Annotated in this window: 43 protein-coding genes (1 of these 43 running past the window's edge); 27 read left to right on the forward strand and 16 right to left on the reverse strand. The window is 44.3% G+C overall.

Annotated features, from left to right (window positions below; translation table 11 throughout):
- The 9 genes from ACFI6G_RS19055 to dbpA form a co-directional block, all read left to right on the forward strand.
- A partial coding sequence (locus ACFI6G_RS19055; RefSeq protein ID WP_462710423.1) for a T1SS-143 repeat domain-containing protein occupies positions 1-9,256 on the forward strand: 9,256 nt, incomplete at its 5' end.
- Positions 9,257-9,289: 33 nt separating this feature from the next.
- Positions 9,290-11,449: a type I secretion system permease/ATPase gene (locus tag ACFI6G_RS19060; protein ID WP_016791119.1), complete on the forward strand. Its 2,160-nt coding sequence runs from the start codon at positions 9,290-9,292 to the stop codon at positions 11,447-11,449.
- Positions 11,442-12,767 (forward strand): HlyD family type I secretion periplasmic adaptor subunit, encoded by a 1,326-nt coding sequence (locus ACFI6G_RS19065; protein ID WP_016788819.1) that lies wholly within the window; start codon positions 11,442-11,444, stop codon positions 12,765-12,767. The genes ACFI6G_RS19060 and ACFI6G_RS19065 overlap by 8 nt, the downstream gene beginning before the upstream one ends.
- 34 nt (positions 12,768-12,801) lie before the next feature.
- Positions 12,802-14,115 carry a TolC family outer membrane protein gene (locus tag ACFI6G_RS19070; RefSeq protein ID WP_016793083.1) on the forward strand — a complete coding sequence of 438 codons (1,314 nt, stop codon included), beginning with the start codon at positions 12,802-12,804 and terminating at the stop codon, positions 14,113-14,115.
- A complete protein-coding gene (locus ACFI6G_RS19075; RefSeq protein ID WP_016793082.1) occupies positions 14,115-14,753 on the forward strand; it encodes an OmpA family protein in 639 nt (212 codons plus the stop codon). Before ACFI6G_RS19070 ends, ACFI6G_RS19075 begins: the two co-directional genes overlap by 1 nt.
- A complete protein-coding gene (locus ACFI6G_RS19080; RefSeq protein WP_462710424.1) occupies positions 14,753-15,697 on the forward strand; it encodes a PstS family phosphate ABC transporter substrate-binding protein in 945 nt (314 codons plus the stop codon). Before ACFI6G_RS19075 ends, ACFI6G_RS19080 begins: the two co-directional genes overlap by 1 nt.
- 165 nt (positions 15,698-15,862) lie before the next feature.
- Positions 15,863-16,453: a hypothetical protein gene (locus ACFI6G_RS19085; RefSeq protein ID WP_016796354.1), complete on the forward strand. Its 591-nt coding sequence runs from the start codon at positions 15,863-15,865 to the stop codon at positions 16,451-16,453.
- 217 nt (positions 16,454-16,670) lie between these two features.
- Positions 16,671-17,579, forward strand: a complete 909-nt coding sequence (locus ACFI6G_RS19090; RefSeq protein WP_016791115.1) for an aldo/keto reductase — start codon at positions 16,671-16,673, stop codon at positions 17,577-17,579.
- Positions 17,580-17,755: 176 nt separating this feature from the next.
- Positions 17,756-19,135, forward strand: a complete 1,380-nt coding sequence (gene dbpA / locus ACFI6G_RS19095) for an ATP-dependent RNA helicase DbpA (RefSeq protein ID WP_016791114.1) — start codon at positions 17,756-17,758, stop codon at positions 19,133-19,135.
- Between the two features lie 123 nt (positions 19,136-19,258).
- On the opposite strand, the gene ACFI6G_RS19100 is transcribed toward dbpA, so the two are convergent.
- Positions 19,259-19,432 carry a hypothetical protein gene (locus ACFI6G_RS19100; RefSeq protein ID WP_010431076.1) on the reverse strand — a complete coding sequence of 58 codons (174 nt, stop codon included), beginning with the start codon at positions 19,430-19,432 and terminating at the stop codon, positions 19,259-19,261.
- Between the two features lie 322 nt (positions 19,433-19,754).
- Between ACFI6G_RS19100 and ACFI6G_RS19105 the strand changes: the two genes are divergently transcribed.
- Entirely contained in the window at positions 19,755-20,591 is an 837-nt protein-coding gene (locus ACFI6G_RS19105) for a DUF6279 family lipoprotein (protein ID WP_102282441.1), read from the forward strand.
- Positions 20,592-20,681: 90 nt separating this feature from the next.
- Here ACFI6G_RS19105 and ACFI6G_RS19110 read toward each other — a convergent pair whose 3' ends face one another.
- The 4 genes from ACFI6G_RS19110 to ACFI6G_RS19125 form a co-directional block, all read right to left on the reverse strand.
- Positions 20,682-21,305: a 3'-5' exonuclease gene (locus ACFI6G_RS19110; RefSeq protein ID WP_332408842.1), complete on the reverse strand. Its 624-nt coding sequence runs from the start codon at positions 21,303-21,305 to the stop codon at positions 20,682-20,684.
- A 65-nt stretch (positions 21,306-21,370) separates the two neighbouring features.
- Positions 21,371-21,775, reverse strand: a complete 405-nt coding sequence (locus tag ACFI6G_RS19115; RefSeq protein ID WP_010431067.1) for a PPC domain-containing DNA-binding protein — start codon at positions 21,773-21,775, stop codon at positions 21,371-21,373.
- Between the two features lie 113 nt (positions 21,776-21,888).
- On the reverse strand, positions 21,889-23,085 hold the full coding sequence (locus ACFI6G_RS19120; protein ID WP_010431064.1) for a DEAD/DEAH box helicase: 1,197 nt from the start codon (positions 23,083-23,085) through the stop codon (positions 21,889-21,891).
- Between the two features lie 196 nt (positions 23,086-23,281).
- Entirely contained in the window at positions 23,282-24,913 is a 1,632-nt protein-coding gene (locus ACFI6G_RS19125) for an NAD(P)/FAD-dependent oxidoreductase (RefSeq protein WP_010431061.1), read from the reverse strand.
- A 254-nt stretch (positions 24,914-25,167) separates the two neighbouring features.
- Between ACFI6G_RS19125 and fdxA the strand changes: the two genes are divergently transcribed.
- On the forward strand, positions 25,168-25,491 hold the full coding sequence (gene fdxA / locus ACFI6G_RS19130) for a ferredoxin FdxA (RefSeq protein WP_010431058.1): 324 nt from the start codon (positions 25,168-25,170) through the stop codon (positions 25,489-25,491).
- Between the two features lie 96 nt (positions 25,492-25,587).
- Here fdxA and ACFI6G_RS19135 read toward each other — a convergent pair whose 3' ends face one another.
- From ACFI6G_RS19135 to ACFI6G_RS19145, 3 genes are all read right to left on the reverse strand, one after another.
- Positions 25,588-26,322, reverse strand: a complete 735-nt coding sequence (locus ACFI6G_RS19135) for an RNA methyltransferase (RefSeq protein ID WP_010431055.1) — start codon at positions 26,320-26,322, stop codon at positions 25,588-25,590.
- A gap of 192 nt (positions 26,323-26,514) precedes the next feature.
- Positions 26,515-27,567 (reverse strand): aldo/keto reductase, encoded by a 1,053-nt coding sequence (locus ACFI6G_RS19140; RefSeq protein WP_010431054.1) that lies wholly within the window; start codon positions 27,565-27,567, stop codon positions 26,515-26,517.
- Between the two features lie 287 nt (positions 27,568-27,854).
- On the reverse strand, positions 27,855-28,001 hold the full coding sequence (locus ACFI6G_RS19145; protein ID WP_010431051.1) for a hypothetical protein: 147 nt from the start codon (positions 27,999-28,001) through the stop codon (positions 27,855-27,857).
- 347 nt (positions 28,002-28,348) lie between these two features.
- Here ACFI6G_RS19145 and pepT point away from each other — a divergent pair, with 347 nt between their 5' ends.
- From pepT to ACFI6G_RS19160, 3 genes are all read left to right on the forward strand, one after another.
- On the forward strand, positions 28,349-29,581 hold the full coding sequence (gene pepT / locus ACFI6G_RS19150; RefSeq protein WP_010431048.1) for a peptidase T: 1,233 nt from the start codon (positions 28,349-28,351) through the stop codon (positions 29,579-29,581).
- A 76-nt stretch (positions 29,582-29,657) separates the two neighbouring features.
- A complete protein-coding gene (locus ACFI6G_RS19155; protein ID WP_010431045.1) occupies positions 29,658-30,125 on the forward strand; it encodes a DM13 domain-containing protein in 468 nt (155 codons plus the stop codon).
- A gap of 151 nt (positions 30,126-30,276) precedes the next feature.
- Positions 30,277-31,119 (forward strand): mechanosensitive ion channel family protein, encoded by an 843-nt coding sequence (locus ACFI6G_RS19160; RefSeq protein ID WP_010431042.1) that lies wholly within the window; start codon positions 30,277-30,279, stop codon positions 31,117-31,119.
- A 200-nt stretch (positions 31,120-31,319) separates the two neighbouring features.
- Here the strand turns inward: ACFI6G_RS19160 and ACFI6G_RS19165 are convergent, their stop codons facing one another.
- Positions 31,320-31,763 carry a dCMP deaminase family protein gene (locus tag ACFI6G_RS19165; protein ID WP_010431039.1) on the reverse strand — a complete coding sequence of 148 codons (444 nt, stop codon included), beginning with the start codon at positions 31,761-31,763 and terminating at the stop codon, positions 31,320-31,322.
- Positions 31,764-32,021: 258 nt separating this feature from the next.
- On the opposite strand from ACFI6G_RS19165, the gene ACFI6G_RS19170 reads away from it, so the two are divergent.
- The 3 genes from ACFI6G_RS19170 (at position 32,022) to ACFI6G_RS19180 (ending at position 37,336) form a co-directional block, all read left to right on the forward strand.
- Positions 32,022-33,161 (forward strand): efflux RND transporter periplasmic adaptor subunit, encoded by a 1,140-nt coding sequence (locus ACFI6G_RS19170; RefSeq protein WP_010431037.1) that lies wholly within the window; start codon positions 32,022-32,024, stop codon positions 33,159-33,161.
- An 11-nt stretch (positions 33,162-33,172) separates the two neighbouring features.
- A complete protein-coding gene (locus ACFI6G_RS19175; protein ID WP_372031896.1) occupies positions 33,173-36,325 on the forward strand; it encodes an efflux RND transporter permease subunit in 3,153 nt (1,050 codons plus the stop codon).
- 324 nt (positions 36,326-36,649) lie between these two features.
- The gene (locus ACFI6G_RS19180; RefSeq protein WP_010431031.1) at positions 36,650-37,336 is read left to right on the forward strand and encodes a MaoC family dehydratase; all 687 of its coding nucleotides are present in this window, start codon (positions 36,650-36,652) and stop codon (positions 37,334-37,336) included.
- Between the two features lie 117 nt (positions 37,337-37,453).
- Here the strand turns inward: ACFI6G_RS19180 and ACFI6G_RS19185 are convergent, their stop codons facing one another.
- Positions 37,454-38,269, reverse strand: a complete 816-nt coding sequence (locus ACFI6G_RS19185) for a phosphate ABC transporter substrate-binding protein (protein WP_010431028.1) — start codon at positions 38,267-38,269, stop codon at positions 37,454-37,456.
- A gap of 306 nt (positions 38,270-38,575) precedes the next feature.
- On the opposite strand from ACFI6G_RS19185, the gene ACFI6G_RS19190 reads away from it, so the two are divergent.
- Complete coding sequence (locus ACFI6G_RS19190) at positions 38,576-38,938, forward strand: DUF3024 domain-containing protein (protein ID WP_010431025.1); 363 nt, start codon at positions 38,576-38,578, stop codon at positions 38,936-38,938.
- A gap of 95 nt (positions 38,939-39,033) precedes the next feature.
- On the opposite strand, the gene ACFI6G_RS19195 is transcribed toward ACFI6G_RS19190, so the two are convergent.
- Positions 39,034-39,864 (reverse strand): helix-turn-helix domain-containing protein, encoded by an 831-nt coding sequence (locus ACFI6G_RS19195; protein WP_010431023.1) that lies wholly within the window; start codon positions 39,862-39,864, stop codon positions 39,034-39,036.
- Between the two features lie 163 nt (positions 39,865-40,027).
- Entirely contained in the window at positions 40,028-42,034 is a 2,007-nt protein-coding gene (rnb, locus tag ACFI6G_RS19200; RefSeq protein ID WP_102270052.1) for an exoribonuclease II, read from the reverse strand.
- A 308-nt stretch (positions 42,035-42,342) separates the two neighbouring features.
- Between rnb and ACFI6G_RS19205 the strand changes: the two genes are divergently transcribed.
- The 3 genes from ACFI6G_RS19205 to ACFI6G_RS19215 all read left to right on the forward strand — a co-directional run bounded on the left by ACFI6G_RS19205 (position 42,343) and on the right by ACFI6G_RS19215 (position 47,069).
- Positions 42,343-44,427, forward strand: a complete 2,085-nt coding sequence (locus tag ACFI6G_RS19205) for a DEAD/DEAH box helicase (protein ID WP_081275272.1) — start codon at positions 42,343-42,345, stop codon at positions 44,425-44,427.
- Between the two features lie 755 nt (positions 44,428-45,182).
- A complete protein-coding gene (locus ACFI6G_RS19210) occupies positions 45,183-46,376 on the forward strand; it encodes an acetate/propionate family kinase (protein WP_016789633.1) in 1,194 nt (397 codons plus the stop codon).
- A 306-nt stretch (positions 46,377-46,682) separates the two neighbouring features.
- Positions 46,683-47,069, forward strand: coding sequence for a hypothetical protein (locus ACFI6G_RS19215; RefSeq protein ID WP_016788063.1), 387 nt, complete (start codon positions 46,683-46,685; stop codon positions 47,067-47,069).
- 102 nt (positions 47,070-47,171) lie between these two features.
- On the opposite strand, the gene ACFI6G_RS19220 is transcribed toward ACFI6G_RS19215, so the two are convergent.
- On the reverse strand, positions 47,172-48,104 hold the full coding sequence (locus ACFI6G_RS19220; RefSeq protein WP_016792636.1) for a LysR family transcriptional regulator: 933 nt from the start codon (positions 48,102-48,104) through the stop codon (positions 47,172-47,174).
- 211 nt (positions 48,105-48,315) lie between these two features.
- On the opposite strand from ACFI6G_RS19220, the gene ACFI6G_RS19225 reads away from it, so the two are divergent.
- A complete protein-coding gene (locus tag ACFI6G_RS19225) occupies positions 48,316-49,341 on the forward strand; it encodes a zinc-binding alcohol dehydrogenase family protein (protein WP_016792635.1) in 1,026 nt (341 codons plus the stop codon).
- Between the two features lie 98 nt (positions 49,342-49,439).
- Here ACFI6G_RS19225 and ACFI6G_RS19230 read toward each other — a convergent pair whose 3' ends face one another.
- The 3 genes from ACFI6G_RS19230 to ACFI6G_RS19240 form a co-directional block, all read right to left on the reverse strand.
- Complete coding sequence (locus ACFI6G_RS19230; RefSeq protein WP_016784223.1) at positions 49,440-50,075, reverse strand: CIA30 family protein; 636 nt, start codon at positions 50,073-50,075, stop codon at positions 49,440-49,442.
- Positions 50,076-50,122: 47 nt separating this feature from the next.
- Positions 50,123-50,389 (reverse strand): DUF3081 domain-containing protein, encoded by a 267-nt coding sequence (locus tag ACFI6G_RS19235; protein WP_010430650.1) that lies wholly within the window; start codon positions 50,387-50,389, stop codon positions 50,123-50,125.
- A 182-nt stretch (positions 50,390-50,571) separates the two neighbouring features.
- On the reverse strand, positions 50,572-50,778 hold the full coding sequence (locus tag ACFI6G_RS19240; protein ID WP_016792634.1) for an ATP-grasp domain-containing protein: 207 nt from the start codon (positions 50,776-50,778) through the stop codon (positions 50,572-50,574).
- A gap of 209 nt (positions 50,779-50,987) precedes the next feature.
- On the opposite strand from ACFI6G_RS19240, the gene ACFI6G_RS19245 reads away from it, so the two are divergent.
- The 5 genes from ACFI6G_RS19245 to ACFI6G_RS19265 all read left to right on the forward strand — a co-directional run.
- A complete protein-coding gene (locus tag ACFI6G_RS19245; RefSeq protein ID WP_462710426.1) occupies positions 50,988-53,024 on the forward strand; it encodes a TonB-dependent receptor in 2,037 nt (678 codons plus the stop codon).
- A 206-nt stretch (positions 53,025-53,230) separates the two neighbouring features.
- A complete protein-coding gene (locus tag ACFI6G_RS19250; protein ID WP_016792633.1) occupies positions 53,231-55,360 on the forward strand; it encodes a TonB-dependent receptor family protein in 2,130 nt (709 codons plus the stop codon).
- Positions 55,361-55,447: 87 nt separating this feature from the next.
- Positions 55,448-56,425, forward strand: a complete 978-nt coding sequence (locus ACFI6G_RS19255; protein ID WP_016792632.1) for a Fe(3+) dicitrate ABC transporter substrate-binding protein — start codon at positions 55,448-55,450, stop codon at positions 56,423-56,425.
- Complete coding sequence (locus ACFI6G_RS19260) at positions 56,422-57,456, forward strand: FecCD family ABC transporter permease (protein WP_462710425.1); 1,035 nt, start codon at positions 56,422-56,424, stop codon at positions 57,454-57,456. The genes ACFI6G_RS19255 and ACFI6G_RS19260 overlap by 4 nt, the downstream gene beginning before the upstream one ends.
- Positions 57,456-57,671, forward strand: partial view of a FecCD family ABC transporter permease gene (locus ACFI6G_RS19265; protein ID WP_016788056.1) — the beginning only. Its footprint extends 756 nt past the window's final position; the window shows 216 of its 972 coding nt (coding positions 1-216); its start codon is at positions 57,456-57,458; its stop codon lies off the right edge, out of view. The genes ACFI6G_RS19260 and ACFI6G_RS19265 overlap by 1 nt, the downstream gene beginning before the upstream one ends.

Here is a 57,671-nt window from a genome sequence, read left to right on the forward strand (position 1 = left end):
CATCACCGATGTTGATGGTAAGTCAGAAAGTTATACCGCGATAGTTTCTGGTGGCGAATGGACATTAGTCAGCCAAGACTATTCGGGTTTTGCTGAAGGTACGCTAACAGTAGAAGCAAGTGTTACAGACGTTGCGGGTAATACGGCAACTTCTAGCGATACCATCGTTAAAGATACGTTAGCGGACATCAGTGTCGATTTTGATGGTTTTGGTGATGAATATTACAACTCTGCCGAGGTGAGTAATGGCGCACTGGTCGGCACGGTGACCAATGTTGAAGACGGTCAAGAAGTTTCAATCACTATCACCGATGTTGATGGCAAGTCAGAAAATTATACCGCGACAGTGACTGGTGGCGAGTGGACTCTAACTGGCCAAGATTACTCTGCCTTCGCTGAAGGTACGCTAACAGTAGAAGCAAGCGTTACGGACATTGCCGGTAATACGACAACTTCTAGCGATACCATAGTCAAAGATACGTTGGCGGATATCAGTGTCAATTTCGATGGTTTTGGTGATGAGTATTACAACTCCGCCGAAGTGAGCAATGGCACTTTGGTCGGCACGGTGACCAATGTTGAAGATGGCCAAACAGTGTCAATCACCATCACCGATGTCGATGGTAAGTCAGAAAGTTATACCGCGATAGTTTCCGGTGGCGAGTGGACTCTAACTGGCCAAGATTATTCAGCTTTCGCTGAAGGTGAGTTAACGGTTGAAGCAAGCGTTACGGACATTGCCGGTAATACAGCAACTTCTAGCGATACCATCGTTAAAGATACGTTGGCGGACATCAGTGTCGATTTTGATGGTTTTGGTGATGAGTATTACAACTTAGCCGAAATTACTAATGGTGCCTTGGTTGGCACGGTGACCAATGTTGAAGACGGTCAAACGATCACTATTACCCTTACCGATAGCCTTAATGTCTCCCAAGTTTATACGACCACAGTAGTTGGCGGAAATTGGACGCTGACAGGTCAAGACTATTCGGGGTTTGCAGAAGGAATCTTGACCGTAGAGGCTAGCGTTACGGATGTTGCGGGCAATACTGTTACTTCTAGCGATATAATCGTTAAGGATACTCTGGCAAGTATCACAGCAAAATTCGATGATGCCGACAACATACTCAACACTGAAGAGGTTCAATCTGTTCGTCTACAAGGTGTTGTTCAAAATGTAGAAAATGGACAGCCTATTACCGTCACAGTTTCGGATAGCAATAATCAGTCTATCACGTTACAAACCGTAGTTGTTGCAGGGGCTTGGAGCATCGATGATGTCGATCTGTCTGCATTTGCGGATGGCAACATTACCGTAGAAGCAGTTACCGTTGATATTGCAGGTAATGAAACAACGGGCACAGACTCGACAGGACAAATTGATACCGTCCCACCTGTTATCGATATTGATACCTTATCTGGTTTCAACATCTTAGATTTTCGTAGTGGTGATTTAACCACCATGCAGGGTACGACCGATGTTTCCGAAGGTTTACCTGTCTACATAGAGATCAATGATGGTACGCAAACGCTGACTTTTGAAGGTGTAGTTGATGCGTCCGGTGGCTGGCTAGTCGAGAATATTGATGTCTCTAGCTTAGACCCATCTACTGAGTGGATTATCGATGCGAGAGTTGTTAACTCGATTGGTAATGAAGTCAGTGATGACATGCCAAGTATTATACTGCCAGATTCAGTCTCATTTTCTGAAAGTACGGTTGGTATCTTTGGAGATCAAACCCAAGTCGCTGACATCAATATTCAGTTTGCTGATGAGTTTGCTTTTAGTGCAAACCAAGTCTCTGCTGAGGGAGTGACGTCTCAAGGTCAATCTATCGCTATTGAATTAGAGTCTGACGGTCAAGTGATCAAAGCAACACGAACCGATGGAACACTGGTTTTCGAAGCTAAGATTGTTGGAGGTACCGTTGAAATCACTTTCTACCAAGCGGTTGACCAACAGGCTGGTGAAGAGTTACTTCAAACGGCGATCATTATCGAAGGTCTTCAGATTGATGATGATGGAACCACTGAGCTCGTTTTAGGCGAATTACCGATCACGATTCTAGATTCTGAACCTTTGCTGTTCGGCGAGTCTTACTCGATGGTTGAAGGTGAAACATCGTCAGGCAACGTTCTTAACAATGACATTGACCTTGATACCGCACTAACCATTAGTAGCGTCGAAGTTGGTGGAGTCAGTCAGGATATTTCAGGTGCAACTCCTGCGGTGTTCAATACCGGGGATGGTGTATTGACCGTATTTGCTAATGGCCAGTGGACCTTTGAAGCCAATCGAAATCTAGATCATAACCAAGACCATACCGTTATCTTCAATTACGTTGCCGCTGACTCTAGTGGTGATTTTGGCTCTGCAACGGCGACTATTGATATCATGGATGGTGCGGCAGGACAGATATTGGATGATTCGAAAACGGTGACGGAAGTCGACGTGACCTCCGGTTCGCAAACCATCAATGCTCAATTTACTGTATTAGGTGGTTCGGATAATCCAGCCCCAGATTCTATACAATTTAGCTCTGAGACTGTCGCGCGACTAGAAGCGTTAGGTATTACTTCAGGTGGCGACGCTACAGTGCTTACTTATACTCTCAGCGCAGATGGTCGTACTATTACAGCTAAGCAAGGTGATGATGATGTGTTCTCGTTTTCAATGACGACAACGGTCAACGGGAACAATGTACTTGCCGATATCGTTTTGGTGATTGAACGGCCACTCGACCATGTGCTCACCAGTGATTTACTTACGATTCCGTTAAATATTATTGGCACAGACACCGATGGCACTGCTTTAGAAAACGGCCAAATATCATGGGTGATCGAGGACGGTAATGATCCGAGTTTAATTCTCGATTCAAATTCTTCGGTCAACGAGTCGGAGCTAAGCAATGATCCTATCGGTGAAGTCAGTAGCACCGGAACCTTCAGTATCGGGATTGGCAGTGATTATTTAGATAGCGTGTTCTTTGATTTAGCTGATCAACCTCAGCTCTTTAGTGGCGGCGAGCAGATTTATTACACCGTTTCTGAGGATGGTACATTATTGACTGGCTACGCAGGGCCAGTCGCTGGTGGTGACGTTGCCTTTACCGTGAGTTTCGCAGCGCCGGTATCAGATGATGTAGACAGCAGTGTGGATTACGTCTTCACACTGTACAAAGGTTTGGATCAAGCCAATGGCACAGATACCATACCGTTTACTGTTACAGCCCGTGATTCCGATAACGACCAAACTAAACTAGATTTAATCGTTTCTATTACCGACGGTGGTGAGCCAACGATTGGCAGCGGTACGGTTGAATTGTCTGAAACCCCAATTGCGGATACTACTCCTGATGGCGTAAAACAGAGTGCAGTGGTTAATTTGGATATCACGGCATCGCATGATCCTATCGTTTATCTTGGTATTGATGTGACAAACGGTCAAGCCGTTTTGGATAGCGACGGTGAAGCAGTCACCCATAATGGCGAGGCTTTATCTTGGAGAGATAATGGTGATGGCAGTTTTGATGCGATATTAAGTAATGGCGATGTCATTATGCAGATTCGTCTGCCATCTGATTATTTCTTAGAAGCTAATATCTCAGGTACCGTTGCCGTTGAGATTGATTTATATCGCTCTATTGATCATGGTGCTGGGTTAAAAGATACCGAATTGAGCATACCGGCCACGGTTGTCGTTATTGATTCAGATGGTTCGCGTTCCACCCAAAAATCAGACATTAAAATATACGATGGTAAGGATCCTGCATTCTCGATTGTAGGCAGCATATCTGTCGATGAAGATGGACTCATTGGTGACAACGAACAAACTGGGACTGAAGAACCAAGCCCATCGATCGCTATTATCCAAGGCTCGGACGATATCGCATCAGTTTCAGTTAATACCGATGCTTTTGACGCATTAGCTTATACCAGTGGTGGGCAAGCCATTTCATTGCAGGCAGTGAATGCCGATGGTTGGTATTACGCTCAAGATACGTCGGGTAACGATATCTTCCGAATTCGTTTTAACAACGATGGCACAACAGAGTTCAATCTATATGCGCCGTTTGATCATGCTACGGGTGATGGTGAAAATAATCTTGCTGTGAATTTTGAATTGGTCGTTACTGATGCCGATGGTGATAGTTCTGATCCGGCTATTTATGTTGTTAATGTTACGGATGCAGTGCCAACTTCTCGTTCTGGTTCCATTGAAATGGTGGAAGGCGATAATCTCAGCGGACAGTTCTTAACAGAAGAATTTGCTGGTGCGGATGGCGCCGTCATTGTTAGTTTTGACTATCGCGGTGATACCTACACTTTTACCGATGTAATTACGTCAATCGAGATTGATCTCATTAATGATTTTGATAATAGCGTCTACGGTCAGTTTACTCTTAACTCTGATGGCAGCTACCAACTGACTACTAATGCCAATGTATCAACTGACCCTACCGATCCTCGATTAATCGATGACATTGATTATTTGGTTCGCGATGCCGATGGTGATGAGGTCACGAGTACTGCAGAGCTTGTCCTAGATGATAACGAAGGCTTTATTCGTTATGAGGATTCTGAAACTACAGAAGATAACGATGCCATTATTGTGGTGAGTGTTTCTACCGGAGACGTTGACCAAAGCGAAACCGTTACGGCTATTGAATTCTCAGAAGATTCTTTGCAAGGCGGTAGCCTGTATTTAGATGGCGTATTACTTCAAGTGGTTGATGGAAAAGTGACGCTTTCAGGCAATCAGTTAACGGTGATTGACAGTCAGTTTACCGGCCCTAATGGTCAGTTAACTTATCGACCGGCACTTCATGAATCAAATACGACCTCAACGGTTATTCTAGCGATCAACGCCATTATTAGTACTGACACAATTCCAAAAGAATTGACCGCAGATGTCTCTGTTTCTGTTTTACCCGTAGCGGATGCGCCGGATTGGTCTGATTCAGTGTTCACCTACCAATCGGTAGAAGATGACGCAGACCCAATTAAATTAGATATCACTGCTCAGTTGGTTGACCAAGATACATCTGAAGAACTGTCTTACACCATTAGCGGCATTCCCGATGGGCTGAATATCACCTTGAACGGAAACGCGGTTAAAGAAGGCAAAGAGTACACCCAGAACCAAATCGACAAAATGGAAATCAGAGCTGATGAAAATCTTGCTGGTCGATTTGAGTTTGAGATTACTGCGATTGCAACCGAAGCGGGAAACACTTTCGCTGACCCCGCAGATAAAACGGCCGATATCGTCAATACCGTAGTCGTTGAAATCTCACCGGATGCTGATACTCCACATGTATCCGTTAAGGACTACAAAGGTCTAGAAGATGAAATCATCTTCCTCAAGAACGTGATTGATGGATCGCTAACTGATACCGACGGTTCTGAATCGTTAAGCTATCAAATCGAACTGCAAGATGGTTGGTCTATCCAAGGTGGACTGTTCGACTTAATTGGTCCTGATACCTACCTAGTCTCTGCGGAGGCCATCGAGAATGGTGTGGCTTATCTTCTACCAAAAGAAGACATCAGTTCGTTTACTGAAGATTTGTACATTAAGGTCACGGCGGTAGCCACAGAATCTGCCATTGACTCACTAGACCCTATCAATGTGACTGCGTTAAGCGATACTCAAACCATCAACATCTTCCTCAAAGGCGTTGTTGATGAACCTACTGTTGTGGATGGAGGAAATGCGCATTGGGAATATGACAGTATTACCAAAGTCATCAGCAATCAATCTGTTCTCAATGAAGATGGTTTGATTCAACTCGACTTTGTCGTCCAAACAACTGATGACGATGTTTCTGAAGATATCAATATACTGCTTACTAATATTCCTGACGGCACCTTGCTGGTGGATTCATTGGGTGAGCCTGTGTCGCTGACCATCGCCTACATTGACGATGTAACAGGCCCAGTATTCCAGGTTTCTAACGCCCAACTGAATGATTTGTATCTCAAGCCAATTACTGATTTTAGTGGTGAGCTAGAGCTAACCGTTATTGCTATCTCTACAGAGCCTGATGGTGATTCGGGCGAATTCCCGATGGCGTTGAAGGTGACTCTCGATCCTGTTGTCGATCAGACCGATGGTGTAGTCGTGAGTAGCGTTGGTATTGAAGATAGCTACATTACACTGTCATTAAATATTTCGGTTAATCAAGATGTTGACAGTAGTGAAACGTTAACAGGTTACATTATTGATAGCTTGCCTGATGATCTAACTCTGTATTTCGATGGTGTGGAGATTACTGTTGATGCTGCTGGTTTAGACTTAGGTGGGTTAGCAAGCTCAGAAGGAGTCACTCTTCAAGAATTACTAGATAGCGACAGATTAACCGTTCTTGCTACTGAAGATTTGAGCGGTACATTTTCGATCCCAATTACCTATGAAGTTACCGACACCTCGCCGACAGGCGCAACTGATGTAAAAGATATCTCGGGAGCCATTAGTGTTACCGTTGATGCGAGGGTCGAGTCAGATACACGTTTAGAAAGTTCGGGTCAGCTGTACACCAGTGATGACGGCTCTCCGGTCAACGTGTCAGACGCGGTTACTTTTGTTGATGCTGATATGGATGGCTCAGAGTACTTAGATTATATATTGATCGATGTACCTGATGGGTACTCTTTGATTATCGACCACCCTAACGGAGCTGCTCAAGATATTTCAGGAAACTGGATTATCTCGGCGAACGGCCTGACGAGTGACTCTATCCAAGAGTTGGCGCAAGAAATCTTGAGCGGTATGACGATCTCTAGCCCAAGCGATACTCCCGTTTTAGATATTGTGGTTCGTGCTCGTGTGATTGATGGTGAAGATTCGAAGTATATTGATACTTCATTCCAAATTCAGATCACTGGCCATGACGGTGGTGGCGGTACTTGTGACCCCGTTGGCCCACCAAGTCCCATTCAACCGGGTGGTGATATTAAGACTGATGAAGGTGAAGATATCGATTTAACGGGCTTGCTCAATACCAATGTAGCGAGTGACCCAGACAATACGATCTCTTTCTATATTCCTGCTGATTCTCTTCCTGAAGGCGTCGAGATTTCAGGTGATGGTGTTATTGCGGAATATGACGCGGCTGGCGAAGTTGTCGGTTATTCAATTACTGCCGATGGTCTCTCGAAACTAACGCTAACAGGATTAGATGAAGACTTTGCCGGCTGTATCGACTTTACGATTAAAACCATTGAGACCTCTCCTTGTAACGGAGAGACCGTCACAACAGATCAAACCATCAGTATTCAAGTATTGCCTGTTGTGGATGACATTACCGTTGCCACGGATTCGACAACAATCCAGGAAGATATTACAACCGACCTTAACCTTGAGTTAGTTCTCGGTGATAGCGTTGAAGACGGGCAGTTAATCACGGGAGAGGGTAACAGTGCTACCGGTAAAGAGACCATTAACTCTCTAACAATAACGGTATCAAATGGCGGCACGCTATCGGAAAGCCCTACTGATACTGGTTTGTTGGTTGATAACGGCAATGGTACGTGGACGGTAACCGATCCTAGCCGATTGAGCGATGTGTTGGTAACACCACCAGAACATTACAGCGGCGAAATTACCTTAACAGTGACGGCCAATATTACCGATGAAGCGGATTGTGTCGTTGAAACCGATACTCAAGACAAGACGACCGTGGTGACGATCACCGTTGAACCTGTTGCGGATGCGGCGAACTTGGTGACGGAGGATATAGTAGGCGACGAAGACAACTACATTTCACTGTCATCACTTAGCGCGGAGCTGATTGACCAAGATGGCTCTGAAAATATGTCCTTGGCATTGAAAGGCGTGCCTGAAGGCGCGGTTGTTGCGATAAAGGTGGGCGATAGCTACGAATTAGTTCCAAATAATGGCGTTGATGGCGGTACCTTTGATGGTAACCCTACTTATGAGTGGCAGCTCGATCCAAGTCAGCTTGCTAATCTTGTTATTCTGCCGCCACGAGATTTTAGTGGTGATATGAATCTAGTCCTTGAGGCGATTACTCAGGAAATCGGCACGACAGATATTCGTTATACCGAATCTGAATTTACCGTTGGTGTAAACCCTATCGGCGATAAAGTGGAGTTCTTCGATTTACCTGAACAGCTCACTGGAAGTGAAGATGATGGCATCGTGATTCCTCTCGATGCTAATAGCTTTGAAACCAACAGTGATGAATTCTTAGCAATTACCGTAACGGTGAATTCGACTTCGGATCCATCAGGTTTAGTTGGGCTAGATCGAATTCGAATTGGATCAGAAACCAGCTCTTTCACTAATGTGGGTGGCATCATACAGGCGACGATCCTCGTTAAAGCAAGCTCTGTTGATGAGCTCGAATTCTTTGCGGGCGACGCGTTTGGTAACCTTGATATTACGATTACAGGCCGAACGGTTGATCAAAATACGGTACTCGGTGAGTTAGTGGTCGACACGGGTGACCCAAGTTCACAAGATATGACGCTTATCATCACACCAGAGCCTGATGCTCCGTTATTGAGTGTTGAATACTCTTCGATTGTGGCAGAAGCGAGTGGCACGATTCCGCTTAACCTAGATCTCTCTCTTGTTAACCCTGCCGACTCAGAAGCGGGCTTCATTACCATCTATGATATTCCCGCAGGTTTGACGTTCTCACACGGTTCTATGGTCGATGGTCAGTATGTGGTGGATTTAGCGGATGTACCTAATTTGGCTATTACTGGCGGTTATGATGGTGTTGAACCATTTGAACTCACCATCGAACCTTCTGCTGAAATAGGCAATAACCAAGCGGTAGGGTTACCTCAAACGGTATCAGTTGAGTTTGTTGCTGAAGGGAATTCTACGATTACCGCGACAGATGATAATGATCTGCTGATTGGCGGTACGGGCTCTGATAATTTTGTGTTCGCCTCTTCAGGCTTAGGGAGTGTAGAAGCCCCAAGCTACGATGTAGTTCAAGATTTTGATGCGTCTCCAGATACTGATGCAATTGACCTCTCGGGTATTTTGGGAAGCCTAGGGCTTAATACAGGGTTAGGGGCAACACAATATCTAGATTTAGAAGAATCTGGTGAAGGTGTGACCATTTCTATTAAACCTAATGGCGATGAAGACGTTCAACAAAACATCTTATTAGCCGATGTTACGTACGACGATCTGTATCAAGGTGACAGTAGCAGTGCATTAGAAGCACAAATTTTACAAAAAATGATAGAAGACAATAATTTAACGCTGTAAGTTAGATGTACAGTCTATAAAAGGAAGTTTAGATTGGTAGAACAAAAAGACAGCTGGCTAGGTTGTGTTGAATGGTTATGTGAGCATTTTAATGTTCGCAGCCATCCTTCCAAAATAGTGTCTGGCCTACCTTTAAATGAAGGAAGGCTCAATGAATCCCTTTTTCCAAGAGCTATTGAAAAATCGGGGTTAACTTTGAGCCACGTTAAAAAAGAATTACTGACTCAATGTCAGTTCCCTGTTGTTGCTGTTAATTCCGCGACAGGGAGCCCCCTTGTTGTCACTCAAGGCTCCGGTGGCGAATTTCAAGTATTGGATTGTGAAACCAACTCAAGCCAAGAAACATCGTTAAAAGACTTGGTTGCTCAAGTGGAATCGTATGTGTGGCAAGTAGGTGCTCAAGCACTTGATGATGCGCGTGTTCAATCCCATGAACGTAGCGAGAATAAATCCAACACCCGTTGGTTATGGCGTGTCGTCAAAGAAGTGAAACCTTGGTATCGAGACCTGTTTATCGCTTCATTCTTGATCAACTTACTCGCGCTAGTCGTGCCTCTGTTTACCATGAACGTGTACGACCGCGTGGTGCCAAACCAAGCGTTTAACACGCTTTGGGTTCTGGCAGCAGGCGTTGGTATTGTCGTTATTTTTGATTGGGTGTTGAGAAGCTCACGCAGCTCTGTGACTGATATGGCTGGGCGCTATATTGATAACAAGTTGTCTTCCCAATTGTTCTCAAAAGTCCTTGGTATGAAGTTGGAAAATCGACCTCAGTCGGTAGGCGCCTTTGCCAGACAGCTTCAAGATTTCGATAGCGTGAAAGATTTCTTCACTTCTATTTCTTTGGTTACTTTAGTCGACCTGCCATTCACCTTGTTATTCCTATTCCTTATCGGCTGGCTCGGTGGTGCGATGATGTTCATCCCTGTCGCGATCATGTTGGTATTGATCGTGCTAAGCATTGCGATGAAAGGTAAAGTCGAGAAAACATTCGATGAAACCGCACGTTTGTCGACACAAAGACAAGCACAGCTGTTTGATTGCTTAACAACTCTTCCGGATATCAAGCAAAACAATGCTGAAGGTATTACCCAGAAGCGTTGGGAACAGACTATTTCATCGCTCTCTCAATGGCAGACTCAATCTCGCCACTACTCTAATATCGTGACACATTCCATTCAATCGAGTCAGCAGATCGTCACCATTACTCTCATCATCTTCGGCGTGTATCAGATCTCTGAAGGCTTGCTGAGTATGGGTGGTTTGATAGCTGTGGTGATGTTGAGTGGACGTGCCGCAAGCTCGGTGAACCAACTTTCTCTTCTATTGCTGAGGTTTCAACAAACACGCTCAGCCGTTGAAGGCCTAAATCAGATCATGGACTTACCGCAAGAAGAGTCCAAGCATCAAGTGATTGATAAGGGTGACTTTGACGGCGGAGTTAGGCTGGATGAAGTTACGTTTACTTATCCAGAGACTCAAAGCCCAGCGCTAAAGGAAATCTCTTTTGAAATAAAACCGGGTGAGCGAGTTGGCCTTGTTGGTGCGGCAGGCGCAGGAAAAACCACACTTTTATCGATTGTTGCACGCCAATATTTACCAACAACAGGACAAGCTTTCTATCAAGAGATTGATGGGCAGTTATGGCCAACCAGTGTCTTGCGCAGTGGTATGGGTTGGGTGGGGCAAACCACCAATCTTATCTTTGGCAGTGTTTACGACAACGTCACACTGGGTGCGACCAACGTTGATGAAGAAAAGCTAAGACTAGCGCTGCAACAGTCTGGCCTTAACGGTTACATGGGGCGCTTAAGCAATGGCTTAGAAACGCCTGTCGGTGAAGGTGGTAGATTGCTTTCAGGAGGACAACGACAAGCTGTTGCTATCGCCAGGGCGCTTTATCGCTGTCCAAAATTACTGATCATGGATGAGCCAACCAGCGCACTTGATAATCAAGCCGAGATACAGTTCTTCAATGCGTTGCAAAGTATGCCAAGAGAAACCTCGATGCTGATCAGCTCGCACAAATCTTCCTTCTTGATGATGTGTGATCGTGTGGTTGTATTAGATAAAGGTCAGATCGTGGCAGAGGGTGAGCCAAAAGACATTCTCTCTCTACAGAAGAAAAGTGCACCCAAAGGGGCGAGTCGGTTTAAGACGGTTTCAGTGGTGAAGGGAGGCCGTCATGAGTAATGATATTCAATGGACCAACAACCACTTGGCATTTCGTTCTCGCAAGCTGATCTGGCTAAGTGCGTTATTGATTGTGTCTATCATCGGTTGGGCGTCATGGGCAACATTGGAAGAAGTCGTGATCGGCGAGGGCAAAGTCGTTCCTAGCCTTTCTGTACAAACCATTCAGAGCTTAGAAGGTGGTCTAGTTCAAGAGATCATGGTGCGACAAGGTCAATCAGTGTTGAAAGGACAGCCTTTAGCTAAGTTAGAAGACACTCGTTTTAAAGCGGCTTTTTTAGAGTCGGCTCAACAAGCGGATACCTTACTGGCTCAACAATTAAGATTGAAAGCAGAGCTGTCGACAGTCGTTTTAAATAACGATGCAAAAGAGTGGTTTGAACGAGTGGTCTTGGTGCCACAAAATATTGTCATCGATGTATCGAGCCATCCGGCATTAATGAACGCCAAAGCCAACTATCGAGAACGTTTAGGTCAGTTGAAATCGGAACTGGAAGAGGCGGCACTTCGCATTGAGCAGCAAGATCAAGCACGTGTCGATACGCTCAATAATATTCAGACTTTAGAGAGCAGCCTAGATATCGTGATTCGAGAGCGCAACATGTTGAAAGACGTAGTGGCGAGTGGTGCTGTAGCAGAAGTCGAGTTGCTGAAACTGAACCGTGATGTGGTTAAACTGAAAGGTGATATTGCTAGCTCGAAAGTGGCGGCTCAGAAACAGATAGCGGCTTACTCAGAATCGATAGCCGACCACCGCAGCATCGCGTTAGATTTTCGTGCCAAAGTACAAGGCCAACTGAATGAAGTGGCCAGCAAAATAGCGCAATTGAATGAAAGCCAACAAGCTATTGCCGACCAACTGAAACGAACTCAAATCTTAGCGCCCGTTGACGGCACGGTGAAAGAGATATTCGTTCGTACTATTGGCGGTGTTGTTCGTCCCGGTGAGCCGATTATTGAGATCATTCCATCAAACAGTGATTTGATTGTCGAAGCGAGGATCTCTCCGCAAGATATCGCGTTTGTTCATAATGGGTTAGGCGCAACCGTTAAATTCACGGCCTATGATTTTGTCATTTATGGCGGACTTAAAGGCGAGGTGATTTATGTCAGTGCCGACGCCTTACAAACGGAAGACGGTAATGCCTATTATCGCGCCCACATTCAATTAGATGAAGATCAACAACACAACTCTGCGTTCAGTATTATCCCGGGGATGCAGGTTGCGGTGGATATATTAACGGGTGAAAAAACAGTATTGAGTTATTGGTTGAAGCCAATTTTACGAGCTAAGGAAAACTCACTTCGCGAGAGATGAAGTGTGTTAAAGCATAAATATAAAAGGAAGTGTAATGCATTCAAAATTCTTACTCTCTTCTTGCTTATTAATGAGCGGGCTGTCTCAAGCTGCTTCATTAGAAGAGTCCGTGGCTTTTGCCATCGACTATAGCCCAGAGATATTGGCGCAGTACTCCCGATACCAATCGGTGATCAGAGACGGAGACGCGGCGAGTGGTTTGTATATGCCACAAGTGAACTTGTACGCGGCAGCAGGTTATGAAGAGACACGCTACAACAGTGGCAGCAAACTCGATACCGATGATCGTGGCCTAACGAGAACCGAGATTGGCGTTAAAGTATCCCAGTTGTTATTCGATGGTTTTAAAACGACGTCGAATGTCGACCGATTAACCTTTGAAGCGGAAGCTGAGCGTCTAACTCTGATTTCGCGAGCTGAAAACGTCTCGTTAGATGTGGTGAGAAACTATCTCGATATTCTCAAGGCAGAGACGTTACTTGAACTGTCTAAGCGTAATGTAAAAGAACACCAAGAGATCTACCAAGATATCCAAGATAAAAAAAGCAAAGGGCTGAGTAGCAATTCGGATTTGGCTCAGATTTCTGCCCGTGTTGCGACGGCGCAATCTTCACTAATCGCTGCTCAAAACAACCTGTTTGATTTACAAACTCAGTACCTACGTTTAGTCGGCAAGCCTGCTGTGAACTTGGTTTATCCACGTTTTGATTATGCTCTGTTACCAAGCTCAGCACAGGTTGCGCTTGAACAGGCTGTCGAGAATCACCCTGAAATCCAAGCCTCTTTGCTTGATATTGACGCCGCTCGTAAAGAGATGCGCCGCGAGAAGGGAGATTACTACCCAGAGCTAAAACTCGAGCTTCATGCCAACAAGAATGACAACGTGTCTAATCCTCCGGGTGGTGTTGATGAAGATGCGCGTATCATGTTAACGATGGATTACGACCTGTTTAATGGCTTCTCTACCGACTCCAGAGTTGAATCATCTGCTTGGCGAGTTGAAGAAGCAAGAGCGATACGATTACGAACGGAGCGTGAGGTTAAAGAGGGCACTCAGCTCGCTTGGAACGCCTACAAAATGCTTGAGCAGCAAAAATCGCTACTTCAACAAAACGTAGATGCGGCAAAAATTGCAGAGCTTGGTTATATCCAACAATTCAATGTTGGAAGACGAAGCCTATTAGACGTACTTGATGCGAAAGTAGAAGTCTTCTTGGCTCGAAGAAACTTTATTAGCACTGAATACGATCAAACATTGGCGGCATATCGAGTTTTGAACGCGATGGGCATGTTGACCTACGCGTTGAGAATTGAGCATCCAGAAGAGTGGCAAGGGGAGAACAAGTAATGAGACATTTTAAATTAGCGCTACTTAGTTCTATCTTGCTGATGGGATGTGCAGAAACGCCCGATACGACGATGACTCGTCATCAGATTGATGATTTGGCAGATAATGATCGTGATGGTGTTATCAATCAGCGAGATCTGTGTGCCGATACACCAGAAGGTGTGACCGTTGACATTAAGGGATGTGCAAACTGGAAAATTGTTGAAGACGTTGAAGTATTAAGCGTGGCATTTGATTTCGACAAATACGTTCTTAAACCAGAACACACCGCCGTGTTAAACGAGTTGGTGCGTTTACTTGGGGAGCAACCTGATGCCTCAGTGACCTTAGTCGGTGATACGAGTTCAGAAGGTACCAATGTTTATAACAAAGCACTGGCCAAGAAAAGGACGGGTGTCATTCGAGATGCTCTGATTGACAGAGGTATCGATGGAGAGCGAATCTTCGAACAAGAATTTACTCAAATTACTAGCTTAACTCAGCATCTTCACAAGCGTAAACGTAGAACCATTGCGGTGTTAAAAGCAGAGAGTATGGAAGTAAATCCATCTTGGAATATCTTTACCTCAGAGATGCAACTCGACAGCAATAGTGATGTTGAATCTAAGACATCGATTGATCCAGTAGGAGGCCAGTAATGAAACGTCTATCTAATAAATCGGGCTTACTGCTTGCTGCTGTACCTGCGTTTTTTTCTGTATCAACGTTAGCGAATGACGTGAGTGATATTGGTTTGGTCGCGATTGAGCCTAATATGCAAGGGCTCGTTGAAGATCTGCTTAAGAGCCAAGAGATCGATCTAGAGATTTTACTGAGTGACAGCGTCCCCGAGCAGATGATCATGCAACGCTCACGTGTTGGTATTACTTCCAAAAAGTGGACTGATAAAGAGATGGCTAGGTTCGACATGCGCTACGGCTACAGACCGACCGAGCTGATGTTTACCGCGGACGTAATAGCGATTCTGGCGAATGAAAATAACCCAGCCACATCCATTAGTGTTGCTGAACTTATAGATGTGTTTGGTTGTTCAAGTGACCCTAAGCATCCTAAATGGACGCCAAGTAGCGACACTAGTGATGGAGAAAGCCTAGACACACACATGTTGCCCTTCGCCATCGACCACAATCTGCAAGGCCATACCACCTTTTCAAGTTGGGTCGAGTGTGGAGCTGATGGCGAATATGCGAATACTCAATTCTTAGCGGATCTGCCGGATCTGATTAGTAAGATTGAGGACGAAGATGCCGCGATTGGTTACACCGTTTACTCGGATCAAATCTCTGATGTGAAATGGCTCAGCGTTGTTGATAATCTAGGGGTGAACTACGACCTAAACAAGGAAACGATTCTCTCAGGTCGTTACCCATTGGCAACGGTTTACTATATGTACCTAAATATTCCAGCGCATCGCAAAGGCTTTACGGAACAAGAGAAGTTCTTTGTTGGGCTGACTTTGTCGGAAGATCATCAAGGCGTGTTGAACCAATACGGTTTTATCAGTTTGCCGCCAGAAGCAATTCAACGTAATAAAGTAAGGCTATCCCTTGAAGAACCAGCTATTGAAGGTGGGTATAAGTGATTCAAATATCGTGATGTATCGTAAAGGGTACGTTATTTGGCGATAGAATTTATCTAGCGGGCATGTATGCCCGTTTTTTTCGCCTAAAATTTGTGGCTTAAGCGGTTGTTTGTGGATTGGTCACGTATAATAGGTGATTGATACCGCACGAAATAAGCACAACTAATGAGAACTCTTCATATCTTAATCCTTCCTTTGTTATTGGCTCTCAATGCCTTTTCATTCTCTGCGCAAGCGAGTGAAAGCTGGTGGTTGCGAACGGTATTCAATATCAGCCCAATTCCACCGAGTTCTCAAAACTATATTAACGATATCGAACTCATGGATTGTGGCGAAGTTGAAGGCACTCTGTTGTGCAGTGACCTCACTCAATATTACGATTTGGATGTTTATGTTGAACTGGAGTTGGCTGACTCAAGCGTCGAGGTGGTTCGCTTAAACCTGCCTTATTCGAACCTAAGTTACACAAAGCTTCAGGTATACCTTCGCCAGGATGGCTTTGCTCTCAGTTCTATTCGTATTGGGGAAGATGAGTTTGATGTGGTCGCTCAACTCGAACAAGCGAAGCGTGAGGGAGTTGGTTACGACAAGGTAGATAAACAACTCGTCAAATTCATCAACTCACCACATCATTCCTCTGAGCAAGTGAGTGTATGGAATGTACCTAATTCTTCTTCATCATCTCGTTCTTCAGCTCCTTGGGTTCAGTTACATAGTGATGGTGACAAGTTAACGGTTGAACTAAATCGTCTCTAATTGCTCAAATTTATAGATGGTTTCGTCATTCATCAGAGTAAACAAGCCTTTCAGGAGAACGGTTGACGGGCAGACAGCAAGCTATTATTCATTTAAGTGTTCGTTTTTCTGTGGCTCTCACATTTTTAGTACGCGTTTACCTTTGCTATTTGTTATACGTTGAGCCTTCGGTAAAACGAGCTTAGGATACGTGCAGTATTGATAAAGGAGACAACCCATGGTTGCAAGAGTAACGACAGCGCCACAAGGCCCAGAACTTTCTGAGTTGGTGCAAGGATACTGGCGTACAGCAGAGTGGGGTATGACCCCGCAACAACGCCTGACTTTCCTGAAGCTGCACATTGATCTTGGTATCACAACTGTTGATCACGCGGATATTTACGGTAACTACCAATGTGAAAAGTTGTTTGGTGAAGCATTGGCGCTTGAGCCAAGCCTTCGTGATGATATCCAAATCGTCACCAAGTGCGACATCAACTTGTGTGGTGACCATACTCCTGATCGCAAGATCAATCATTATGACACCAGCGCGCATCATATTTACCAATCAGTAAATAATTCTCTAGAGCGCTTGGGTGTAACCGAGCTGGATGTATTACTGATTCACCGCCCAGATGTACTGATGGATGCAGATGAAGTAGCAGAAGCGTTCGCTGAACTGCATAAAGTCGGCAAGGTTAAGCACTTCGGTGTCTCTAACTTTTCACCGCGTCAGTTCGACTTATTGCAATCTCGACTCGGTAAGCCACTGGTGACTAACCAAGTTGAAATCAATCCCTTGAACTTTGAAGTAGCCCATGACGGCACGCTCGATCAACTGCAGATGAACCGTATTCGTCCAATGGCGTGGTCTTGCCTCGGTGGCGGTAGCATCTTCAGTGGTGATTCAGCACAAGCGATTCGTGTTCGTGATGAGTTAGAAGTAATTCGCCAAGAAGTGGGTGCAGATAGCATTGACCAAGTTATTTATGCTTGGGTTCGTCGTTTACCGTCTAATCCGATCGCTATTATTGGCTCTGGTAAGATTGAACGCGTGAAGACGGCGGTTGATGCTCTGAAGATCGAGCTGACTCGTGAGCAATGGTATCGCGTGTGGGTTGCATCTAAAGGTCACGGTGTGCCTTAAAGACTTTTTAGGAACTCGTATTTCTATACAGACTTAGATGTCACAACATAAAAACCAGCGACCCAGCTGGTTTTTTTGTATTCGCCTAACATGTTGCTCCAAAACTGTGATTAAGGTGGAATAATTTTCAAAAACACTCATAATGCACTCTGTTTTTCACCAGTTGGATATTTCCATTGAGCACTTCAAAATTCTCTTCAATCGCCCTTAAGCCAGAGCTTCTAAATACGTTAGATTCTCTTGGTTATACTGAAATGACGCCTATTCAAGCGTTGAGTCTTCCTACTATTCTGGATGGCAAGGATGTTATCGGTCAGGGTAAAACGGGTTCAGGTAAAACAGCTGCCTTTGGTTTAGGCGTGCTGCAAAACCTACGCGTTAAGCGTTTCCGTGTTCAGTCTTTAGTGTTATGTCCGACTCGTGAGCTTGCAGACCAAGTAGCAAAAGAGATCCGTACTCTTGCTCGTGGTATTCACAATATTAAAGTACTGACACTTTGTGGCGGTATGCCAATGGGACCTCAAATTGGTTCACTAGAGCATGGCGCGCATATTCTTGTGGGTACTCCTGGTCGTATTCTTGATCACCTAGAGAAAGAGCGTATTGATCTTTCTGAGCTCAACACGCTTGTGTTAGATGAAGCGGACCGTATGTTGGAAATGGGCTTCCAAGATGCGCTAGATGCGGTGATTGAAGCGGCACCAAAAGATCGCCAAACGCTATTGTTCAGTGCGACTTTCCCTAAACAGATTAAATCTGTTGCAGACCGTATTATGCGTAACCCAGAAATGGTGAAAGTTGAATCAACACATGATCACTCAAGTATTCAGCAACACTTCTACAAAGTGGAAGGAACTGAAGCTCGTGATGACGCATTAGAGTTACTCCTTCTTCATCATCAACCAGAATCTGCGGTTGTGTTCTGTAACACTAAGAAAGAAGTTCAGAACGTAAACGACGAGCTAAGCCACCGTGGTTTTAGCGTTATCGAGCTTCATGGCGACATGGAACAGCGTGAGCGTGACCAAGCTTTGGTTCAATTCTCAAACAAAACCATCTCGATTCTAGTGGCAACAGACGTTGCAGCTCGTGGTCTTGATGTTGATAACCTTGATGCAGTGTTCAACTTTGAACTGTCTCGCGATCCTGAGGTTCATGTACACCGCATTGGTCGTACTGGTCGTGCAGGAAGCAAAGGTGTTGCGATTAGCTTCTTTAGCGAAAAAGAGATGTACCGTGTTGCTCAAATCGATGAGTACATGGATATGCCAATCGAACCGTCTCAGTTGCCAGCTAAACCAATCGCTAAGCCATATTACTCAAACATGGTGACAATCCAGATTGATGGCGGTAAGAAAGCGAAACTTCGTGCTGGTGATATTCTTGGTGCATTGACCGGTCAAGGCGGCATTGATGGTAAATCAGTGGGTAAGATCAATCTGTTCGCAATGCGTGCTTACGTAGCGGTAGAAAGATCTGTGGCTAAGAAAGCACTGAACAAAATCGAATCAGGTAAGATGAAGGGTCGTCAATTCCGCGCCCGAATTCTGAAGTAATTTGAGAATTTACCCCTTTACTGTCTACTCGCGACAGTAAAGGGTGTTCTACCAGGGCTCACTATGGCAGGTTAACCCATCGACATACCTGTTAGTATCCAAGTCTATTTTTTATTCAAACGTTCATTGGTCAGGTCTGATCGAATAAACATCGTTGATATGTTTTCCTTCGCCAAGATACCAAGCCATCGCTTCCTGTCGGTTGCTAGCATATATCGTAATGGTAGTTAGCTTTCCATCGTCAAAATAACAAAGCTCGTACTGTAACTCGCTTGTATAATGAGGAGTAGCGGCCATAGCTTACCTCCCAAATATTAATCATTTTAAAATACGTCACCATTTCTTTTATAGGGTTCGCATTACCTCAAATGAACAATAAAAAATAAGTTTTATCACTGCTATTAATTATTTTTAGTTTAATCATTTGTCGAAATGGTGAGATTATCAAGGCTAAGTCTCAATTTACCTCAAAGTTTTTACTGTCACGGCTTATTCGGGCTAGTTTTATAAGAGGTAGCTTTAGCATTTTAAGGTATTAAGTAATGTTTTAAGATCTTGAGCTAACCTTAGAAGATCGTTTTGTATTTCATTGCTTGGTAAAATGTTGTGAGAGGGTGTGATGAGAAAGTGCCGTTGGCTAGTCGTATTGATCTGTTTTCTATTTGCTGGGTGTGGGACGAAATTCGCCTATAACAACATAAGTTGGTTTGTTGTGAGTTATATCGAAGACTTTGTTTCTCTAACTAACAGTCAAGAATCAGAACTTGAAGAGCGATTGGATTTGTTACAGCAATGGCACAAAGAAACTCAACTACCGCTGTACGTCTCACAATTAGAAGTGATTGAAAATGTAGATCGCTCCGAGCTCACCTCTGCTTTTATCGTTAACCAAAGTGATCAAATAAAAAATCATATTCGCTCAATTGTTAATAAATTCTCACCTGATATTTATGCGTTGAGTATGCAGCTAAGTGCGAAACAAGATAATCAGTTCCTTAAAAATTTTCGAGAGAAACAACAAGATTCCTACCAAGAAAGATTGTCCTTAAATGATGAAGATTCGAGAGAGCGATACCGAGAACGAGTAAAAGAAAGGCTAGAACGATGGTTAGGTTCGGTATCGAAAGAACAAAAACAGATTATTTTTGCTTGGTCGCAAGAGTGGATAAATACCAATGACAGCTGGCGAAAATATCAAAATAATACATATCAGGCTCTATCGACGCTTACTGAAAAGAAGACTGATTTGCATATTGCTCAGCCTATTATTATGAAGCTGTTGCTTAACCATGAAGCTTATTATCCTGATGGCCTTGAATCCACGCTTACTAAGAATACGGAGACATCCGCCAAATTCTTGGTCGATATCGCAGCCACAAGTAGTAATAAGCAATGGGTATATTTTATGAATGAATTAGAAAGCCTCAAGTCAACGTTGGTCGCACTGCAAGAGTAGGGCGGCTCTAAGTAACACTTGTATATAATAAGGCTGATTTCGCGAAACGAATCAGCCTTTATTTCGATCTATGGTTTGTAGCTGATAGCTTTAATTGCGATGGCTCATTAGCAGCTTTGGAATCGAGCCTTTAGCGGTCTTAGATATTTTCTGCATCAGTTGAAAGCTCGGCTGTTGAATACCGTGATCACTTTGCAGTTCATCAATCATCAATAACCATAACCGTGCTGTCATTTCTGAATCGGCTAACGCTCTGTGGAAAGTACCGTCGTTGTCGATATTCTTAAAACGCACAAGGTCGCCTAGCTTATGAGTCGGTGCGTCTTGGATTAGGCGGCGAGCAATCAACATTGAGCAAGCGAACTTGCCTGTGTAGTCTCGGCCAATAAAGTCTAATTCCGCATCGAGAAAGCGCTTATCAAACGACGCATTGTGAGCAACAAGTTGGCTGCCTTGGATAAAGTCTGCAAATTCATCCATCACTTCACTGCAACTGGCCGCCGTGCTTAACATACGGTTATTGATTCCGGTATAGCTTTCAATGAACCCGCTAACACGAAACCCTGGATTCATGAGTTGCTGGAAGGTGTCGACGACTTCGCCGTTAACTAATTTAACCGCACCGATTTCAATTGCTCGGTCACCCATATTGGGTGATAAGCCTGTGGTTTCGAAATCGAGAACGATAACGGAATCTGCGGAGTTTGGAGCCATCATGTTTCCTAATACTATTTGGTTGTATCGCTTTATATGGGGCGCTAGTGCTGCTACGGGTCAATCTATTGCGTGTTGTTGCTGATAGTGAGCTCAGTGTAACCTGTCGAATCGTCATGCTCTCTGTTGAAGGTCAAGGTATCGTAGCGGTGAACAATCAATTCAGCAGTGGTCGCGATAATCGTCCCTTCAAGCAAGTGCCCACCAATCACATTTCCATTTTCATCAGCAACGGATATATGAACATGCTGGTGGTTTGGGGTTAGCGTTGCCATAAGCGACACAATTTCGAACGGAGCTTTGATTAGCTTGGTGTTGTTCGCATTAGCCAAACGAATATTGAGTTGAGAAACACACCCGACACACGACGCGACAGAGCCCGCTGAGATATTGTGCGCTGTCACAAGCTTTTGGAGTTCAAGCTTTAGGTCTTGCCCACGGGTTAACCTCGTTGCGATAGGAGTGATCATCTTATTGCCTCAGTTTTATTTGTATTTCAAAGAACAAAACGAAGCCACATAGGGCTTCGTTTGATTTTCATTTTGGCTAACGTGACTTTTGTATTTTCTGTAACTGAAATTACTTAGTCTTGTTGCTGTTCTCTTTTCTTCTTAGGAACGAAGTTCAATACTGAAATTGGTACTTCTTTGCGTGGCTCGAAACCTTCAACAACGCGACGTTCAATCAAGTGACCAAGACGTTTTTCAATAATACACAGGTTCTTGAAGTTATCTTTCGATAGGAAAGAGATCGCTTCACCAGATGCATCAGCACGGCCTGTACGACCAATACGGTGAACATAGTCGTCAGCTGGGAATGGGATGTCGTAGTTGACTACGCGGCTTAGATTATCGATATCTATACCACGAGCAGCAACCCCTGTTGCAACTAGATATTTTAGACGACCTTTCTTGAAGTCAGCCAGAATCTTTTCACGAATCGCTTGGCTACGTCCACTGTGGAACGCTTCTGCTTGGATACCACGCTTTTCAAGTTGAGCAACCAACTTAGCAGCGCCGTGCTTAGTCTCGATAAAGATAAGCGCTTGGTCCCACTCGCCGTCAGTGATCATGTGGCTTAACAGTGCAGATTTACGGTCTTTATCGACTGTAACTAGCCATTGTTCAATGTTCGCTTTAGATGCGTCAGTCTTAGCGATAGAAATCTCTTCCGCTTCACTGATTGCGCTTTTCGCTAGCGCACGCACTGGCGTTGATAGCGTTGCTGAGAACAACAGGTTTTGAATGTTTTGTGGCAAACGTGCGATGATCTTGTTGATGTCTTCGATGAAACCCATGTCTAGCATGCGGTCGGCTTCATCAAGAACCAGTACTTCAACTTCATCAAAATGAACCGCGCGTTGTCCGTACATGTCGATTAAACGACCTGGTGTTGCCACAAGAATATCGACGCCTTCAATCAAGCGGTCTTTCTGGTGCTGGTAAGATACGCCCCCGTACATCGCTAGTGATGTTAGGTTTAGGAACTTCGCGTACTTAGTAATGTTCTGTTCAACCTGAATCGCAAGCTCGCGAGTTGGTGTCAAAATAACAGCACGAATACGTTTTTTACGTTGTGTTTCACCTTTACTTAGCATTTCTAAGATAGGGAGAACAAAGCTCGCAGTTTTACCTGTACCTGTTTGTGCAGCAGCAATTAGGTTCTTACCAGAAAGCACAATCGGAATTGCTTTTTCTTGAATAGAGGTTGGCTTTTCATAGCCTTGTTTTGCAACGGCTTTAACAATAGGTGAGCTTAATCCAAGCTTGGAAAATGGCATAAGTTTCTCGGTATGATTTGGCTAAATAGCGATGGAAAGGTTCAACAATCTTATATGAGGATAAGATTAATGGCTGCATTCTACCATGTTGCTTGCTCACCGCTAGTCACATGCACATAAAAAAATCCAGTGTCGACAAGACACTGGATTTTCAGTTTTGGGTGTTCGCTATTTAGCTTGGGTTTATCGAAAGCGTTTAAGCGATCTCAATCTTCTCGGCTTGGTTTTGCTCTGCCATTGATAGTGCTAGCGCTTCTGCAGCCTTAATACCATCAATACCAGCGGAAAGGATACCGCCTGCGTAGCCTGCACCTTCGCCAGCAGGGAAGAAGCCCTTAAGGTTGATGCTTTGGAAGTCTTTACCACGTTTGATGCATACAGGAGAAGACGTACGAGTCTCAACACCAGTTAGTAGGCCGTCTGGTGTAGAGAAACCTTTGATCTTCTTCTCGAACGCTGGGATTGCTTCACGAATCGCTTCGATAGCGAAATCAGGCAGTGCTTTTGAAATATCAGTCAGGTGGATACCCGGTGTGAACGACGGTTGTACTTCACCGATTGCACTTGGATCGCGACCTTTCAAGAAGTCACCGATTTTCTGAGCTGGTGCATCGTAGTTTTCACCACCAAGTACATAAGCGCCACTTTCTAGTTCACGTTGTAAACGGATACCAGCCAGTGCGTCACCTGGGTAATCACGCTCTGGGTCGATACCTACAACGATTGCACTGTTTGCGTTACGTTCTGCACGAGAGTATTGGCTCATGCCGTTAGTTACTACGCGGCCTTCTTCAGACGTCGCAGCTACTACAGTACCGCCTGGGCACATACAGAAGCTGTATACAGTGCGGCCATTCTTACAGTGGTGAACCAGTTTGTAGTCCGCAGCACCTAGGATTGGGTTGCCTGCGTTCTTACCGAAACGCGCTTCATCAATCATCGATTGTTTGTGTTCGATACGGAAACCAACAGAGAAAGGCTTCGCTTCCATGTAAACGCCGCGCTCATGTAGCATTTCAAACGTGTCACGAGCACTGTGGCCAACAGCCAGTACTACGTGGCGTGACTTAATTTCTTCACCGTTAGAAAGCGTTAGGCCAGTGATTTGGCCATCTTCCATATGAACGTCGTCTACACGAGTACTGAAACGGATTTCGCCGCCGAGTTCAATGATAGAAGCACGCATCTTTTCGATCATCGTAACCAGTTTAAAGGTACCGATGTGCGGCTTACTCACGTATAGAATTTCTTCTGGTGCGCCTGCAGCAACGAATTCTTCAATTACTTTACGGCCGTAGTGCTTTGGATCTTTTACTTGGCTATAAAGTTTACCGTCAGAGAAAGTACCTGCGCCGCCTTCACCAAACTGTACGTTTGATTCTGTGTTTAGCGTACGCTTACGCCAGAAACCAAAGGTATCTTTAGTACGTTCACGAACTTCTTTACCGCGCTCAACAATAATTGGGTTGAAACCCATTTGAGCAAGCACTAGGCCAGCGAACAGACCGCATGGGCCAAAACCGATAACCACAGGGCGCTCAGTTTGGTTCTCAACGGCCTTAGCGACAAACTTGTACTCCATATCAGGAGTCACTTTTACGTGCGGGTCGCTGATGAATTGTTCTAGCAGCTCAGCTTCGTTTTCAACGAGAACATCAAGCGTGTAGATAAGTAAGATCTTTGATTTCTTACGAGCATCGTAGCCACGTTTAAAGATATTAAAAGATAGTACCTGACCAGCGTTAATGCCAAGCTTTGCTTCAATAGCGTCTTGAATGGCTGACTCTTCATGGTCTAGCGGGAGTTTAATTTCGGTTAAACGTATCATTTTGATGTCTCGTTTTTATAGGTGTCTTAGCTAGATCGTTTCTTAATACAGAGTTTGATGAAAACGCTGATGTTGAAAGAAGCGATAAGCTCACAATGGCGCGCATTTTACGAGAAATTGATTTATCTGTCATACTAATTTGGAAGCATGGAGCAAATAGACACGATATTAGAGTCGTATGATGTTGAATTTTGCCTTGGGATGAGTATTATCCCCCATTCTTCAATTTTGACTAACTTATAGAGCAGAGCATCATGGCGTTTGTCGTAGGCGATAATTGTATTCAATGTAAATACACAGACTGTGTGGCGGTATGCCCCGCAGATGCGTTCCATGAAGGCCCGAATTTCATGGTAATCAACCCAATCGAATGCATTGATTGTGGTTTATGTGTACCTGAATGCGACGCTCAAGCGATCTTCCAAGAAGATGAACTGCCAGAAGATCAAAAGATCTTTATTGAAGTGAATGCCGAGCTTGCCGAGATCTGGCCAGTACAAACGGAAGTAAAAGCACCGATGGATGACGCTGAAAAGTGGAATGGTGTCGCTGATAAGTTGGCAATGCTAGAAAAGTAATTGTTGAAAAGAACTCAAATAAAAAGGCGTACTGATTTAATCAATACGCCTTTTTAATATCTGAACATTGTCGACTGGCTCGTTAGCTTATGAGATCTAGCTATGCTGACGACGCATGTTGTCGAGAATAATACCGGTCGCCATTGCTACATTCAGAGACTCTGCGCCACCGAATGCTGGAATCGTAATCTTATCAGTTACGTATTTAGCGGCTTGTTCACGAATTCCGTGAGACTCACTGCCCATCAGTAAAATACCGTTGGCAGTAAATTCCGTCTTATGAACACTTTCGCCTTCTAAGAACGCCCCGTAAACCGGTAGGTTCGCTTGCTCTAAGTATTCAGGTAAGTCTGTTTGGCTTACATGTACTCGGCCAAAGCTGCCCATGGTCGCGCTGATCGTTTTCGGGTTGTATGGGTCTGCACAATCGCTGCTCGCAACGATATGCTTAATGCCATACCAGTCTGCGACGCGAATAATCGTACCTAGGTTGCCTGGGTCAGATACACCATCCAGCGCAATCATCAATCCAGTTGCTTTTGGTAGTTCAAATGTTGGGATCTCAACAACTGCAATCGCTGCGTTGTTACTCACCAAAGTACTTGCTTTGGTTAGGTCATCCAGTGAAGCTTCAACACAATCAAACTCAAATAGTGATGCGTGATTTTCAGATAAGAAATCAGCCGTAGCAAAGACGTTCTTAACAACTAAGTCACTATTGAACAGCTCAAGAACGTTCTTTTCACCTTGAACTAGAAACTGGCCGTGGGCTTTACGTTGTTTCTTTTGGCCCAAAGCACGAAGGAGTTTTAATTGGTTTTTTGAAATCATGTTTTTATCCTAGATATAAGCCCGCGCATTATAGAGCAAAGGTTGGAGAACCAAAAGCGTGATAACTCATGCGATCCACTAAAAAGCAAAAGCAACCAACTTAAAAAAGAAAAGCGCACTAAATAGCGCGCTCTTATCTGATTTACTTGCTTAAGATTAAGCTGAACTGAGAAGGCTAGGTGAACTTATAGCTTAATATGGAACAGGGTAGCTCTTAAACACTGTGTTGATATCAGTGAGTATCTCTTCTGATAGAGGCTTGCTGAAAGCTGCTACGTTTTCTTTCAGTTGTTCCATGGTGGTTGCACCAATAATTGTGGAGGTGACACCATCAACTTGATTACACCATGCTAATGCAAGTTGGCTCGGTGTAAACCCGTGTGCGTTCGCCACTTCAACATAGCCTTTAACCGCTTCATTGGCAGTTTCAGTATCACGGAAGATGCCTTTACGTTGCATGTAAGTCCAACGGCTACCTTCCGGTCTTGCGCCATCGATGTACTTTCCACTCAACATGCCTGCAGCTAAAGGTGACCATGGTAGATAAGCGACATCTTCATGCACACAGTTCTCAATTAGATATGGCCAATCTTTTGCGTGCAGCAGGCTAAATTCATTTTGTATAGAGACCATACGCGGCAAATCATGCTTTTCGCTTAGCTTGAGGTAAGTGTTAATGCCCCAAGTTGTGTCATCTGATAAGCCGACATGACGAATCTTGCCCGCTTTAATGCAGCTCGCCAGGGCTTGTAGGATCTCTAGCATCTCTGCTTCATGTTGTTTTCTGTCGATATCGCTGAATCGAATATGATTTGGGAAATGTTTACCAAAGTGAGGCGTTGTCCGATTTGGCCAATGAAGTTGGTAAAGGTCGATATAGTCTGTTTGTAGGCGTTTTAATGACGCGTTAACGGCTGCGATCACGGCTTCACCGGTTATTGGACCACCATCTCGAACCCAAGGAAGTCCAGGTCCGGCAATTTTACTCGCGATGATTAATTCTTGGCGACGCTGCGGATTACGCGATAACCAATTACCGATAATCGCTTCTGTTTTACCGTAAGTGTCAAGTGAAGGTGGCACCGCGTACATCTCTGCGGTATCAATAAAGTTAATACCTTGGCTTAGTGCGTATTCGATTTGTTGGTCAGCTTGTTGTTGAGTATTTTGCAGCCCCCAAGTCATGCTACCTAGACAGATTCGGGAAACGGGAATTTGACTACTTCCTAGTTTTGAGTATTCCATTGAATTCGGGATTCCTGTGGTTAAGTTCTCTGGTACTCGCGTTATAGTTTTTGAAAGGGGCGAGTGAGGAATGAAAACGAATATGAATTATTAGCACAAAATGACACGACAAGGTATGGCTTTGGTGGGTTTAGTCAGGCGTTTTTTTGCGTTGCGAGTTTGCTTTACTCGGTCAGTACCAAGGTTTATGGATAATAAATCGGCAAGCATAAAAAAAGCTCTACGACATAGAGAAGTAGAGCTCATTTGTTGGGGGTACTATAAATTGGTACGTCGTATAACTTAAGTTAAGAGGCAGCGTTTGTATCAAGCCCGCCTTGGGCCTGCGCCTGTCTTAGAGCTTCCTGCCTTTGAACTTCTTTCTCTGTTAATACTGGTTGAAGCGTTTCCTCAGAGGCTTGAGGAGAGAAAATGAAATACTTATTAATCGTCATAACTGTGTCTCCGTGTAACGTATGACAAATTCTGCATCAAGGATAAATTGTGATCATCATCCACTTTGTACTTTTTTTAGGCTGAGAGCGAAGGGCGTAGAATGCGTACAAAGTCATCGTTTATCATCCCTGTGCAAGGTGTAACTGACGAAACCCTCTTTTTACAGTGTAGGCGGCTTATTTAATTTCGCTCAATAATGATTTAGAGCAATTACACAGATGGTCAGGGGCGTAAGATGAAAAACCTCGCTACTGACTTTGTGTTTGTATTTATCGAATACTACATCGTTTTTTTAGATAACAATTAGGTCAGTAAATCAATTACTTAATCCATGGTGAGATAAATTATGGAAAAGCTTGTAGAACGTTTCCTGAATTACGTTACTTTTGATACTAAATCCGATCCCTCTAATCAGCAGTGCCCAAGTTCTCCGGGGCAAAATACGTTTGCTGAAGTCTTAAAATCAGAATTGGTCGCATTGGGATTAGCGGACGTCTCTTTAGACAAAAATGGGTATTTGATGGCGAAGCTGCCGTCTAATGTTGATTACGCGGTTCCTGCTATTGGTTTTGTAGCGCATATGGATACCGCTCCTGATGCTTCAGGAGCAAATGTGAAACCACAAGTGATCAAAGATTACCAAGGTGGCACGATTGAATTGGGTACAAGTGGTGAGAGTTTGAACCCAAGCCAATACCCGGACCTTGATGGCCTACACGGTCATGACCTTATCACTACAGACGGTACAACTCTACTTGGCGCTGATAACAAGGCGGGTATCGCTGAAATCATCAGTGCGATTGCCCATCTTAAAGCGAATCCAGACATCAAACATGGCGATATTTGTATTGGTTTCACGCCAGACGAAGAAATTGGCCGTGGTGCAAACCTGTTTGATGTTGAAAAGTTTGGCGCCGAGTGGGCGTACACCATCGATGGTGGGCCAGTAGGGGAATTGGAATTTGAGAACTTCAATGCCACGAGCGCTGACGTTATATGTCATGGCGTGAACGTTCACCCGGGTACCGCAAAAGGTAAAATGGTGAACTCAATGAACATCGCTGCGCAATTCCAATTGATGATGCCAGCGCAAGATACACCAGAGTGCACTGAAGGTTATGAAGGCTTCTACCATTTGAAATCGGCTGAAATGGGTGTGGCTCGCTCTGAGCTGGGTTATATCATCCGTGATTTTGAACGTGAGGGTGTAGAAGCGCGTAAGACATTCATGCAACAGAAAGTGGATGAACTGAACGAGCGTCTTGAGAAAGGCCGTGTTGAGTTGGTGCTAACTGATAGCTACTTCAATATGAAAGAGATGGTTGAACCACATCAACATATTATCGAGCTAGCAAAGCAAGCGATGATTGAATGCGATGTTGAGCCAATGATCAAACCTATCCGAGGTGGTACAGACGGTGCTCGCTTATCTTTCATGGGTCTACCATGTCCGAACATCTTTACTGGTGGCTATAACTTTCATGGTATTCATGAATTTATTACCATTCAAGGTATGGAGCAAGCGGTAAAAGTGATTGTCGAATTGTCTCAACGCACGGCAACACATTACCAAAAATAGCCGTTTGAAACGCGATATCTCTTTGTATTTTTGAGGGTATTCAATAATACTCTCTTTAAGCATAAGGGAGTACGCGATGAAAAAGTTAGTTTTACTTTGTACCCACTTAGCCGTGGGTGCTGTTGGTTTTGGGCTTGGTGTTTATGCGCTACCTATCTTGATTGAGCCTGATTCTCCGTCTTCAAGTTCGGTTGAAGCGATCAGCCAACAGGCTATCTACACAGGTGAGTTCAGCAAAGACCGTCAAGACAGTGACTTCTTACATTGGGGAGAAGGCATCGTTTCTGTGTCTGAAAGTGCGATCGCTTTTGAAGGTGAACTGGCACCGGGGCCGGATTATAAGGTTTACCTTTCTCCTAAGTTTATTGAAACCGAGCAAGCCTTTAATGAAAGTAAAAGCGAGTTACTGAGAGTGGGAGATGTGAAAACATTCGACCGATTTATGGTTAACCTTCCGGAAAGCACTGATCTTAATCGATTTAATACGGTTGTGATTTGGTGTGAAACTTTTGGCCAATTTATTACTTCTGCCAAGATAAAATGATAGCCTTACCTAAGCTAATTTAGGCACGAAAAAGCGCTCCATTTCTGAGCGCTTTTTTATAATGTGTTGTATCGACCTAAATATGGTTGAGTTAGTCGCTGTAAAGCTCATTGTTATAGAGCTCAATGTTTTAATGCTAAAGGAATAAGTAATGGAAAAGATGTGGCAAGTAATAGATTTCCTACTCGCTCATAAATTTATTTTTAGTGCACTGATCATTTGCATTATTTTAATCATCCGTCGAATCACCTTGTCTCGAATTCGCGGTGATGTCGCTTTCCTTAGTGAAGACCAGCGTAATTGGATGTCACGAACAAAGAACGGCACTTTTGCTGTGATTGTGTTCACTATGTTTGTTTTGTGGAAACCTGAAATAAGCGAGTTTGCACTGTCTGTAACTGCCATTGCCGTTGCGATAGTCGTGGCTTCGAAAGAGATCATTTTGTGTTTCACTGGCTCTATTCAGCGAGCGAGTTCACGTTCGTTCCGAATTGGTGATTGGATTGAGGTAGGTAAAATCAGTGGTGAGGTGATTGAGCACAATTTGATGGCGACTGTGATTCAAGAAATCGATTTGTATCACGGGCAATACCACTTCACTGGCAAGACAGCCACGCTACCTAATAGCATGTTCTTCACTTATCCGGTAAAGAACCTCAACTTCATGAAGCGCTATGTCTATCACAACTTTTTTGTGACGGTAAAAGACTTTGTAAATCTATACCCAATGGTGCCGGATCTTATCGTGAAAATTGAAGAGCATTGTGAAGAGTTTATCGATGTTGCCCGTCGTTATAATGGTGTGATCGAGAAGCACGCTGGCGTTGACCTTCCAGGCTCTGAACCTCATATTCATATCACAAGCAGCTCAACGGGCGAGCAAGAAGTGCATTTTATGATTTTCTGCCCAACGGAAAAAGCCGTTCACTTAGAGCAAGATATTCGCAAAGATTTTATGGAAGCGTACGCGTTGGAATTTCCAGCTAGCGCTTAATCTAGTTTTCCTGTTTGAACTAGGTTGCGCGTATAAGCATGTCCTAGTTAGGTTAGTTTTACTGAAATAAATAAAAAGCCGAGAGCGATCATATCGACTCTCGGCTTTTTTGTACTTGGAATCTAGCTCTACGCTAGCGGCAACGTACTTATCAGGGCAGTTTGCTTGTAGAGATCGCGACTTCAGATCACCTACTGAAGTTAGTCTAAATCAGCGAGTGGTAACCAATCGACGGTTACACCAGCTTGCTCAAACATATCTTGGCTTACTTTGATCTTGTCTCCCCAACGAGAAAGGAAGTCCTCACTTTGTTCTGGGCAATGAACGGCAGAGATACCCGTTTGGATGATCTTTGCAGCACAGTTAGGACAAGGGAAGTGAGTCACCCAAATTTCGCAGCTATCTAAATCACGCTTGGCGAATAGAATTGCGTTCTCTTCGGCATGCAGAGTTTTGAGGTACTTCATTTCACGATCATCAGTATCAGCACTGTCAGATACGCCATGAGGATAGCCATTAAAGCCCACCGAGACAATGCGGTTATGTTTAGTAATTACCGCACCAACTTGTGTTGATGGGTCCTTACTCCAAGAACCAACCAACTCGGCCATTTGATAGAAACGTTTAGCCCATTTTGAAATCATGTGAATTACCTTAAGTAATTAAATATGAATGCTTATGTACGAAGATACATGATGTTAGTCAATATACCTAGTTGATAAAAGTGGGAAGGGTGATTTGGGGTAAAATTGTTACTTGTTTGTAAGTGTTTTATAAGCATCAGGTTTCGTGTTACACGTTGAAACACATTTCAAGTAATAATTGATATTCCTCGGACATTTTAGGCATTTGTGTTACGTAACTTTTATGCTGTTCAATTTCTCATAAGTGACGGTATAACCATGCGTAAAAAGTTAATCCTTACGGCTCTTGCAAGCTCTCTTTTTCTTGCTGGGTGCGGGCAAGACGCCCAAAATACCAACCAGGCGCCTTTACCTCTCGTAGCTGTACAGGATGTTAGTGTTATTTCTCACCAGCAAAGTAAGTCGTATATCGGTCGTATTGAAGCCGTTGAAGACACGGCGATCACAGCGCAGGTTTCTGGTTATTTACAAAGCCGTCATTTCAAAGAAGGCCAAATGGTCGAAAAAGGTCAATTGCTTTACTCAATCGAACCTTCTTCATTTGAAGCTGAAGTAGCAAGTGCAAAAGCGTCTGTTGCTCAAGCGAATGCCAACCTTAAAAAAGCCGAGCTTGATTTCAACCGAGGTAAAAACCTACTTCCGAAAGGCAGCATTTCTCAATCTGAATTTGATGCATTGACCGCTTCTTTATTAGGTTCTCAAGCGCAACTTGAAGCGAGCCACGCTCAGTTAAATGCAGCCAACGTTCAGCTTTCGCATACCAAAATCGTTGCGCCTTTTTCTGGAAGAATCAGTGACACTAAAGTGAGTAAAGGTGATCTGGTTTCACCGTCTTCGGGTGTACTGACTACCTTGGTTAGTTTAGACCCAATCCATGCTTCATTTAGTATTAGTGAACGTGAGCGTATTGAGCTAGGCATGGATCGTATTGAAGGTGATGGCAGCAGCGACTCTGCGCGTGTTGAAGTTGAGATTGTGTTGGAAAGTGGTGAAGTATTTGAACACCTAGGCCAGCTCGACTTCTTAGGTAACCGAATTAACCTGAATACCGGTACGATCGCAATGCGTGCCATTGCTGATAACCCAGCACAACAATTGCTTCCAGGACAGCACGTTCGTGTTGATCTTCGTGATAAACAATCTATTGATGTTGTGACTATTCCGCGCCGTGCGGTTCAAACCGACTTAGAAGGTGACTTTGTAATGGTGTTGGTCGAAGGCGAAGCAACCCCTGTGGCTGAGCGTAGAAATATCGAAATGGGTCGACAGGTTGAAGGTGGTGTAATCGTTCACTCTGGACTAGAGAAAGGCGACGCGGTCATCACTCAGGGCTTGCAGCGTGTGCGTAATGGTATGTCTGTTCGCATCCAGCCTTCTGCTGCTGAACAAGCCGAGTAAGGGGCGTAGTTATGTTAAGTCGTTTCTTTATTCAAAGGCCTAAGTTTGCCCTTGTAATATCCATTATATTGACACTGGCAGGTGCGATTTCTCTCGCTATCTTGCCTGTGGCTGAATATCCAAAAATTAGCCCACCTTCTGTTAGCGTGTCAGCATACTACACAGGTGCAAGTGCTGAAGTTGTAGAACAGGCTATAGCCGACCCCATAGAAACGTCGGTTAACGGCGTAGAAGATATGATCTATATGTCTTCTAAAAGTGCTAATGATGGTTCGTACAACCTTAACGTGACCTTTGACGTGGGTACTGATGCCGATATGGCTCAGGTCAACGTTCAGAACCGAGTTGCCCAAATCGAATCGAAACTTCCCCAAGAAGTAAGAATGGTGGGTGTAACAGTTAAGAAACGTTCACCTGACTTGTTGATGGTATTGAACTTCTACTCGCCAAACGGTGAGTACGACGATCAGTTCCTAATTAACTACGTAAACTTAAACATTAAAGACCAATTGGCTCGTGTGTCGGGAATTAGTGAAGTGAACGTGTTGGGTGGTGGTGAATATTCGATGCGTGTTTGGTTAGACCCTGAGAAAATGGCTAACCTAAATTTAACTACATCAGATGTTTATGGCGCGTTGGCTGAACAGAACGTTCAAGTGGCTGCTGGACGAATTGGTGCTGCACCTTACAGTAACCCGCAGGAAGTTCAGTTCAACTTGGTAACAAAAGGCCGATTAGAAACGGCTGATGAATTTGAAAACGTTGTTCTACGAGCAAATCAAGATGGTTCAAGTATTTACCTAAAAGATGTTGCACGTGTTGAACTGGGTAAAAAGTTCTACGACGGCAACGGTAAATACCGAGGTCAAGATGCTTCAATCGTAACGCTTTCTCTACAATCTGATGCAAATGCGTTGGAAAGTGGTAAGGCGGTAATGGCAATGCTGGACAATTTAAGCAAAAACTTCCCTGAAGGCGTTGCTTATGAAGCGAGTTATGACACCACGGTCTTCGTTGCTGAATCGATCAAAGGGGTAGTTAAGACGCTAATCGAAGCTATTTTGTTGGTAATCGCGGTGACTTACCTATTCTTAGGTAGTGCCCGTGCGACGTTGATTCCAGTGGTTGCGATTCCGGTATCTCTGATTGGTACTTTTGCGATCATGCAGATGACAGGCTTTACTATCAACACCGTGACGTTGTTTGGTTTGATCTTAGCGATCGGTATCGTAGTAGATGATGCGATCTTGGTTATCGAAAACGTTGATACTACCATGGCCAAAGATCCGACGATCTCCCCACGTAAAGCCACACTGATTGCGATGAAGGAAGTAACCGGTCCTATCGTAACTTCAACCTTGGTTCTGTTAGCCGTTTTCATACCTGTAGCTATGCTGCCAGGTATCACTGGTATCATGTACCGTCAATTCGCTCTGACTATCTGTATTGCGGTTGTTATCTCTTCTATTAACGCACTAACGCTTTCTCCTGCACTGTGTTCGCTGGTCCTTAAGCAGGGGGGGGGTAACACGGCACGTTGGTACCAAGCGTTTAACCGTGGTTTAGAAAATGTGACTAACAAATATGGTCAAATCGCTGGCTTCCTTGTGAAAAAGGGTGTTCTGCTATTTACCTTCTTTGTTGTTGCATTGGCTGCCGTTACTTACTTTGCGAAGACGACGTCTACAGCGTTCGTACCTCAAGAAGATAAAGGTATTTTGCTAGTTAACGTACAACTACCGGATGCGGCATCGTTATCTCGTACTGAAGACGTGACAGAGCAATTACTCGAGATGGTAGAGCAAGAGCCGGGTGTTGATGGTGTGACTCTGGTTAATGGTTACGCGTTCATGACGGGTGCTTCCGCGTCAAATGGTGCGTCGTTATTTATCAAGCTTCACGATTGGGATATGCGCAACGCATTAGAGGGTGAGCACTCAGCTTCTGCTATTTCTCGTCGTATTAATGGCCGAGCAGCAACTGAATTACCTCAAGCGATTGTTTTTGCTATGGGGCCTCCTGCGGTACCTGGCATGGGTGCAGCATCTGGTTTTGAGTTTGTTCTTGAAGATACACTAGGTCGAAGCCGCACTGATTTGGCAATGGTAATGAATGACGTGATTGCTGAGGCCACGAAACAGCCTGAGATTTCACACACATTCAGTACATTCCGTGCCAACGTGCCTCACTACTATGTTGATATTGACCGTGAGAAAGCACAGCAGTTGGGTATTCCGTTGTCGGAAATCTTCCAAACGCTACAAGGTAACCTTGGTTCTCTTTACGTGAATGATTTCACTATGTTTGGTAAGAATTTCCGTGTAACCATGCAAGCTGACAGCGAACACCGTAGCAGTATGGATGACCTGCAACGTTTCCATGTACGCTCGTCTAACGGTGAAATGGTTCCGCTAAGCACTTTGGTGACCTACGATCAGATCTTCGAACCTGATGTAGCATGGCGTTACAACATGTACCGCAGTGCGGTGATTCAAGGGCAACCTGCACCGGGCTATTCAAGTGGTGATGCGATTGCAGCAATGGAGCGTGTGGCCGCTGATGTCTTACCTCAGGGTTATCAGTACGAATGGACCGGTATGGCTTACCAAGAAGTACTGGCAGGCAACCAAGCTATTTTTGCATTTGCGCTGGCACTGATCTTCATCTACCTGTTTATGGTGGCTCAGTACGAGAGTTGGACAATACCTATTGCGATTATCTTAGTGGTCCCTGTCGCAACCTTAGGTTCCTTTTTAGCGCTGAATTTAACCGGTACACCACTGAACCTTTATGCACAAATTGGTTTGGTACTCTTGATAGCCTTGGCCGCGAAGAACGCGATCTTGATTGTGGAGTTCGCGAAAGTTGAACGTGAAAAGAAAGATGCATCAATCGAAGATGCGGCTGTTAAGGGCGGTACATTGCGTTTCCGCGCTGTGAACATGACCTCTTGGTCATTTATCCTTGGCATATTCCCACTCATCTTCGCTGCGGGCGCAGGTCATGTAAGTCAGAACTCTCTGGGTATTTCATTGATTGGTGGTCTGTTATGTGTGCTACTCGCCGGTACGTTCCTAATCCCTGGCTTCTATGCATTCGTGCAACGTAAGCGTGAAAAGGCACACGGTGGTAATACTAAGTTAGTGCCATTGGATGATGAGTAAGGAATTTGACTACTTGTGAGTTAATCGTTGGATATTAACTCCTTGTAAGCTCATTTCTACAAAAGGCTTAGTGTTGCGCTAAGCCTTTTTTATTCCACATGTGAATAAAAACGCTATTTATATAATCAAATGTTTACTATGTGATAGAGCTAATGCTCTAATTTGGGTTTTGTAATAAAATGATGTTTTATTATTAAGTTGTTGTTTATTAAGGAAATATCAAGGTTCAGCTAACGGGTGTATGCTCGAAAACATTTGCACAATAGTGTGAAGTGTTTCAAAATTACGAAGTTATATTGAAATTTTCTGTGCATTGAGGTTCTTATGAAAGTCATTGATTTATTTAAACACCGAGGCGATAGCATGTCTTCGCAACACTCAGAGTTTATGCAATGGATGTCTCCAGCTCTTAGAGATTACTGGGGCGACTTTCTAAACCGTACGCAAAACAGCCATTTTTTCGCGTGGGTTCGTGATCACCACAAACCAGCGGTAAACGAAGATGCACCAGAGATGCCAATTGAGCAGCCAATCGTGCTAAAGCCCGAAGCACAACTTGTGTTTGATGAGCTTAAACAGCAGATTGGTGAAGTGATTCATACTGGTGACTGGATCAATGTTAGTCAAGACCGTATTAATCAATTCGGCCTTGTTACTGAAGATATGCAATGGATCCATACTGAACCTTCTAAGGCTGAAACAGACTCTCCGTTCAAAACAACCATCGCACATGGTTTTTTAACGTTATCGCTGCTTCCTCGATTGACAGACAGTGTTGACCCGGACAAATCTCAATTCCCAACAGCGAAGATGGTTGTAAACATTGGTCTTAACCAAGTACGTTTTCCATACCCTGTAAAGTCAGGTAGTAATGTTCGCGCTAAAAGTACGCTAACGAAAGTGACGCCAATTAAGAAAGGCTTAGAGATTGAACGCGAAATTCGTGTAGAAATCGAAGGTGTTCGTCGCCCTGGTGCTGTGATTGTTTCGGTAATCCAACTGCACTTTTAGTACTTTGTTGTAAGTGGTATAACTCTTAAATAAAGATTATAGATTCAAAAAAGAGAGAGCTTAGTGCTCTCTCTTTTTGTTTATACGATATCTCGCATTTACTCTATCTAAGAGTCGTTACTTAATACGTGTATAACCGTACTCTTCGATAAGATCTTGCCCTTGTTTTGACTTCACGAATTTAATGAAATCTTTACTCTCGTCAGAAACAGAGTCTGATTTGTGTAGTAATAAGAATGGGCGAGCCAATTCATAGCTGTGGTTAGCAATGTTCTTTGAGGTTGGCTCAACGCCTTCAAAGGTGATCGCTTTGATCGAACGATCGATAGAACCAACAGAGATAAAACCAATAGCATGTGGGTTATGGTTAACAATCGTTTTTACCATGCTATTACTGTTTACAACCAAGTTATTTGGATTGATATCAGACACTAGACGGTCGTTAATGATTTGAGTTAAACCAAGCAAGCTTTCGAAGCTATAACGAGATCCGGAAGATGCTTCACGAGTTACAACCGCGATAGGTTGATCTGCACCGCCGACTTCTTTCCAGTTCGTTATTTTGCCTTTGTAGATATCAAACAATTGCTCACGGGTAACGTTATTTACAGCATTTGAACGATTGGTTACAACCGCTAGACCGTCAAAGGCGATTGGGAACACCTTCAATTTTTCGTTCTGCTCACGGTTGGTTAAGTAGCGTGAGCTCATACCGATCTCAGATACACCTTTATTCACCATCGTAATCCCGGCTGTAGAGCCAATACCCTGAACTGCAATATAGTTGTCAGGGTGAGTCTTGTTGTACTCCTCTGCTAATACATCCATAACTCGCGCTACAGAAGTGGAGCCCGAAATATTGGTTTCTTGTGCAAAAGCAGCATGAGAAGACAGGGCTAAGGATAAAAGAGAGGCTAGCGCGACTCGTAACATAAACAACTCCTAGTTAATAACATTTGTCGCATATCATAGGTTGGTTATATGACACTTTTGTGAAATTCTATTCGTGTGCGGCATGACGGCTAGGCGGGCTTATAAGAGCGAGCTTGGCTTAAGATAGCCTTGTGTAAATAAGTTGTCGTTGTCGCTAACCGTTTGATGGGTTCATAGGAGGTAGCTTTGTTTATGAGAGCAAGACGGGTATTTTGTTTGAGCTTATTCGCTAAAATGTTTGTTGAGTTCTAAGCTAAGTAAATGAACTCGCTACTTAGGGGGCTCTAGGAAGTCGCAAGGGGTGTTATGTCCGTCATTCATATAGAACTGAATCGTCTTTTAATTGGGGCTGAAAGGCTCTGTACTTCTCGCAATCGCAGTTTACCTGTGGAGCTAGGCAAATCCCTCTATGAAGCATGTGAGGGCGGTGTGCTGTTTTCTCAGGCGCATTATTTGCTTGACTCTTCCCACAGTGATTATACAAACGACATTGCCTGTGTGACTTTTGATGAATCGTTATCATGCTGGTTGGTCACGGTGCCGCTTGAGGATGATTCGGAAAGTGACTCTGTAAATTGGGGGCCTTATCCTTACCTCGCGAAATCAAAGGATCTTGATGCTATTCTGGCTGAAATAGAAAAAGATCCTAAATCGTACTTTTGGTCCTAACTATCTGCTTATATGCTCGCTAATGGCGCACTAACGACTTGATACCAAAAGCTGAACTCTTCCTCATACTCCCAATAATGATGTTATTCAACCTTCTAAACTTGCGGCTTCATGTTTTGCATCTGTGCTTGTGTAATCAATGAACGGAAGTCTTTTGGAGTCTTGCCATGATAGGTTTTAAAAGCGGTACTGAAGTGTGCCGCGCTTTTAAATCCAGATTCGTAAGCGATTTGAGTAATCGATTTGTTCGATGTTCTGAGCTGAGTAGCAGCATGGGCAATGCGCTTTATTTTCAAGAGATTTGAAAAGGAAAGGTCTTCGGCCGATAAACGGCGTTTAAGTGTGGCTGGTGACATCCCCATATAACTGGCTAGAGTATCGAGAGAGATATTATTTTCTATGTTCTGTTCAATGTAATGGATGACCTTTTGTGTCACGGTCAAGCTAGAAGCACGAGCGATAATCATGAGTAAAGCCGGGTATTGCTCTACCATCAGCGACAATAGGCTTAAACCTAATTGGGTGAGAGCATAGTCGTTTTGAGTTGGTGCATTAGCAAGGGAAAGGATGAGTTCTTTTAAGTGACATATATCCGTGTCAGTTTTGTTGAACTTAATGTATTTATCTGGGATCCGGGTGGATTCTAAATCACTAAACTGATTAATGAACTTCTGAAAAATAGTTAAATCAAAATCTAAACAAGTCGCACTGAATTCACCATTTTCAGTATTTATATTGACGTCTTTAATCTGTCCTGAATTGTAAAGAGTGAAATCGCCTGCTTGCAACGAAGCCTCGTTGCCATTAGGCAGCGTAAAAGAGATGCTGCCTTTGGATACGATGAAGATACCGTTTTTAGAGGCAGGGTAACGTTCACGTTTCCTGGGAATAAAGTTTCTGAATTGAGTAACTGTAATCGATGACATAGTACGCTTCTTTGACGTTGTAAACGAGTTGCTTATTGGTTTTAGTATTGTTTAAGCATGAGATATTTACAAAAAAGGCGCTATTTATTAGCGCCTTTAGAAGTGAACCTTTGAAGCTTTTTACCTTGAAAGACTAAACTTGCAAGCCTAACCTTTAAAGCTCTTAAGCTTCGGTTTCATTTGTCGTTTCAGGCTCGCTAGGCAAGTCCGCAAAAACTTGAGTAGGCTTTGCTACTAAGTTACGGTTTTCCTGATTAACTTCTGAGAGAACTACTTCTAAAACGTCTCCCAGTTTGTATACCATTTCTTTATCGATAGATACAGTACCCAAATCACTGTTGCACTCGATTCTCTCTTTATTATCAATAATGAGAGAGCCAGGGATAAACGCGGCAGCACCATTCTCAAGTAGGCGAACACGCATGCCAGCACGGTTAATATCGAATATCTCAGCTTGGAAGCGAGTTTCGTTTGCCGGAGCGTTTGCTAGAGTGCGAGCATACAACCAATCGCCCACATTACGTTCAGCCATACCGTGGTGACGACGGTGCAGAGCAAGTTCATCACCAATCGTTTCATCTGGCGTTTGAATTGGCGCTTTACCTAGGATGTGTGCTTTAAGCATGCGGTGGTTAATCATGTCACCGTATTTACGAATTGGAGAAGTCCAAGTTGCGTAAATGTCTAAACCCATAGCGTAGTGTGGCGCAGGTTCATTGCTGATCTCACTGTACGCTTGGAATTTACGAATACGGTTGTCGTAGTAGCTGTTGTCTAAAGAACCTAACCAACGACGCAAAGTTGCGAAGCCTTCTAGAGAAACGATCTGCTCTTCTGTAAATGGTGTTTCGGCTTCTGGATTAACCAGTTCTAGAACGTCTGCTAATTTCTCTGCTTTAAATCCAGAGTGACAGTTAAACACACCTTGGTTAAAGCTTTCTTTTAGTACTCGGCCTGCACAGATGTTCGCGCTGATCATTGATTCTTCAACTAACTTGTTTGCACTGCGACGCATGTCTGCGTGAATAGCGACAACATCGTTATCTTCGCTAAGCTCAAAGCGGTAGTCAGGGCGGTCTGGGAACACAACAGCGTTTGTAGAGCGCCATGCTGAACGTGCTTGTGCAAATTGGTGAAGGTCAGAAACAATCACAGCGATCTCTTCTGATGGCTGCCATTTCTCTGATGTGCCTGTTTCTAGCCAGTCAGATACGTGATCGTAAGCAAGACGCGCGTGAGATTTGATGTTCGCAGCGAAGAAGTTAATGTCATCACCGATAACACCGTCTTTAGACACTGTTACTGTGCAGCAAAGTGCAGGGCGAACTTCGTTCTCTATTAGCGAACATAAGTTGTCAGCCAAGTTACGAGGCAACATTGGGATGTTACGACCTGGTAGGTAAATCGTGAAGCCACGTTCACGAGCGACTTTATCCATAGAATCATCTGGAGAGATGTAAGCCGTTGGATCAGCAATCGCGATAGTCAGTTCAAAATCACCGTTCTCTTTCTTCTTGGCGTAAAGGGCATCGTCCATATCTTTCGTGCTTTCACCATCAATGGTCACAAAAGGTACGTGCGTCATGTCTACGCGTTCAAGATCTGCGTCATCGTTGATTTGCCAGTTGTCGATGCCTTCAGGTTCGCTGTTTGGTAGGTCGTTTTGTGCCAACGTTACCCACCAAGGCGCGATTTTGTCATCGGCATCGGTGATTTTCTCTGAGATCTGAGCTAAGAAACCGTTATCACCTTTTAATGGGTGTTGAACGATGTGAGCGACAACCCAGTCGCCTTCTTTTAGCGTTTCAGGGTTTAAGCCTTTCTTAGCTTTTGCTTTTAGTTGCAGCTTTTTCAGTTGCGGGTGATCAGGAACAACGTTCAATCGACCTTTGAAAAGCTTCACTCGTGCGATGAAGCGAGTAAGACCTTGTTCAACCAATTCCTCTGGTTCGGCTACTTCGCGTTCTTTCTCTGTACGAATGATTGCAATGACTTTGTCGCCGTGTACACATTTTTTCATATATGGAGGCGGAATGAAGAAGCTTGTTTTGCTATCGACTTCGAGAAAACCAAACCCTTTTTCAGTGGCTTTGATCGTACCTTCCTTTTTAGGGAGGGTTTCTTGGATTTGCTGTTTTAGCTGAGCGAGTAGAGGATTATCTTGAAACATCTTACTTTTATCTAACGAGGGCAATTGAGCACACTATAATCATTGCGAGAGCTGATTACTACTTAAAGCCGAAGTGGACTGAAATTAATTGCCCACTTATTTAACTCTATCAATTCGACGTAGCAGAAACTCGATGACGAGATATTCATCAAGTTTTGACGATATGATAACCAGTATTGATATAAAACCGAAAAATATGTGATGTATTTCAATTTTTTCTGGCTTTTTTTATGCATTTAGGGAATAATCCGCCTCCCTTAGACGTCCCTAATGGCTTGAAGTGTTTTATTACTGCTTCGTAACTCTGAATGGAATCAGTATCTGATTGGATCAGTATTGGAATTGATAGAGCTCCCGGGACCTTTTGTTTACTTATATATAGTGGGATCCCAATGTCCGAATCTGTAATTCAATTTAATGAATTAGCCCTAAACGATAACATTCTTTCAGCTCTTGATAGCATGGGTTTCGTTTCTCCAACTCCAATCCAAGCAGCAGCTATTCCTCTTCTTCTTGAAGGTCGTGACGCACTAGGTAAAGCACAGACTGGTACTGGTAAAACAGCAGCATTCTCTCTGCCTTTGCTTAACAAAATCAACCTGAACCAACACAAACCACAAGCAATCATCATGGCTCCTACTCGTGAGCTAGCGATTCAAGTTGCTGCAGAAATCAAAAACTTAGGTCGTGACATCAACGGTCTTAAAGTTCTTGAAATCTATGGCGGTGCTTCAATTGTTGACCAAATGCGTGCTCTAAGCCGCGGTGCTCACATTGTTGTTGGTACTCCAGGTCGTGTTAAAGATTTACTAACTCGTGACCGTCTACACCTAGATGAAGCGCACACATTTGTTCTTGATGAAGCAGATGAAATGCTAAAAATGGGTTTTGTAGATGACGTTACTTGGATTCTTGAGCAAGCTCCAGAAACTGCACAACGTGTACTTTTCTCTGCAACTATGCCTCCAATGGTTAAGACTATTGTTGACCGTTACCTACGTAACCCTGCACGAGTTGACGTTGCTGGTACTAACCACACAGTTGACAAAGTAGCGCAGAATTTCTGGGTTGTTAAAGGCGTAGAAAAAGACGAAGCAATGTCTCGTCTTCTAGAAACTGAAGAAACTGACGCGTCAATCGTATTCGTACGTACTCGTCAAGACACTGAGCGTCTAGCTGATTGGCTATCTGCACGTGGCTTCAAGGCTGCTGCACTGCACGGTGATATTCCTCAGTCTTTACGTGAGCGCACTGTTGATCACATCAAACAAGGTGTTATCGATATCCTAGTTGCAACTGACGTTGTAGCTCGTGGTCTTGATGTTCCACGTATCACTCACGTATTTAACTACGACATCCCATTCGATGTTGAATCTTACATTCACCGTATTGGTCGTACAGGCCGTGCTGGACGTAAAGGTAAAGCGATCCTACTAGTTCGCACAAACCAAATCCGTATGCTTCGCACTATCGAGCGCGTGACTAAGTCATCTATGGAAGAAATCCAACTTCCTCTACGTGACCAAGTTGCTGCTGCACGTGTTGCTAAGCTTGGCGCTGAACTTGAAACAGAGAAAGAAAGCAAAGCACTAGAAAACTTTGCAGGTCTTATCTCTACTCTTCAAGAATCTCTAGAAGTTGATGCTGCTACTCTAGCTGCAATGCTTCTTAAACGTCAGCAAGGTAAGAGCCCACTATTCTACGTTGGCGAAGACCCAATGATTGCTGCTATTGAGCGTGATAAGAATCGTCGTAAAGAGCGTCGTGAAGATCGTGATAACGGCCGTGACGGTGGTGGTCGCAACTTCAATACGCAAGATTGGGATACTTACCAATTACAAGTTGGCCGTGAGCAAGGTGTTCAGGTTAAAGACATTGTTGGCGCACTAGCAAACGAACTTGGCCTAACTAAAGGTTCTATCGGTGCTATCAAGCTTGACCAAGGTTCTACTTACGTTCAACTGCCAAAAGCAATGAACTCTGAAACTGCTGGTAAGCTAAGCAAACTTCGTATTCGCCAAAAAGAAGCTGGCGCTGTAGTTGTTGATTTCAATGACTTCCGTGAGCCTCGTCGTGGCGGCGGTGGTCGTGATGGCAACCGTGGCGGTCGTGATGGCGGTCGTGGCGGTCGTGATGGCGGCGGCTACCGTGGTAATCGTGAAGGCGGTAATCGCGAAGGTGGTAACCGTGAAGGTGGCAATGGCGGTCGTGGTGGCTACCGTGGCAACCGTGACGGTGCACGTGATGGTAACTCTGCTGGTGGTCGTGATGGCGAACGTCGCTTTGACCGTAACCGTGGTGGCGATCACCGTGGTAACTTCCGTGGCGAACGTGGTCATGGTAACGCTAATGGCGGCAACCGTGGTCGTCGTCCAGAGCGCAGCGAAGGTTAATCAACCTGTAGCGTAGACTTTAAGCATAAATGCTTTAGTCCAAACACTGAATTTAAAAGCCGAGCGTAATGCTCGGCTTTTTTGTGCGTGCTCGTTCGTTATAGCGGGTGCACCTTGTACTCAAATGGGGTATGTGAATGAGATGGTTAGCTATGACGGCGGTTGGTTTAGCAACAAAAGCAGTTAACTCAGCTTGTAGCGCATTAACCTAGCTGTATTGCGTTCTAAGCCTACACTTAAATATCGTGCTACAAGGTGGTGGGTACAATGAGTAGAAGCTATCTAACCACAGCCTAGAGCGTTATGCGTACGGTTGAGTTCGTAGTCATTGAAGAAAAGCATCTGATTGTGTCGTTCATTGTTCACTATCTTAATTTTGTGTTTTTGAAGTAAGCACTGATAAGGGGAATAAATAGTAGGCAACCCTCAGCAAGTAAGGATCGGGTAAAGTGACGTGTTCCACCAATTTATTCCATGATTATTGAGTTTCGTTCGAGTTACTCAAATTCACTGAATTAGGCTAAAAATAATTTTCGCACTCGTTTGCTTCAGTTTTTTATGAACTTTTTATTCAACTATTTTTTAATTTCGATCTCGAAATAAATAGATTGATGACGAAGATCAACTTAATTGTGTTCATTTAGTGATTTTTTCAAAACAAAAGTTGAAAGATTCAAAAATTATTGAATAATGGGCTTAACTAAAATTGAAGTTAACACTTCATCCAATTCGTACTGAAACAGGATCCATATCCAATGTCTAATTCGTTTGTTCTGGTTATTAACTCGGGTAGTTCATCCCTTAAATTTGCTGTAATCAATTCTGTTTCTGGTGAAGCAGTATTAAGTGGCCTAGGGGAGTGTTTTGGTCTTGAAGATGCTCGTATGGGCTGGAAATATCAAGGCGAGAAAACTGAAATTGCCATTCAAGGTGAAGATAACCACCACAAAATTGCCATTGGCAAATTGGTTGGCCTGATGGAAGCTCTGGGCTTCACACAAGATATCGTTGCTATTGGTCATCGTATCGTACACGGTGGCGAGAAGTTCACACAGACTGTTCGTATTACTGAAGAAGTGACGAACGAAATTGAAAGCCTATCAGATCTAGCTCCACTTCATAACCCAGCAGGTGCTATCGGTATCCGCGCTGCGATTGAAGCTTTCCCTTCTTTACCTCAGTTTGCTGTTTTTGATACTGCGTTCCACCAAACGATGCCACAACGTGCATTCACGGGTGCAATTGCAAAAGAACTATACACAGACTTCGGCGTGCGTCGTTACGGCTTCCACGGTACTAGCCACTACTTCGTTAGTCGCGAAGCTGCTAAAATGCTGAACAAGCCGGTTGAAGAATCTAGCTTTATCTCTGTGCACCTAGGCAACGGCGCTTCTGTATGTGCTATCAAAGATGGCAACAGTGTTGATACTTCAATGGGCTTCACACCGCTTTCTGGCCTGATGATGGGTACACGTTGTGGTGATTTAGACCCAGGCATTATCGAGTACCTACTTAAGAAGGGTTGGTCACAAGAGCAAGTGTTTAACTCTCTAAACAAGGAGTCTGGCTTCCTGGGTGTGTCTGGTCTTACGAGCGATGCTCGTGGCATTTTAGAAGCAATGGAAGAGGGCCATGAAGGCGCTAAACTTGCTTTTGAGGTGTTTACTTACCGCGTAGCGAAATACGTTGCTTCTTACCTTGCAACGCTAGACTCTCTAGACGGCATCATCTTCACTGGCGGTATCGGTGAGAACTCTCTACCAATTCGTCGTGAGATCCTAAGCAACCTTAAGATCCTTGGTTTTGTTGAAGATGTTGCTGGCAATGAAGCAGCTCGCTTTGGCGCTGAAGGTATCATTGCTAAGTCAGAAATGCTTGGTGCAGTAGCAATGGTTATTCCAACCAACGAAGAATTCGTTATTGCTCAACAATCGGTAGAACTTCTGTAATCTAGCCATTGCTTAAGCAAGAACATGAACAATTCAAAAGCGAGCCCAGGTGGCTCGCTTTTTTGTGTCAATTATAGTCAGATGAAAGCTACTTAACTTCGCATCTCAGTAGCACTTCATTATCAAGAACAACATTCGTCGACCAGATTAAGCTTGCCGATCTGCGCTTGTAACGGTTCCATCACTAAAGCTCGTGATGAACCCAAAATTACCTTCACGAATCAGTCTCTGGTTGCTGATTGAGATAGTATTTTGCTACAAAACGCGCATAATCTTGCTATACAACACTTAACGAAGAAATTACCTATGACTACCTTTCAATACTACTTCCACCAACTGCCTTGCTTCGACTGTAAAAAAACAACAGTAAGTACTGATCTTGGTTGGTTAACGCCTGCGATGAAAGACGCTGCTATCACACAAGTGACCGCGACTCTGGCCCAGGGGGAGGTTACGCCTGACCTTTCAGCTGAAGTGGTTTGTACGAAAGATGAAGCACGTGAGTACCTATTGCTGAACTTCTTTGGTTATTCAGAAGAAGAGCTAGTAAGCGGAATTGAAGCGGATGATGAAAAAGAAGTCGCAGATGAAATCGCAGAGCTACTAGAAGAAGGTGAAGATACGATCACCTTCGAGCATGAAATTGCGCTTCAGTGCTGTGCTGACTGTGATGTTGAAGAAGAGTCAAACTAAGCACTCGTATTATACGATGCATCCATCAATAGGTGTGATGTTCAAATGATCAAAGGCGTTAGTGGGTTAAAGTTCACTAACGCCTTTTTTATCTCTAGATCGTTAAGATTTTTGAGTCGCTATAATGTCTTGCTCGCTCAATTGAGAAAGGATCTCAGCGGTTTTCTCTCGGAATAGATCTCTCAATAAGCGAACGGTCGGGGTGATGGACTGACGACTTGGACATACTAACCACAGCTCGGTTGGGGTTGGCTTGAACTCTGGCATTATTTTAACCACTTCGCCAGAAAGCAAATGACTCGACATATCTAAACAAGATTTTATCGCCACACCTTTCCCTGCAACACACCAACGTCTAACAAGATCAGCATCGTTCGACGTGCGATTCCCTTTTAGCTTTACTTTATGATCCTGCTTGCCATCATTAAACACCCATTCGTCTTGCAACATATCATGCAGCTGATAAAGCAAACCGTTGTGCTCAGCTAAGTTACTTGGTTGGCTTGGCGTTCCCATCTTAGCTAAATATTCAGGGGCTGCGCACAATATTCTCGGCACATCGCAGATCTTGAAACCATACATGCTGGCGTCAGTCGGAGAGCCGTAACGCAGCGCCATATCAACAGAATCACGATAAAAATCGATGTTGCTGTCGCTGATGCTGGTACGAAGTGTTGCCTTTGGGTATTCAAGCAGAAATTCGTCAAGCCAAGGAGTGATCAGGTTTCGTCCTAGATCCGAGGAAAGTGCGATGCGGATTTCTCCATCCAAGATACCAAGCTCTTCGCGCATGTTGAGCTTGGCTTGCTCCAATATTTTCAAGGCTTGTTCACACTCAGGTAAATAGCGTTCGCCTGCTGAAGAGAGCCTCAGATGGCGAGTGGTTCTTACAAACAGCTCAGCGCCCAGTGCGACTTCAACACGTTTTACGGCAGCGCTCGCGGTGGCAGTACGCATATCTAGGTTGGTGGCTGCTGCGGTGATACTACGAAACTCCGCCACCTTTAAAATGACCTGCAAGTCTTCAAGAAGCATATTATCTACCTGTATTGAATTATTTTCTAAACATGGAGTTGGGACATTTCCCCATCACAATCTGCAGATGGGTTATCTCTACTTATCGCTTCTAAGTTAGCTTCAATTGCTTAATTGTCAAAAATAATTTGATAATAATTCAAACATTAGGCGGTTTATCTAAATTGAGAGTCAACTAAGATTAACTTGTCTAATTCAAGGAGAAAGCACAATGTCAGTACCATCAAAAATGAAAGCTATCGGATTTACTCAGTCACTTGCGATTGCAGAGCAAGACAGCCTAGTTGAGTTTGAAACAAACCTTCCAGAACTAAAAGAACATGATCTACTGGTAAAAGTGAGCGCGACGTCTATCAATCCAGCAGATGCGAAAATTAGAATTCGTAGTGCTCAAGATAAAACTCTCGAGCAACCAAAAGTCCTTGGTTATGACGCAGTCGGTGAAGTTGTCGGTAAAGGTACAGACGTTGAAGGCTTTGAACTAGGCGACCGTGTTTACTATGCAGGTGACGTAACTCGTATGGGCGCTAATGCTGAATACCAAGCCGTTGACTACCGTATTACGGCGAAAGCACCAACGAGCCTTTCTGATGAAGCGGCTGCAGTTATGCCGCTAGCAACACTTACAGCGTGGGAAGCGTTGTTTGATCGCCTACGTGTTCGTTCAGAAGAGAAAAAATCCATTCTGATCATTGGTGGTGCTGGTGGTGTCGGTTCAATCACGATTCAATTGGCGAGCCAGTTGACTAACCTGACGGTTATTGCGACGGCTTCAAGACCTGAAACTGAAAAGTGGGTAAGGGATATGGGGGCAGACCATGTGGTGAATCACCGTAACTTGGTTGAATCTGTACGAGAGCAAGGTATTCAGCATGTCGATTACATTTTCAATGTCGCAGACACCAAAGGACATTGGGAATCGATGGTGGAGCTGATTGCACCGCAAGGCATGATCAGTTCTATTGTTGAGTTCGATGGTGGAATTGATCTTTCTGCGCTTCAAGGTAAGTCTGCAGGTTTTGTGTGGGAGCTGATGTTCACACGTTCACTGTTCAACACAGACGATATTCAGAAACAACAAGATATTTTGTTCCAAGCAGCGAACCTGATCGATGTTGGCCGCATTAAGTCTACGCTTACTACCACATTGAATGGCTTTAGTGTTGAGACTCTGAAAGATGCACACCAACGTATTGAAAGCAGCTCCTCGATAGGTAAAACAGCCATCAAATACTAAGTACTGATGATTTGAATAGTCGACGATTTAAATAGAACAAGCCCCCTGATATCTAATTGCTCGTCAAAAGGTATCAGGGGTTTTTATTTGTTTGCGGTTTAGTCCGTTTCTGGTGATGTGATAGGTTGCGATGTTTTGAATTGAAGCTGTATTAGGTCTAGCTCAAAAGGCGAGGGCTGTTTGTCTGCAATCAAAAAGCCAATTTGCTTGATGTCTTGTGCCTTAAGTTCCAGGGCATCGCTCAGTAGCCGACCTCTGAACACCGCTTGAAAATCATTGAAGTGGAAGACCTTGTTTAGCTGCTCTCCCTTTATGGTATCGAAATCGTGTTTGTATTGAACTCGACTACCTTCCTTCCAAGTGGTGAACCTCAGTTGGTAGGTGCGACCATCACCAACGAATATTAGCTCTGCACTATCTTTTTCATGGGCAGGTGATTCAATGGAGCGCTTTACAGAACTGAAACCACCATTATTTTCTAACGAGAGCTCTCCCCTAAATCGACTCATGTTATTAAGATAAATGAGCTCGCCTGTTGAGATGCCGCCCATTACATCGTCGTTAGTCACTGTCCAGTTTTGATGCTCACTAGCTTGTGTAAAGTCGATCATGTTTGTCCCTGTTGCATCCGCTTTTAGACTTAACGAGTTTAGGCTGAGTAGAAAAAATAAAGATGTGGTTAGCCTAAATGGTAACCGTGTTTTATAAGTGGCCCCGTTCATGATTTTCTCCACTGCTTCTCCTTAGACTCTGCCTTATTGACTCAATAGCTAAGGACAGCTTACGGAGAAAGTTCAGTTTCAAGCATAGCTAAACAACGGTTGATGAAGCCTTCATAGTTCGGTGCCTTGTCGTATTCGATCTTCAATGAACCATGGAACATCAGTGTTACTGTAACGTCTCTGTAGCTTAGCCAACAGGTGTAGCCGTCGTAATCGTGCCACGCAAACATCTCGCCAAATTGATATTTGTTCTCTAATTGCTCGCCAGATGAACGAATGTAATCGAACACTCTAAGAAATTCTTTGATGGTGATTCTGTTGTCCATGTGTTGCTCCCGCTGAGTAGCCGATGAAAAAACGTTAAGTGCTTGTATTTGAATTAACTACGGTTTGGCTCTGCATTGCGATCACAGTCGGGAATTGAGTATTCAATCAATGTGGTGCGGCATGGTTTATCGGAAGTGAAATAGTGAGTTGCTTATTAACTTCCACGATCGCAAGTGGGTGGTCATGACTTTGCGCTGCCCGCAATGCGAAGTGTAGGATCAAGCTTGTGACCCAAGAAAAGATTTAAGATGGTATTGAACCAATTCCCACCACTGAAGTTATCAAGCAAAAATTCCCGGCCATCACCAATACTCCGATAGTTGATCTTGACCAGTACCGGCTCTGATTCTGTGATGATGAACTTGCTATGGCAGACACCAAAATCCACACCGAATTCCTGACGCTGACGAAGTGCTTTCTTTCGAGATTACAAGAAAGGGAGCTTTCTATCTTATTGTTTTTATTTACTCTTTTATCATTAGTGGCGTTGCATATTGCAAAGCAAATATAGATCAAAAAATATATATTGCAAATATAAATGATATTTGTTTTTATTCGCATCTGTTGTGATTTTATAAACTAAAACGGAATTAGATGATGAACATTAGATTGGCCTTGTCCCCTCTCGCTTTGGCTATTGGAGGTGCATTAACCGCAGTAGTTACCGTGTCGAATGTAATGGCTGCAGAAGAAATAATGACGGATGAAACCCTACAAGTTATTGGTCATCAGTACGAAGGTTACGCGGAGCACATGCCGCAATCGGGTACCAAAACCGATGTCGAATGGTTGGATGTACCGCAAGCAGTATCGGTGGTCACAAAGACGGAAATGCAAGACCGCGGTGCTGTACGTTTGGTGGATGCTCTTGATGGTGTTGCCGGGGTTAACAATACCTTGGGTGAGGGGAGCCGAGACCAATTTGTGATTCGTGGTTTTGATGCACTCAACGACATGTACCGTGATGGTATGCGTGATGACGGGACTCTGCAATCGTACCGAAGTCTAGCGAATATAGAACGTGTCGAAGTGGTAAAAGGCCCTGCAGGCGCACTTTATGGCCGAGGCTCAGCAGGCGGTATCATCAACTTGGTCACCAAGCGTGCTAACGGTGATAATTTCACACACGTCAATGGCAGTGTCGGCAGCAATAATCTGTTTGTTGGTCAGGTCGACAGCTCGATGGCGTTTACTGACAAAGTCAGTGGTCGTATCAACGTGGAAAGTCGACAGTCGGATTCTTATGTAGACCATGTCGATTCTAGTGATTTCTTTATCGCACCCACCATTCGTGTATTACCTGCTGAGGGGCATACCATAGATCTTGATGTCGAATATGCTCACCAAGAGCTAGTGCCATATCGTGGGGTTCCATCTAAAAATGGTAAGCCTGTCGATGTCTCTGAAAGCACGTTTTATGGCGGTAGGAATGACTATCAAGAGTCAGACAGTATTCGTGTTGGTGTTAATTATGAATGGCTTTTGAACAGTGAATGGGCATGGACAAACCGCGCAGCATACAACCATATTGAGCTTGAACAAAAAGGTACGCGTCAAGGCACGGTAACAGGGGACCAAGTATCTCAAACCGTGAACAACTTCGGCTATGATCCTCGTACCACGACAACACTACAGTCTGAGTTGGTTTGGGAAACTAACTCTAACCAAATGATGATTGGTGCCGAATACAACCAGATCAATATCGATCTCACTCTAGCTAGCGATCAAACCCTACCTTCACAAGACATCTATAACCCTGTAACAGGCCCAACACCTGATCCGGGCTTCAAACCTTTCCGTGATAACACGACAACGACCACTGGCGTTTATATTCAAGACGTTTATACCTTTGGTGACCTTTCTGTGATCGGCAATGTGCGTTACGACTCGATGGAGCTTGAACAGCAAAAAGCGGGCTCAGTAAAAGAGAATCTAAACGATGACAAAGTGAGCTACCGCGGTGGTTTGGTCTACCGTCTCAACAATGATATGTCAGTGTACGCGAGCTTAGCTCGTTCATGGCAATTGCCTTACTCCGGTATTTATATCAATCCTAAATTGGCTGAATTCTTCCATACCGATCTAAAAGAAGTGGGTGCAAAAGCTTACTTGTTAGATAGCGCCTTGATGCTAAATGCCGCGGTCTTCCAAATTGATCAAGAGCAACCAGAAACGAATATAGACGGAGACGTTGTTAACAAGATCGAAGCTCGCCACCAAGGTATTGAGCTAGAAGCTCGCGGTCAATTTACTGAGCAGTGGGATATTTCGGTGGGCTATAGCTACCTCGATGCAGAAAACAAAGAGACAGGCAAAAAGCCGAACGATGTGTCTGATCACCTGTTTTCTCTTTGGAGCACTTATCAGCTAGACGATAACTGGCGTTTAGGTGGTGGCGTGAAATACGTAGGTGACCGATACGCAGGTAATGATGAAGCTGTAGCGCTGGGTGACTACACCACGGTTGACTTGATGGCTGCGTACACCACGGGTCGTCACAAAGTTCAAGCGAACGCTTACAACGTGCTTAATGAGGAATACATTCTGGGCGCAACTAACGGTACGTCAGGTACTAACCAGATTGGTTACGGAGCGCCAGCCGAATTTATGCTCAGCTATGGCTATCAGTTTTAAAAGCCAATTCAGTTCTAAGAGCGAATTCATTTCTAAGAGTTAGTTCATTTCTAAGAGCTATTTCGACTCTAAAAACGATTGATTTACTCGCTACGAATGAGTGAACAGTTGGCCTCATTTTGGGGCCGTTTAGCCCATAGGATCAAAGCGTCGATATAACTGAAAACACGGCCTTTGATCTTAACCTGCCTACTTAGGAGATTTTCATGCGTTACCAGAATTTGGATGGTAAATCCTGTACTCAACCACATAAAAAGTTGCGTCTAAGTGCCCTTGCAATGGCCATCGCTTCAGTGACTTCCATGAGCGTGTTTGCTGCATCAGATCCGCAAACGACGACCATGGAAACGGTTGTCGTGACTGGCAGCTTGATAGGTAATTCAGAACTTGAGGATGTGAAAGAGTATCCGGGAGCTCGTACCGTTCTTACCGATAAGCAAATTAAAAAGACTGCAGCACTATCGATCGATTCTGCTTTTCAAAGCGTTCCTGGGGTGAAAGTTCAAGACGAAACGGGTACAGGTGTTCTACCTAACGTGTCAGTACGTGGTTTGAATGCGAGTCGCAGTGGGCATGCTCAATTTCTAATGGACGGTGTACCACTGACTCTTGCACCTTATGGTCATACCGGACAATCTATTTTTCCTGCCACTCTGTCGATGCTTGACCGAATTGATATCGTACGTGGTGGTGCTGCTGTGCAGTACGGGCCAAACAACGTGGGTGGTGTGATCAACTTGGTGACTAAGCCTATTCCACACGAATGGCAAACGGAAATAAGTAATCGCTTTACTGTATTCGAGGATGGCGATACGCCGCTCAACGACTTTTATCTGCGCACGGGCGGTTGGTTAACCGATACGCTAGCACTTCAAGTTGAGGGGAACTTCTTAAAAGGTGAAAGCTTCCGTGAACACTCCGACACCGATGTCAAAAACTTCCAAGCGAAGTTGCAGTGGTTACTGAGTGATACTCAAGAGCTGCAAGCTTTCGTGCAGCGTTATGATGCAGATACGCAAATGCCCGGTGCTTTATCGCCAGATGATTATGACAAAGATCGTACTCAGTCGAAGCGCCCGTACGATGAATATCAAGGCACTTCAACGCGTTGGAGCCTGAAGTATTTACATGACTTGAATCTTGCAGATAGTGCTGAATTAGAAATACTGACGTTTGGCCACCGTTCTGAGCGTTTCTTCCAATGGGGCTTTAACAGTGCTGGTGGTCACTGGGCGGATCCGGCATTACCGTCAACCGATATTCGTACGTCACCACGTGAATTTGCTGTTTATGGTGTTGAACCTAAACTCGCGATGTACTTTGACGGAAATACGGTAACGCAAAACGTGATTGTTGGGGCACGCTACGTCAACGAAGATATCGATTACAAGCTCACTCAAACATCAATTTCTAGTGGAGTAACCACAATCCCACGCGACTGGCATCTTGATACTGACGCTTTTGCTGGTTACATCAGTAACGAAATCGGCCTGTTCAATGATGTACTGAAAGTCACTCCGGGTATTCGTTACGAATCGATTGATATGACGTTTGATGACCTGGGTACAGCACAGAGCACAGACAATAAAGTGACGGAATGGCTGCCGGGCTTAACTGTAGCATACCACCTGACAGAACAGTGGGTGGGTTACACCAATGCGCAGAAATCTTTGCGTGCACCACAGATTGCTTACATTCGAGGTCTAGGAGAAGAGGGCAGTGAACTAGCATGGAACTATGAGTTGGGTGCGCGCTACAACCAAGATTCAACCAGCTTTAACATCGTACTATACCGCATTGATTTTGAAGATCAGCTGCAATGGCAAAGTGCTACTCAAACTTTCGACAACATTGGTAAAACCCTTCACCAAGGTGTTGAACTTTCAGGTCGTTACGTGCCTCAAGCGATGCAAGCGTTGAGTTTGGGCGCTGGTTATAACTACTTAGATGCAACTATCGAGGAAGAGGGCGCAAACAAAGGTAATCAACTTCCTTATACGTCTAAACATCAATTTAGTTGGGATGCGACTTACGCCTTTAGCAAGGTAGATACTACTTTATCTGGTTACTACTTTAGCGAATCTTATTCTGATAATGCGAATACAAGTGCCGAAGATGCAACGGGCGCGACAGGTAAAGTGCCTGCCTACATGGTCTGGAACTTTAACCTAGGTTCGGACTTGTACAAGGATGAAAACAGTAAGCTGCGCATGAACCTTGCGGTGAACAACTTGTTTGATGAGGACTATTACTTCCGCGGTATTGATACCAGCCCAGTTGGTCGTTATCCAGCCCCAGGACGTTCTTACACTTTGGATCTGAATTATCAGTTCTAATACGTAATTTATTGAAAGTAATAACGAATAAAAGTCGTCAATACTCTTGGCGGCTTTCACGGTTCTAGAGTTTAAGGAAAATTAAATATGGAAAACAGCTCTCGCCTTTTGTTTTCGAATCAATTGATGCTGTCGAACGGGCTGCTGTCATTTAATAGGCCGTTTTTATGCAGCAGGATAGCGATAACCTTAGCTTTGCTGATTTTAAGCTTGTTCTCATTTTCAAGCTCGGCAAAAACGAGAACGATCCAAGATGAGCAAGGCCAGTTTGAGATAGCGACTACCCCGCAACGTATTGTGGTGTTGGAGTTTTCATTTGTAGATGCACTCGCTGCGGTGGGTGTTTCTCCTGTTGGTGTTGCCGATGACAATGATGCTTCAAGAGTGATTCCGCCGGTACGTGAATTGGTTCAACCTTGGGAATCGGTTGGCATGCGTTCTCAGCCTAGCCTAGAAGCCATTGCGGTATTAAAGCCAGATCTGATCATTGCCGATGCAGAGCGTCATCGTACGGTCTATCAAGATCTACAACGCATCGCACCAACTCTACTGCTTAAAAGCCGTGGTGAGACTTATCAAGAGAATTTGGAGTCTGCGCTCAAGATTGGCATCGCTCTCGATAAACAATCGTCAATGGAACAACGAATTCAACAGCATCAACACGCCATGGCTGAATTCAAAAGTCATTTCTCGCTCAAACAAACCGTCCAATTCGCTGTCGTGTCGGATAAAGGTATGTGGTTACATAGCCCCGCATCTTACGCAGGGGGCGTGCTGACCACATTAGGCATTGCGAGCCCTATTGTGAAACCAACAGAGAAGGCATATTTACCAACCAGCTTTGAGTTGTTGTTGAAAACCAATCCGGATTGGTTGCTCCTTGGTGCTTACTCTCATCCAAATATTGTTGATGATTGGCAGGAAAATCCGTTATTCAATGTACTAACCTCTGTAAAAAGTAAGCAAGTTGTAGAAGTGTCACCAGCACTTTGGTCACTGAATCGAGGCATGTTAGCGGCAGAAAAAATGGCGAAAAATCTTGAGCAGATCTTGGATCCATCATGAGTACGATGTTGTTCTCTAAAAGTAAGCGATTCTGGCCAATATTGTCGTGGCGAGTCACGTTATTTACCGGATTAGTGTCGTGTTTGGCACTTTCTGGTTACGCGGCCTCTATGACCGGGTGGTCTAATTTCTCTTTAACATTTAGTGACTTGATTCACTATCGGTTTGCGTTTGATGAAAGCAACATGACTCATCAAATATTGGCGACGCTAAGAGCGCCAAGAGCTTATGCGGGGCTATTGATTGGTGCGAGTTTGGCCGTCGCTGGGTTATTGATGCAAGGCTTGACGCGCAATCCACTCGCGTCTCCGTCGATTCTTGGCATTAACGCTGGCGCAGCCTGTTTTATGGCGTTAGCTGCAATAGGTATACCTGTGGTTAGCGAGCTAAGTCCAATCCTTAATGCGGTTCTTGGTGCGTTGCTAAGCGGTGGTGCTGTGATGCTTCTGGGCGGCTTTTTCTCCGAACGTTCTCATCCGTTACGTTTGGTTCTCGCGGGTATCGCCATTACTGCGTTATTGCTCGGACTGACACGAGCGGCGCTGATTCTTGCTGACGACATGGCTTATAGCGTCTTGCATTGGCTTACTGGTTCACTGTCTAGTGTGGATGATGGGCAATGGCAACAGCTTTGGCCGCCTGTAGTGATTGGTTTGGTGTTAGCAATGAGTCTTGCTCGCAACCTCAACTTATTGGCGCTTGGTGAAGAGGTTGCCGTGGGGCTTGGCAGTAACATCAGGTTTACTCGCCTGATTAGTGGATTGACGATTGTGTTGCTTGCCGGAGCAAGCGTCGCTATCGCAGGGCCAATTGGCTTTGTTGGTTTGTTAGTGCCTCATTTGGTTCGACCTATGGTTGGTCACAATTACCATTTACTGATTCCTATTTCCGCATTGGCAGGCGCAGCATTAGTCTCTTGGTCAGATGCATTATCACGAGCGATTGCTTTCCCGACTGAAACACCCGTTGGTGTTATTACTGCTTTGCTCGGGACACCTTGTTTTATTTTGATTGCGACGAGGAGATCTTAATGCACCATCACACTAAGATAGTTTTGTTATCTGGGATTCTCATATTAGTGGCATCTGTGGGTTTGTTTGTCGGTGCAGCGTCACTTTCTATTCCTCAAGTCATCGAACATTTGGTCGCGTTTTCCAGTGACGACTTTGTTATCCATCAGTATCGGCTACCACGTATGCTGCTCGCGATAAGCGTGGGCGCAGGGTTAGGGCTTTCTGGGGTATTA

The sequence above is a fragment of the Vibrio sp. PSi01 genome (assembly GCF_054960695.1).

What these genes read in the sequence shown, in the direction of transcription:
- ACFI6G_RS19065 (WP_016788819.1), top strand. Translation starts at nt 11,442, where the DNA reads ATGAGTAATGATATTCAATGGACCAACAACCACTTGGCATTTCGTTCT.
- ACFI6G_RS19070 (WP_016793083.1), top strand. Translation starts at nt 12,802, where the DNA reads ATGCATTCAAAATTCTTACTCTCTTCTTGCTTATTAATGAGCGGGCTG.
- ACFI6G_RS19075 (WP_016793082.1), top strand. Translation starts at nt 14,115, where the DNA reads ATGAGACATTTTAAATTAGCGCTACTTAGTTCTATCTTGCTGATGGGA.
- ACFI6G_RS19080 (WP_462710424.1), top strand. Translation starts at nt 14,753, where the DNA reads ATGAAACGTCTATCTAATAAATCGGGCTTACTGCTTGCTGCTGTACCT.
- ACFI6G_RS19085 (WP_016796354.1), top strand. Translation starts at nt 15,863, where the DNA reads ATGAGAACTCTTCATATCTTAATCCTTCCTTTGTTATTGGCTCTCAAT.
- ACFI6G_RS19090 (WP_016791115.1), top strand. Translation starts at nt 16,671, where the DNA reads ATGGTTGCAAGAGTAACGACAGCGCCACAAGGCCCAGAACTTTCTGAG.
- ACFI6G_RS19100 (WP_010431076.1), bottom strand. Translation starts at nt 19,432, where the DNA reads ATGGCCGCTACTCCTCATTATACAAGCGAGTTACAGTACGAGCTTTGT.
- ACFI6G_RS19105 (WP_102282441.1), top strand. Translation starts at nt 19,755, where the DNA reads ATGAGAAAGTGCCGTTGGCTAGTCGTATTGATCTGTTTTCTATTTGCT.
- ACFI6G_RS19110 (WP_332408842.1), bottom strand. Translation starts at nt 21,305, where the DNA reads ATGGCTCCAAACTCCGCAGATTCCGTTATCGTTCTCGATTTCGAAACC.
- ACFI6G_RS19115 (WP_010431067.1), bottom strand. Translation starts at nt 21,775, where the DNA reads ATGATCACTCCTATCGCAACGAGGTTAACCCGTGGGCAAGACCTAAAG.
- ACFI6G_RS19120 (WP_010431064.1), bottom strand. Translation starts at nt 23,085, where the DNA reads ATGCCATTTTCCAAGCTTGGATTAAGCTCACCTATTGTTAAAGCCGTT.
- ACFI6G_RS19125 (WP_010431061.1), bottom strand. Translation starts at nt 24,913, where the DNA reads ATGATACGTTTAACCGAAATTAAACTCCCGCTAGACCATGAAGAGTCA.
- fdxA (WP_010431058.1), top strand. Translation starts at nt 25,168, where the DNA reads ATGGCGTTTGTCGTAGGCGATAATTGTATTCAATGTAAATACACAGAC.
- ACFI6G_RS19135 (WP_010431055.1), bottom strand. Translation starts at nt 26,322, where the DNA reads ATGATTTCAAAAAACCAATTAAAACTCCTTCGTGCTTTGGGCCAAAAG.
- ACFI6G_RS19140 (WP_010431054.1), bottom strand. Translation starts at nt 27,567, where the DNA reads ATGGAATACTCAAAACTAGGAAGTAGTCAAATTCCCGTTTCCCGAATC.
- ACFI6G_RS19145 (WP_010431051.1), bottom strand. Translation starts at nt 28,001, where the DNA reads ATGACGATTAATAAGTATTTCATTTTCTCTCCTCAAGCCTCTGAGGAA.
- pepT (WP_010431048.1), top strand. Translation starts at nt 28,349, where the DNA reads ATGGAAAAGCTTGTAGAACGTTTCCTGAATTACGTTACTTTTGATACT.
- ACFI6G_RS19155 (WP_010431045.1), top strand. Translation starts at nt 29,658, where the DNA reads ATGAAAAAGTTAGTTTTACTTTGTACCCACTTAGCCGTGGGTGCTGTT.
- ACFI6G_RS19160 (WP_010431042.1), top strand. Translation starts at nt 30,277, where the DNA reads ATGGAAAAGATGTGGCAAGTAATAGATTTCCTACTCGCTCATAAATTT.
- ACFI6G_RS19165 (WP_010431039.1), bottom strand. Translation starts at nt 31,763, where the DNA reads ATGATTTCAAAATGGGCTAAACGTTTCTATCAAATGGCCGAGTTGGTT.
- ACFI6G_RS19170 (WP_010431037.1), top strand. Translation starts at nt 32,022, where the DNA reads ATGCGTAAAAAGTTAATCCTTACGGCTCTTGCAAGCTCTCTTTTTCTT.
- ACFI6G_RS19175 (WP_372031896.1), top strand. Translation starts at nt 33,173, where the DNA reads ATGTTAAGTCGTTTCTTTATTCAAAGGCCTAAGTTTGCCCTTGTAATA.
- ACFI6G_RS19180 (WP_010431031.1), top strand. Translation starts at nt 36,650, where the DNA reads ATGAAAGTCATTGATTTATTTAAACACCGAGGCGATAGCATGTCTTCG.
- ACFI6G_RS19185 (WP_010431028.1), bottom strand. Translation starts at nt 38,269, where the DNA reads ATGTTACGAGTCGCGCTAGCCTCTCTTTTATCCTTAGCCCTGTCTTCT.
- ACFI6G_RS19190 (WP_010431025.1), top strand. Translation starts at nt 38,576, where the DNA reads ATGTCCGTCATTCATATAGAACTGAATCGTCTTTTAATTGGGGCTGAA.
- ACFI6G_RS19195 (WP_010431023.1), bottom strand. Translation starts at nt 39,864, where the DNA reads ATGTCATCGATTACAGTTACTCAATTCAGAAACTTTATTCCCAGGAAA.
- rnb (WP_102270052.1), bottom strand. Translation starts at nt 42,034, where the DNA reads ATGTTTCAAGATAATCCTCTACTCGCTCAGCTAAAACAGCAAATCCAA.
- ACFI6G_RS19205 (WP_081275272.1), top strand. Translation starts at nt 42,343, where the DNA reads ATGGAATCAGTATCTGATTGGATCAGTATTGGAATTGATAGAGCTCCC.
- ACFI6G_RS19210 (WP_016789633.1), top strand. Translation starts at nt 45,183, where the DNA reads ATGTCTAATTCGTTTGTTCTGGTTATTAACTCGGGTAGTTCATCCCTT.
- ACFI6G_RS19215 (WP_016788063.1), top strand. Translation starts at nt 46,683, where the DNA reads ATGACTACCTTTCAATACTACTTCCACCAACTGCCTTGCTTCGACTGT.
- ACFI6G_RS19220 (WP_016792636.1), bottom strand. Translation starts at nt 48,104, where the DNA reads ATGCTTCTTGAAGACTTGCAGGTCATTTTAAAGGTGGCGGAGTTTCGT.
- ACFI6G_RS19225 (WP_016792635.1), top strand. Translation starts at nt 48,316, where the DNA reads ATGTCAGTACCATCAAAAATGAAAGCTATCGGATTTACTCAGTCACTT.
- ACFI6G_RS19235 (WP_010430650.1), bottom strand. Translation starts at nt 50,389, where the DNA reads ATGGACAACAGAATCACCATCAAAGAATTTCTTAGAGTGTTCGATTAC.
- ACFI6G_RS19245 (WP_462710426.1), top strand. Translation starts at nt 50,988, where the DNA reads ATGAACATTAGATTGGCCTTGTCCCCTCTCGCTTTGGCTATTGGAGGT.
- ACFI6G_RS19250 (WP_016792633.1), top strand. Translation starts at nt 53,231, where the DNA reads ATGCGTTACCAGAATTTGGATGGTAAATCCTGTACTCAACCACATAAA.
- ACFI6G_RS19255 (WP_016792632.1), top strand. Translation starts at nt 55,448, where the DNA reads ATGGAAAACAGCTCTCGCCTTTTGTTTTCGAATCAATTGATGCTGTCG.
- ACFI6G_RS19260 (WP_462710425.1), top strand. Translation starts at nt 56,422, where the DNA reads ATGAGTACGATGTTGTTCTCTAAAAGTAAGCGATTCTGGCCAATATTG.